Here is a 43745-nt window from a genome sequence, read left to right on the forward strand (position 1 = left end):
GCTACATCCGTACCGCCTCCCATCGCGACCCCAATATTGGCGGCTTTCATTGCCGGCGCGTCATTAATGCCATCCCCCACCATCGCTACTCGATGCTGGCTGGCCAGTTCATTCACATAACTCACTTTATCCGCAGGTAACAATCGCGCTTTGTAATCCATCCCAAGAGGAGAAGCGATGGATGCGGCGCTGCGTTCATTATCACCGGTTAGCATGATGGTTCGGATACCAAGTTTGGACAGTTTTGCCACTGCCTCTGCGGTATCTGGCCTGATTTCATCTTGCCACGCAATCAGACCCTGCAGCGTCATCCCCAGTTCGGTGTTGCAAAGTGCGACCACAACAGTTTTACCTTGATCCTCAAGTGCTGAAATTTGCTCTTGAGCCTTGCTCGAAATCGATACTTCAAGCTTAGAAGGGGCAGAAAGAGTCCACTTCACACCTCCCAACATGCCTTCAACGCCCACACCAACCAGCGCTTTTTGCTCTGAAGCCGGCGAAATTGCGATGCCTTTGCTTTCTACATAACGCACTAACGAAGTCGCGAGTGGGTGGTTAGAACCCTGCTCAATCGACGCTGCGGCTGAAAGCAGCTCGTCTTCAGACAATGCACCATTCACTATCACATCCGTCACTTGCGGTTTGCCTAACGTTAGGGTACCCGTTTTATCAAACGCCACGGATTCGATGTTGCCAAGCTGCTCAAGCGCTGCCCCACCTTTAATGAGGGCACCGCGTCTTGTCGCCGCAGCCAATCCAGAAGTAATGGCTGCTGGTGTTGAAATAACGAGAGCACAAGGACAAGCTATCAATAGCAGTGCGAGGCCTCGATAGATCCACGTTTCCCAAGGCTGAGCAAACAGAAGTGGTGGCGTCACGATAACCAGCAAAGACACCAGCATCATAAGCGGGGTATACCAGCGGCTAAATTTATCGAGAAAGCGCTCAATCGGCGCTCGGCGTGACTCGGCTTCTTCAATAAGGTGTAAGATGCGATCAATCGCATTCTCACCTTGTTTTGAGGTCACTTTTAGGCGCACGACTTTATCAGCCAGCACTGCGCCAGCCATGACCGTGTCACCCACCATGCGCTCAACGGGCACCGATTCACCAGTCAGTGCGCTCTCATCAAAACTGGCGTTGGCACTTAGGAGTTCACCATCAGCGGGCATTCTATCGCCTGGCGCGACTTCGATAATGTCGCCAGGCTCAAGCAGAGCAGCACTTTTCTTTTGGCGGGCATTGTCAACAATGACCGTGGCTTCTTCTGGTACTAACGACATGAGCGCTTGAACGCCACTTCTTGCTCGCGAGGCTGCGAACGCTTCAAGGCGCTCACCAATCAAAAACAGCAGCAGCACCATAGCCGCTTCTACCGTTTCACCAAGATAAAGCGCACCCATCGCCGCCACACTCATTAAAGTTTCAATGGCGAAAGGCGTACCGGATTTAGCCAGCTTGATGGCTTTGGCACCAATCGGCATTAGGCCAAGGATACAAGTCAGAGTAAATAGCCACTCACTGATAACAGGATAAGCGCCTTTAAAGGCAGCGGCGATAACCATACCACTGGATATCGCTAGGATATGAGCGTTGTCTTTAAAGGTCTTTTTCCAGCCTGTCAGCTCAACGTCACCGTTGTTACTGACCGTACTGCCATCTAATGCATTGAGGGTAAATCCGGCATCGGCAACAGCGGCTTCGACTTGTGAAAATAGCGCGGCATCATCGACTCTCACTACCAATTTTTCAGTAGCAAACATCACTTTTGAATTTACAACACCTTGGATTCGACTGGTTGCGGTTTCTACTTTTCGCGCACAGGCGGGGCAATCCATGCCGGCGACTTTCCAAGACTTTAGCAGCCCTGTAGATTCGGTTGAGGATTGTGGTTGACTGCTGGAGGCAGCGGGCTCTTCAGGTTCCGCGCCGCAGCAACTATCACCAGATTGGCAGCCTTCCGTCGAAGCTGCAGCGATAGTGGAAACTTGGCTAATTTTGGGTGCATCACAAGCGTCACTGACCGGACGAATAGCATTGATTTTTTGCGTACTGCACGCTTTATGTTTATTACACATGGGACTCTCCTTTTCATATCCTTAACCCCAAGTGTAAACCTTGGAGCTAGCTCCAAGGTCAAGAACAAATTAACCAGAAAGGGTTGGTGATTCGAGTTGTTTGTCGATTTTCGATACTTCTTCGATCATTACTGGATCATGGGAACAGAAAGGCTGTGAATTGACGCTAACAATACTTGGGTCTTTGGTTTGCGTGCACTCACCCGTTTTATGAAGCTCTGCAATATGAAAACGCAGCACAATGTAACCAAGGACACCAAACACAATATTGCCTACGGCTTGACCATACAAAACGCCCAAGGCGCCAAACCACAGAGACCCGAAATAGACGAATGGCAAGGTACCAGCGGTCGCTTTTCCCAAATTGAGCGCAGTGGAGTACAGCGGTTTGCCTAGGTTGTTAAATGATGTATTGGCTACAAACAGCACGCCATTAAACACGAAGGTGATCGCCACATAGGTAGCGAACGCCGCAACAATATGCGCCGCATCGCCGGTCAATGAAAACACCGCTATTAAAGGATCTTGAACTAGGTAGAGCAACAAACAAACCACCAGCGTGTAGAACGTAGTGACGATTAACGAGTTCTTTAATGTCTCTTCAACCCTATCAATCCTTGCTGCGCCGAAGTTTTGGCCAATGATAGGGCCAACTGCCCCCGATAGTGCAAAAATAAACGCAAAACACACGGGAATAATGCGACCAATTACGGCAAAACCTGCCACATAATCCTCACCATATTGAGCAATAGCTGTGGTAACAATTGCGTTGCCGATTGGCGTCGCGGTGTTAGTGACAATCGCAGGTAGTGCAATCGCAAGCATGACCTTGGTATCGCGTTTCACGGAGTCAAAGGTTGGTCTAGAAAGCAGTTGATGGACTTTGATGAGCGGTACAAATGAGAAATAGAGCACGGCGAATCGAGCGACGACAGAAGCCGCCGCAGCGCCTTCTACATTCCAATTAAAGCCAAAGATAAATAACGGGTCGAGAATAGCATTAACAATGCCCCCGCGAGCGTTGCCCACATCGAACGCTTAGCATCACCTGCGGCACGAAGCCCGGCACCACTCGCCATCCCAAGGGCAATGAGTGGCGTACTCGGAAGCAAAACCCACAAATAGGCTTCAGCACGCTCATGCGCTCGACCTTCCGCTCCAATGGCTGTAAGAAGTTCCGGTATATAAGCGCACATCAGTGCGGTCACCAAAGCACTGATCACGAAGGAGATAACCAAGACACTACTGCCGATCTCTCGCGCATAGCTGATGTTCTTCGCACCGATGGCTTTGGACATCAAAGCGCCCATGGCAATGGATGTACCGATACTGACAGACGTAGCAAAAAAAGTGAGGGTGCCCGCAAAGCCCACCGCAGCGGCGAGCTCTGCCTGTCCGAGCATACTGATAAACAGCATGTCGAGTAAGTCGACAATGAAAATTGCCATAATGCCCACAGTCGATGTTCCAGACATCACCAATATGTGGCGCATCGTTGATCCCTCAACAAACTTGGCAGACTGTTCAGCCATTGAATTCCCTTTCTGTTTACAAACGCTCTACAAACAACAAAGGGCGCCGCAGCGCCCGTTTCGAGTAATATCTAGTTTATACCGGATGTTTGAAGCATGCTTCAATCGTTTTACCAATAGCACGCAGCACATCACGACGGGTAATCACACCAACCAAACGGCCATTGTCGATTACAGGGTACATTTTTGGCTTACCCACTTTCATCATATCAGCCAGTTCGATAATGGAGGTATCCGGTGTAACAGACAATACCTCACGGTACATACAATCCCCTACCGTATGCGTATCCTGACAGTGATAGCTCACTTTTACTAATTTCTCGAGCAAGTCTTGTTCAGAGATAAAACCAATCACCTGCTCTTTATCATCAATAACAGGCCCGCCTAAGTGGGTCGATTGCATCACTTTGTCGAGTGCTGCACTGAGCGACATGTCTTCCGTGAACGTGACCGTTCTTTGCGTCATATAATCTTTTACTTTTAGCGACTCCATAGCACTCTCCTTACCTCCCAACATCCAAACCCTGTTCGTTCATTGTGGTGCAATCCGTCACAAGGTAGAAATGGGACTTATCGATACTATCGATAGTGAATTCCTATCACAGCGGAAACCCCTTGACTCCACTGCATTGATATTTCTAAGCGTAAGACGGTTTTTTCGATTTTGCCTATCTTATCGATAAGAATTTTGTAACAATCCCTTGGATTAGATTTTCTGTTACTGGCGCCATCATGTTTAAAAAGCTACTTCAATCCTTATCCGATGCTGTTGAATTTCGCTCACGTATTTGGGTGGTTCACATCTCAGAATCGTTTCTTAAAGACCAATCCTTCGTAGTCAATGAGGATCAGTTTTCAAGCTCGTTATCTTGGATGAGAAGCCGCGGCTACTCTCAAACTATGCTCGACAAAGTCGAAGCAATGAAGCGTTCACAAGTACTCGTTGTGGAGCTGGGAGACACCACTCATCAGCTAATGAGGGTGAAATAACCTCACCCTCATCTTTATTGAGACATCGCTTACGCTGACATCACCCACACTTCCTCACCACGCACTTCCACCTGCCAAGTTTTCACGCTGACTTTTGGCTCTTCAATACATTGACCAGAGATGAGATCGAAGTGCTGTTTGTACAGTGGCGACGCCACACAATCTCGTCCGCCGATATCACCAACAATCCCCCGGCTTAGCACAAAGGCTCCGCCAATCGGATCCCAGTTGTCAATTGCGAACACACCTTGGTCTGTCTCTGGCAAGTAAAACAGTGCAAGTTGCTCATCGCCAACCAATGCACCTCGACCTTGATAAGGGGTCAAATCAGCCACGTCACAAATCTTGTTCCACATGATTAGTCCTCCAGTTGCGGGTCAACGATAGTTACAGGGATCCTTTGACCTCGAACGCGCTGGTAGCCAAGATCCTTGCTTTGCTGGTCACTGTTAATAAAAGGCATAAACGTCGCGCGCTTCTCTTCAGACTCAACGGCGGTTTTCCATTCACATTGGTAGGTATCAACAATGTGTTGCATTTGCGTTTCAAGCTGCGTGTTAATACCTAATGAGTCCTCTATCACGACTTGCTTCAAGTAATCTAGCCCACCCTCTAAGCTTTCCATCCAAACCGATGTACGCTGCAGACGTTCGCCCGTCTTCACGTAGAACATCAACACTCTGTCGATCAAAGTGACCAACTCTTCTGTGGTGAGATCAGACGCGAGTAAATCTGCATGACGTGGACGCATCCCACCATTGCCACATACGTATAAGTTCCAACCATTTTCGGTGGCGATCACACCAATGTCTTTACTTTGCGCCTCGGCACATTCACGTGTACAACCTGACACCGCAAACTTGATTTTATGTGGAGCACGAAGACCCTTGTAGCGATTTTCAAGATCGATAGCGAGACCCACGGAATCATCGACGCCATAACGACACCACGTCGAGCCCACACACGACTTCACTGTGCGCAGCGACTTACCGTAGGCGTGGCCGGTTTCAAAGCCTGCTGAGATTAATGTGTCCCAAATTTCCGGAAGTTGCTCCACCTGAGCACCAAACAAGTCCACTCGCTGGCCACCGGTAATCTTGGTGTAAAGATCAAACTTCTTCGCCACCTCACCCAGTACAATCAGTTTTTCAGGAGTAATTTCACCACCGGGGACACGTGGCACGACTGAATAAGAGCCATCTTTTTGTAGATTCGCAAGGAACAGATCGTTTGAGTCTTGTAATCCACGATGTGAGCCTTCTAGAACATGTTCATTCCACAGAGAGGCAAACACAGAAGCCGCTGTAGGCTTACAAATGTCACAGCCTTTACCCTTACCGTGCTTTTCAATCAGTTCATCAAAGCTCTTAATGGAATCCACTTGGCAAATGTGAAACAGCTCCTGTCTTGAAAATTCGAAGTGTTCACAAAGATGGTTATTAACCTCTTGTCCCATCGCCACCAGCTCTTCATCAAGAACGCTTTTCACCATGTTGGCGCAGCCACCACAGCCAGTTCCAGCCTTAGTTTCGTCTTTTAATGTCGCGAGATCATGAGCGCCTGCATGAATGGCTTCGACCAAATCCCCACGAGTTACATTGTGACAAGAACAGATCATGGTTGAGGCACTTGCGCCGCCAGATAGTGAACTGGTATCAAACAGCAGCTCCGCTGGATGCTCAGGTAGAGTTTTCTCATTGAGATACGCTTGCAAGAGCAAATCGTAATCGGTGGTATCGCCAACTAGAATTGCGCCTAGGAGACGGCTACTGCTTTCATCAACGATGAGCTTTTTATAAGTGCCTTTCGCGGTATCTTGCAACACCATCTCTTTTGCCCCAGGTGTTTGCATTTGTGCGTCACCGATGGAAGCAACATCAACCCCGAGTAGTTTGAGTTTGGTGCTCATGTCGGCACCTTCAAACGTCGCCGCTTTGCCCATAAGCTGGTCTGCGACTGCGCGCGCCATGGCATAGCCAGGTGCCACCAAGCCAAAGATACGATTTTGCCAAAGAGCACATTCACCGATTGCGTAAATCGCTTCATCACTGGTTTGGCAATGATCGTTAATCACAATGCCGCCACGCTTACCAATATCTAAACCCGCCTCTCTTGCAAGTGCGTCTTGGGGACGAATACCGGCGGAGAATACCACTACGTCTACATCCAAAGGCTCAGCATCTTTAAACACCATACGGTGATAAGCGGTTTCACCATCAACGATCTTATCGGTACCGGTTGAGGTATGAACCGTTAGCCCTAGGTCTTCAATTTTGTTCTTCAACAGACCGCCAGCACCATCATCAAGCTGCACTGGCATGAGTCTTGGCGCAAACTCGACTACGTGAGTGTCAAGTCCAAGAAGCTTCAAGGCATTGGCTGCTTCAAGTCCAAGCAAACCGCCACCGATGACCGCACCCGTTTTCGCTCCCTCACACGCTTTACGAATCGCAGAAAGATCATCCAAAGTTCTATATACGAAGACGTTGTCGCGATCTTTGCCTTCAATCGGTGGCACAAACGGATAAGAGCCCGTCGCCAACACCAAGTGGTCATAACCAAGGATGTCTTCGTCATCAAGAGTGATACGTTTGCTCTGTTTATCAACGCTGGTGACACGGCTGCCGAGAACAAGCTCAACGCCATATTTTTTGTACCACTCTTCATCTCCTAGCATCAGAGAATCGTGCGAGTTACCAGAAAACAGCGATGAAAGCTGAACACGGTCATAGGCCGCATAACGCTCCTCGCCGATCACCGTAATTCGATAATTTAAATGTCCTTGCAGGCTAATGAGATGAGCGATGAAATGATGCCCAACCATGCCATTGCCGACTACAACGATATGTTCCATACCTCGTCTCCCTATGCGCTTTTCTGCTTGCTGATTTCTGCCGGTGCTGACAACTCGTTTTTCGCTTGCTTCTCATATAGGAAGGTCAATACGGCTTGACGGTATTTCTGATATTGCGAATTGTCGGCCATCGCGACGCGATTTCTAGGTCGTTGGAGATCGATATCTAACACTTCACCAATCGTCGCTGCCGGTCCATTCGTCATCATCACTATCTTGTCGGAGAGAAGCACGGCTTCATCCACATCGTGAGTAATCATGATGACGGTATTGTTGAGCTCCGCCTGAATCGCCATTAGCGCATCTTGCAGCTTGGCCCGTGTCAGTGCATCGAGTGCGCCGAACGGTTCATCCATCAATAAGACTTTGGGTTTTAGCGCTAGAGCGCGGGCAATACCGACGCGCTGCTTCATACCGCCAGAAATTTCATCGGGTCTCTTGTCGGCCGCATGAGCCATTTCAACCAGGTCGAGATAGTGATGAACTTGCTCTTTCACCCAAGCTTTATCTTTGCCCTTGGCGACCTGCTTTACTGCTAGTTCAATGTTTTCATACACCGAGAGCCAAGGCAGCAATGAGTGATTTTGGAATACTACCGCTCGCTCAGGTCCCGGTCCATCGACTTCACGCCCATCGACAATCACACCACCATCGGTTGGGAAATGCAGTCCCGCGACCAAGTTCAACACTGTGGACTTACCGCAGCCTGAGTGACCAATTAGCGAGATAAACTCCCCTTTTTGGATCTGTAAATTGACATTCTTGAGTGCCACAAACTCCCCTTGTGGCGTGGGGAACCGCATTCCTAGCTGGGTCAGGTCAAGTAAAGGTTTCGACATCGTTAACTTCCTTATTCGATAATCAAGGCGTCATTTCTTCTCAATGAGAACAGAATGACAACAGAGCCTAGTTAGCGGAGCGATTGTTGTTTGTTCCAAGAAAAATGCTTTTGCAGCAGTAACATGCCGCGATCAAGCAAAAGTCCGATAAATCCGATGGTGATCACCGCGACCATAATGCGGCCTAGTGACGCTGAGCTACCATTTTGGAACTCATCCCATACGAATTTGCCAAGCCCTGGGTTTTGAGCCAGCATTTCTGCGGCAATCAACACCATCCAAGCAATACCTAGTGACAGTCGAAGGCCAGTGAAAATCATTGGGATCGCAGAAGGCAATACAATGGTGCGAATGTGCTGCCACCAAGAGAGTTTCAACACCTTACTCACGTTCAGAAGATCTTTGTCCACGCTAGTGACACCAACAGCGGTATTGATGAGTGTTGGCCATAAGCTACACAGCGCAACGGTAATCAATGAGTTGACAAAAGATTTCGCAAACAAAGGATCGTCACTCACGTATGTCGCACTCACCACCATGGTCACGATAGGCAGCCAAGCCAAAGGTGATACGGGTTTTAGTAGTTGAATGATGGGGTTAAATGCCTGGTAAACACCCTGATTCAACCCCAGCACAATCCCTAGGGGAATCGCAATCACTGACGCCAAGATAAACCCGCCCGCCACAGTAATCAATGAAGTGCCAATTTGGTCAAAGAAAGTCGGTTTCCCGGTGTAAGGGCGAATCTTCACTTTCGCGTCCGGGTTTTTCGCCAGCTTGGCTGCATTGCGCTTTTCTTGACGCTCAACAAACGCCAGCGCTTTATCGCGCTCCTCAACGTGTTCTGCGGCTAAATTTTTGAATTGTTCAAACGTCTGAACTGGACCCGGTAAGGTACCTAAAGACGTCTCTACCTGTTTGGCTGCCAAATGCCACATCATCAGGAAACACAAGATCCCAATGAGGGGGAACAGCAGCACTCGGCTGCGGTTCACCACCATGTCGCGGCTTGGCTTAAGTGAAATTACGTTCGTTGCCATCGCCTATACTCCTTAGCTTTTCTCGGCTTACTCGCTTTAACGTTCGTGATAAGACGATTACGTCTACACTTTGTCGTTACCTTTCAGACCAATAGAGAACTTTTTCAGGTACTCGTTCGGCTTAGTACCGTCATAAACGATGTTGTCGATAAAATGAGTTTGTGGGGCGCGGAAGCCATCTTCATTTTTGAAGTCAGGGAAGTCTTTCGACGTTAGCACACCATCTTCTACCAAGGCTTCAGCCGCTTGTTGATAGATATCAGGGCGGTAAACTTCTTTAGCGATATCCATGTACCACTGGTCGTCTTGCGAGTCTGCAATCTGTCCCCAACGTCGCATCTGCGTTAGGTACCAAATCGCATCACTGTAGTATGGGTAAGTGGCGTTATGACGGAAGAACACGTTAAAGTCCGGCACATCACGCTTATCACCTTTCTCATACTCAAACGTACCGGTCATGCTGTTGGCGATAACCTCAGCATCAGCGCCAACGTAGGCACTTTTCGAGAGCATTTTCACGGCTTCTTGACGGTTAGCATTGTTGTTTTCATCCAACCAATGTGCGGCGCGGATAAGCGCTTTCACCACGCGGATATGCGTATTAGGGTTCTCTTCAGCCCAAGATTTCGACACACCAAACACTTTCTCAGGGTTGTTTTTCCAAATCTCGTAATCCGTAACGACAGGAACACCAATGCCCTTAAACACCGCTTGCTGGTTCCACGGTTCGCCCACGCAATAGCCTTCAATCGTGCCCGCTTCCATTGTGGCTGGCATTTGAGGCGGAGGGGTCACGCTAAGCAGAACGTCTGCGTCAACTTGGCCGCTGTTATCACCTGATTTTGGTGCGTAGTAACCTGGGTGAATTCCGCCGGCTGCTAACCAGTAGCGCAGCTCATAGTTGTGGGTAGAAACTGGGAACACCATACCCATGTTGAACGGCTTACCCTCATCAAGATACCCTTCAACTACAGGCTTTAGCGCATCTGCCTTGATTGGGTGAACGGGTTTACCATCAGCCTGCTTAGGAATATGCGGCTTCATCGCATCCCAAGTATTATTAGACACAGTGATGGCGTTACCATTGAGATCCATGCTGAATGCGGTAATGACCTCTGCTTTAGTACCGATACCGATGGTCGCTCCTAGAGGCTGACCAGCCAGCATATGAGCGCCGTCCAGCTCACCATCGATGACGCGGTCTAGCAGTACTTTCCAGTTCGCTTGTGCTTCCAAGGTGACATAGAGACCTTCATCTTCGAAAAAGCCTTTTTCGTAAGCCACCGCCAGCGGTGCCATATCAGTCAGTTTGATAAAGCCAAACTTGAGCTCTTCAATTTCCGGCTCACCCAACTCAGCCCAAGCCGATGTGCCAACCAGTAGCGTTGCCGTTGCAATCGTCGCGGTACTGACGCGGTGAAACGTCTTACCCACTTTGTTTGCTCGTTGCGTCCATTTGTTCATAACACTTTCTCCGTGTGATGCTTAAAAATTTTTTCCAAAAAAAAGGCGCTACTGCCATGTATAAGCAATAGAGCCTATGTTTAAGCAGTAACGCCGTCGCCAACCTTTCTTTCACCGCCGTTGATGATTTCAGGAGCTGCCCACTTAGGGGCGGGGGTATTGTAGTTAGTATTGATAATCCAATATGCGTGCCAACTTTTATTTATCTATAAAATCAATGATTTACATTAAAACAATCTCCATCCTGGCCATTTTTTGCTTCTCCAGTGTGCACCCTGCACCAATTGAATGAATTATCATTAACCCCAAAGTAGTAGTTAGAGGTGGATAGATTCCAAAGTGTTGATCAGATTCTTTGCGACTTGAGCCAGCGATAAACTCGACTGCATGGCGGATTTGCGAAGCGCAGCAAATGCCGTCTGTTCATCAAGGTGGTGGTGCTTCATCAGCAGCCCTTTGGCCTTCTCGATGACTTTTCGCTCTTCAAGTTTTAGGTTCAGTGCTGCGATTTTTTGGTCATCTTGAATCGATTTCTCTCGCACTTGTCTAGCGTGAATTACCCAAGCACTAAGTTCAAATTGGGAATCATGAGGCAACAAAACGTAATCGTTGCTCACTGGTAAACGATTGATATCATTATTATTGAGCTGTTTAAGGATAACGAGAAGTGGCCGCTGTCGCTGCTTAGCGACCTCAATGATCAGCGACAGTTCAGCACAAGGTTGCTGCCAAGAAATGACAAGGGTCGCTGAGGGCTCTTTTTCGAGCATGGACTCCAGCTGAGACAGCTGGCAGCCCATAATTCTATCAAAGTCTCTGGCAAGCCTAGCGCTTATATGCGCCTGCTCGGCGATTGAATCGCAACAAACTAAGACTGGTGTTTTTGGCATACGATTTCCCTAACATAGTGTTCCTTCACTCGTTAGTCCATCGCAATATGTGTGCCAAAGTTGCTGAGCTTTGGTTTGTGCCTTATTCCAATCTGCCGACAAGGTAAACAGCGCCACCGTCATCGTACTAATTACTGCATTGGCCATCAGCTCTTGCTCATCTTCTGGTGTGCCCAGCGGACAAGAAATCTCACGTTGGGGGTCATGCTCTCTTCAATATAGCTCGAGTTCACCTTACCGTTTTCTGCCCACCAAATGGTTTGACTTACTTTGGGGTTATACTCGGTCTCGCCCGACTGACCTTTAAAAGAAACGGTTCGCTGAGTTTGCTCCGTTGGTAGGTGCACTAAAGATTCCACTTTAGCGTGTAGCTCTTGAAAGCCTGGGTGGAAACTGCCGCGCAGTGCAAACGGCGCATTCGCTGGGTTTAAAGCGCGAGCGACGGTATTGACAGGCGTTCTTAGTCCGTAACGATGCTTCCAATCGAGCATGGTCTTAACTTGCGGCAGAAAATTCTCTAGGGGTAAGTAAGTAATATTGAACTGCTCGAGCAACTGCTGCGCATCCGCAAGACTGTTTGCGGTGGTGATATTAAGCTGGTTTAAAAAGTCTCTCGCGTGCAGGCGGTTATGCATTTTATCCAAATCGCCATGGAGCAAGATTTTCACGCCGCTGTCCGCCAATATCTTAGCTGCAACTAAATGCCACGGTAAACCTGACGTTTGGCCGGTGCGTTTTCCTGCATACAAGGGCCAATCGAGATCAGCAAAGCTCTCTGATGAAGATTTAAGCGCCTGTACAAAGCCAGCAATTTCCTCCGGCGTTTCATCTCTAACGCGAATAAGCATCATCAGCATGGCCATTTGGTCATCACCGACCTCGCCATTGATAAACGCGGCCATGACTTCACGTGCCTGAGTTTGCGTCAGCGGACCTCTACCTCGTGAACCACGACCCACCGTGCGAATACATTCTTGAATTAACGACACATCTTCTCCTACTTAATGTGACTGTCCCGCCTAACCATCTAACATCGGTTACATCAAGGCGCTGACACCAACCGCTCGTCTTGACTAACTTCTTTCGCTATATCAACAAGCTGCTGGCGAATCGACACCACTTCACCAATGATCATCAACGCCGGGCTCAAGCCGCGAAGTTGCTCCGCGATTTGATTCAGTTGCGATAGCTCGAAAGTATATACTTCTTCTTCTGCGCTACAACCTTTGCCGATAATAGCAACAGGTGTTGAGGCACTCAGTCCAGCCTGTACTAAGCCACTCTGAATCTCGAGGCTTTTCTCAAGCCCCATATAACAAACTAACGTTTGCCCTTGAGCAATCAGCGATGACCACGCAGGCAGTGCGCCAGATACGACATTGCCAGTGACAAAGGTAACACTGCGCGCCACTTTACGATGAGTCAACGGGATAAGCGCGCTTGAAGAGCAGCCCAGTGCGGCAGTAATGCCTGGAATGACTTCAAACTCAATGTTTGCCGCTTTTAGCGCCAGTGCTTCTTCGCCGCCACGGCCAAATACAAAAGGGTCACCGCCTTTTAACCTTACTGCTCGATACCCTTTCCGGCCACAATCTTTAAGGATTTCGTTGATTGAATCTTGATTCAGACTTGGCATACCACAGCGTTTACCTACATAGAATCGTAACGTGCTGCTGGGAATCAAATCCAAGATCGGCTGACTGACTAAACGATCATAAACCACAATATCCGCCTGAGTTATCCGCTTGTGGGCAGCCATAGTTAGCAAATCTGGATCGCCCGGACCCGCCCGACAATAGAGACAAAGCCATTTTCAGAAAGATAAGGCAGCTCATCAATAAAGCCGACATCTTGCTGCTGGTGCAAACGGTATGCGTGCTCATTCCTTTGAGTATTCATCCTACAACTCCTAGAGTAACTGAACTTACTATTTAACTATCACATCGATATGCTGAGCGTGCTGAAAGTGCTGATTGGCGAGCTTTTCCACCTCCGGTAGACAAGAGCCGCAATTGCTGCCGCATTTGAGCTGACTTTGAAGCTGAGCGACACTGGTATGGTTTTGAGTTTGAATCGCATCAATGATCTGTTTTTCAGTCACTCTAAAACAGCTACAAACCAGCTTACTTGTGGTTCCCGTTTGGGTCGCCTTTAGAAGTTTTGAGAGTGAAAAAGGCTGCCCCAACAGCTGAGAAAGCTGCTCGACATCAGCATCAAAGGTCTTATTTTCGACTTGAACAATACTTTTAACCGTCAGCGCGGCGTCATCAGCACAGCTTAGCGTTACCCAGCCGTGCTCGGTATCCATCACCAATAGCTTGCCTTTAAGGGCAGCGCCTGTTGCCTGGTTCCAAGTGTGCTTCTCTAATGGCACCTGTGTCGCATAGCGCCATAAACGCCCACCAGCGCCGCCAGTGTCAGTCACTTGCATCGAGCGAAGTCCGCCAGATCACGTAGCTTGTCACCACCCTCGCCTAAGGCAACCATATAGCTGCCAATGCTAAATGGCGCGACGCGAACCAACGTCGATTTAAACGCCGGCTGACCCGAAATAGGGTCAACCACGGATTTTGTTACCTGGTTAACACCACTGCCGGCACCAAATTCACCTGCCCAATGCATCGACAAATACACACTGTGCATACTTAAACCTTCGTCTGCTTTAATACGAGCGACCACATTACCGCTGTAACCAGGCAGTGTTAGTTCAGCAAGTTGCTCCGTTTTAAGCTCTGCTCTTTCAATGGAGATTGGGTTGAGGTAAAGCGTAGGCTCGACCTCCTTTTGAGTAAGCGAAGGAACGTAGCCTGTGCGCGTCATGGTATGCCACTGATCGCGGTCACGCCCGGTATTAAGAATGAATTCTTGATGTCCGCGCGGCGTCTCAAGCTCAATGCTCTCGGGAACAATCAAATTGGCGCGCCCAGAAGGTGTCGCAAAAACGCCGTTGGCAAATGGTCTCTCACCGCCAAGCGGCCACTGTATCGGTTGCCATTGCTGATAATCGCTTTCAGTCATTGTACTTAGCTGGCTTAAATCGAATAACTGAGGCGAATGTTTGTTAATACCTGACAACTCAACGTGTTCTTTGAAAATCTCGTACTCACTGTGATACCCAAACCCGTCGGGAACATCCATTAGGCGGCACAAAGCCTGACCTACTTTAGAGATCGCCCACCAATCTGGCCTGCTTTCACCGCGCATAGGTAAGAATGCTCGCTGGCGAGACATCATGCGCTCAGAGTTGGTCACCATACCCTGCTTCTCACCCCATCCTGCAGCGGGTAGCAAGATATCTGCATACTGAGCAATATCAGAATCAGCACAGATATCCGACACTATCACCAACTTACAGCGCTTGAGTGCTCGTTTGATTTTCTGACTTTGCGGCAGTGATACAACTGGATTGGTCGCCATGATCCAAACCGCTTTCACTTCACCGCGTTCAATCGCATCAAACAGATCCACTGCTTTCAAGCCCGGTTTAGTTGCCATATTTGGCGCCTGCCAAATAGACTTAACCTGCTCTATCGACTCAGTATCAAAGCCACGATGGGCAGCCAATTGATTCGCCAGTCCACCGACCTCTCGTCCCCCATGGCGTTGGGCTGACCAGTAATCGAGAATGGGCCACATCCTTCACGACCGATTTTACCCGTTAGCAAGTGAGCATTAATAATGGCATTGCCTTTATCAGTGCCATTCTCAGCCTGATTCACTCCCTGGCAATAGAGCGTAATCACGCGCTGCTTGGTCGCGAACCAATGATAGAACTGTTTAAGGCGAGTTTTGTCGACTTGAGTTTGCTCTGCCACAGCATCAAGAGAGCAAGAGGGTTGTTTTAGCGCTCTCATCAGCGCATCCGCGCCTTGCGTGTGCTCATCGATATACTTTGTATCAAACTGCTTGGTGTCATCGCAATATCGCGCCAACCCCATAAACAGTGCCACATCGCTGTCACTCACAAGAGGCAGGTGGAGATCCGCTTGTTCTGCAGTCATGGTTTTACGAGGGTCGATCACCACCAGCTTTAAGTTTGGATTTGATTCTCTTGCCTGTTGAATTCGTCGGAAGACAATGGGATGTGTCCAAGCCATATTAGAGCCCACCAACACAATCATCTCCGCCAACTCAAGGTCTTGATAATTCACGGGGACGACATCCTCGCCAAATGCACGAACGTGAGACGCGACCGCAGACGACATACAAAGTCGAGAGTTGGTATCAATGTTGGCGCTGCCAATAAAGCCTTTCATAAGCTTGTTGGCAACATAGTAATCTTCTGTCAGCAGTTGTCCCGATACATACATAGACAGCGCGTCACTGCCATGTTGCTGTTTGATGTCATAAAACCGCTCTGCGATAGTATCAATCGCTTCTTGCCACGACGCCTGTTTACCGTTGATTTTTGGATACAACAACCTTGCAGGCCCCGTATGGCTTTGATCTAAAGATGAACCTTTAACACAAAGCGCGCCCATGTTTGCTGGATGCGAAAGATCGCCACTCGTTGATGCTTGATTCGGGGTGCTGACACACTTGGCCACTAAGCCGCAGCCGACACCACAATAAGGACAGGTTGTTTTGACACTTCTCGGCTTCATAGCTTCTCCTTGAGCCCGGCGACATCGATAAAAAAGGCGCCTCTTCTTATTTCAAGAAGAGGCGCCTTTGCCATTGACGAGTTAGTTATTGTTCACGGTCATCTGTCTTGTTCTGCACAAGACACAGCCTTTGTGAAAAGAGGGAGCAAGAATGATTCCAATAATGATAATTTTAATTATCAATAACTTACGAGTGCAGACGTGCTTTTCGATGCACTATTTTGGTGAGACGCACAAATAATGGGCGCTCATTGCTCAATTTTTAGGTAACCACCAGTAATGTACTTCCTTTACCCTATCTTGAGCGCTAAACTCTAGCCTCACTCACAAAATTAGCATTCAACTATGACAGCTTCAAAAATCAAATTCATCGCAACCGACATGGATGGAACCCTGTTAGACGAGCAAGGCCAGCTTCCTGCGCAGTTTCCTGCGTTATTTCAAAGGCTCAAGTCTCAAGGCATTCTGTTTGCTGCGGCGTCTGGTCGTCAATACTATAGCTTGCGTGATACTTTTGCAGACTACCAAGAGAGATGCTGTTTATCGCTGAAAATGGCACTATGGTCATGCATCAGGACAAAGAGCTGTATAGCTGTACGCTTGATTCAGCTTCCGTGCCTGACATCATTCGCCAAGCCCGTACGATCTCCGGTGCGTTTATTGTGCTATGTGGTAAGAAAGGTGCTTACATCGAAACGCAAGATCCAAAGGCACTGGCAGAAATCAATAAGTACTACCACCGCTGCCAATATGTTGACGATTTGCTGAGCGTAGAAGACGAATTTATTAAAGTTGCTCTGCTTCACTTTGATGGCTCTGAAGCTCACATCGATCCGGTGATCCGCCCTGCATTTGGTAAAGATTTTCAAGTCGTGGTTAGTGCTAAGATTTGGCTTGATGTCATGAACAAAGTCGCCTCAAAAGGTGCGGCCATTCGCCACCTACAGCAAACCATGAACTTTAGTTTTGAGCAGACCATGAGTTTTGGTGACTACTTTAACGACGTAGAGATGTTGAAGGAGAGTTATTACTCTTACGCGATGGACAATGCCCACCCAGGTGTTAAAGAGCTTGCTCGCTTCTCGGCACCAAGTAATTCCGAAGCTGGAGTGATCACAGCAGTCAATGCATTTCTCGATGCCGAATAACCGAACAAAGTAACAAGAGCATGCCTAGGCATGCTCTTGTTATTTCTGCCAGCGCTCTGCGGCCTGTGCGTCAGACTCACGCGACTCAACCCATCGAGTTGATTCTGTGGTGCGCTCTTTCTTCCAAAATGGCGCCTTGGTTTTCAAGTAATCCATAATGAATTCACACGCTTCAAACGCCGCACCGCGGTGGGCACTGGACACACCGACAAACACGATTTGATCACCTGCATCCAGATCGCCGACACGGTGTATGACACGAATACCGTTCAGCATCCATCTCATTTCCGCTTCGTCGCAGATTTTCTCTAACGCGCGTTCCGTCATCCCCGGATAGTGCTCAAGCGACATGCCTTGCACATCGTCGCCCAAGTTTATATCACGTACTTTGCCCGTAAACGTCACTATCGCGCCAGATGCGCTGCCCTCAGCCAGAGCTTCATACTCTGTACCTACCGAAAAGTCTTGCTGCTGAACCGATACACGAATCGTCATATCAACCCCCAGTAACAGGAGGGAAAAAGGCCACTTCATCACCGTCACTGACGGTCGCCGTGAGCGGTACAATGTCCTGGTTCACAGCAGCTAATAACTTACCAGAATCAAGAGCCAAGTCCCACTTGCCCTCTTGCTTTGCTAAGTGAGCTCGGATAGCTTCGACCGTGTCAAAACTGGCCTCAAGTTCAAGCGCGTCGATACCAACCAGTTCGCGAGTTTGCGCAAAAAACAGTACTTTAATCATGATTCCACCTTAAAGTGACCTGACTTACCGCCGGTTTTTTCTAGTAATCGAACGCTGTCGATCACCATGTCTTTTTGTACGGCTTTGCACATGTCGTAAATCGTCAACGCCGCGACAGAAGCTGCAGTCAGCGCTTCCATTTCTACACCCGTTTTACCCGCTAGCTTACACACGGATTCGATGCGTACTTTGTTTTCACTTTCCAGCGCCTCTAGCTGCACTTCAACTTTTGAAAGCAACAGCGGATGACATAGCGGGATCAGATCCCACGTTTTCTTCGCAGCTTGAATACCTGCAATACGTGCGGTAGCAAACACATCCCCTTTGTGATGGTTGCCCGAGGTAATCATTTTCAGCGTTTCCGGTGCCATATGCACAAACGCTTCTGCACGCGCTTCCCGAACGGTCTCTGCCTTGGCTGAGACGTCAACCATATTGGCCTCGCCCGATGCATTAATATGTGTAAATTCCGACATGGCTAACCCCGACAGTTACTTAGTTAGGTGAGGCATGAAGTTACAAGGGCGATGACTTGCATCGAGCTGCTGCTTAATGATTTTCGTCCAACCCGTGCGACACGCACCTGTTGAACCCGGCATCGCGAAAATCACTGTGTGATTAGCAAAGCCCGCAATCGCACGTGACTGAATCGTCGAGGTACCAATCTCTTCGTAAGATACCGCACGGAATAGCTCACCGAAGCCTTCTACTTGCTTATCGAAAAGAGGTACCAATGCTTCTGGTGTGCTATCACGAGAGGTAAAACCTGTACCGCCAGTGATCATCACGGCTTGAACGTTTTCGTCAGCAATCCACTGTGAAACCACAGCGCGGATTTGGTAGATGTCATCGATAACGATTTTTTTGTCTGCCAGCGTGTGACCCGCTTCTTGCAGGTTTTCAACCAGGTAGCGACCTGATGTGTCATTTTCTTCTGTACGTGTATCTGAAACGGTTAGCACTGCGATATTCGCAGGCACAAATTTGCTCTCTGCGTGACCCATGATTTTCACCCTATAAAAACTGTAAACATTAAAATCGGCGACGCGAATTAGCCGCCGATGGATGCCAAGTGTGGCGTCATTCCTGAATTGCCATCATGTAGGAAGTGACTGACCGACTTGGTCTGTAATTGTGCTTGAATGCGCTCGATTAGCGCCTGCTCCTGCGCGTCTTCTTGCAGTAAGTCTCGCAACTCTACACCATGCTCGCCAAACAAGCATAAGTGCAGCTTACCCATTGCTGAGACACGCAAGCGGTTGCAACTTTCGCAGAAGTTTTTCTCGTATGGCATGATCAAGCCAATCTCACCTTTATAGTCAGCGTGCACGAATACTTGAGCCGGGCCGTCGTTGTTTTGACGCGCTTTCAGTATCCAGCCGTTAGCGATGAGTTGATTGCGAATGTCCACGCCTGAGACATGATGATTTTGAAACAGCTCGTCCATTTCCCCGGTTTGCATCAGCTCGATGAACCTAAGTTGAATAGGACGGTCTTTGATCCAGTTGAGGAACGACGGCAGCTCTTTAGCGTTGAGATCTTTCATCAACACCACATTGACTTTGACCTGCTTGTAGCCGATCTCAAACGCGCGGTCGATACCCGCCATCACCTCGGTAAATTTGTTCTCGCCGGTAATTTGGTGGAACATACGAGGATCAAGGCTATCAACGCTGACGTTAATATGAGTCAAACCCGCTTGCTGCCAGGTATCAACCTGTTTAGCCATACGATAACCGTTGGTCGTCGTAGCCACTTTGCTGATGCCGGGAGTATTGGCGACCGTTTCAATGATCTGAGGGAAGTCCTTCCTAAGACTAGGCTCACCACCAGTGATGCGCACCTTTGACGTGCCACAATCTGCAAACGCAGTGACAACACGCTTTATTTCAGGCAGCGTTAAAAAAGCTGGTCTTTTGTGACCAGGCGGTTTGTAGCCATCAGGGAGGCAATATGTACATCGGAAATTACAGACGTCTGTAACCGACAAGCGCAAGTAATAAAACTTGCGATGGAATTTATCTTCGAATTGTTGCGCCACGGAACACCTTTCCAAACACGGGAGGCGTGATCATTTCCAATCAAGCCCTTGTGACCTTTTGTCACTGGCTCAACACGCTTATCTTAATCGACATTACCAACAGGATGGGTGCGAAAAAGACTTAGCGTCGTGAGCTCGGAGTTATGGCAGTTAGCGACATGAGTCCCTAACAGCGTGCGAGTAAAATACTCAATAACGACAGGGTTTTCCAGCTTTGTCATCAAAAAACCTTATCTATTCGTCATTTTTATTATAGTTGAGTATCGCAAATGAACAATTTACCCTATGTTACGACAACTAAGTAACACAAAAGTAGAATAAGATGAGCAACTATTCATCAAAAAAAATTGTCGCGATTGGTGGCGGTCACGGCTTAGGGCGCATGTTGGCTGCGCTGAAAGATTTTGGCTCTAATGCCACAGGTATTGTCGCAACAACGGACAATGGCGGCTCCACCGGCCGTATTCGAGAGTGCCAAGGCGGCATTGCTTGGGGCGACACTCGCAACTGTATCAACCAGCTCATTACCGATCCGTCTATCGGTTCCATGATGTTTGAGTACCGTTTTAAAGGCACTGGCGACTTGAATGGTCACAACCTTGGCAACCTTATGCTTACCGCATTGGATAACCTATCCGTCCGCCCACTCGACGCAATAGAACTAATACGAGACTTACTTAAAGTCGATGTTAATATCATCCCAATGTCTGAGCACCCTTCTGATCTTAAAGCACTTTCGGTAGAAGGGAAATGGGTTACGGGTGAAACCTCCGTGGATGAAATGGAGCAAGATCTACAGCGTCTTGATTTAGAACCTGTTGTACCTGCGACAAAAGAAGCGGTTGATGCGATTCTCGAGGCGGACTGTATTGTGCTTGGTCCTGGTAGTTTTCTAACCAGTATCATGCCACCGCTTTTGCTTGCTGAACTCAGCCAAGCCATTAGCAGTAATACCAAAGCCAAAGTGATGTTTGTTGAGAATCTATCACCCGAGTATGGCCCGGCTGGAAGAATGACGCTGGAGCAAAAACTGCAATGGTGCGAACGCGCTCTACATGGCCGAAAACTCGACGTCATTTTAGGTGAGCAGGCACACCCAGATATTTGTTCACGCTGGAACTGCATGACTCAGCCTCTGGCCTCACCCAATCGTGATTGGCGCCATGATAGGAATAAACTCAAGCAAGCGATTGAGTCGCTACTGCAATAAGTTCAAGACGATTCGCTGAATATTCCCAACAAAAAGCCTCATACTCAGTCACTTAGACATAGTTGAGGCTTTTTGTATACCAGGTAAGTATTCACTCACAGTTCCTCACTGCTATTCTGATAAAAACCCTACTTAGTTAACAATTGCTAACCAAGCAAATTGTTGCGCTGCCGTGAATGCATCACTCTAGCATTACAACAATCAAAATAGCGAAGTGCCGACATGAACCAGTACGTGAATGACCCATCCAATTATCAACTGTTGATCAAGAATCTCCTATTCTCCCCTGTTGCTTTTGATCCAGACCAAGAAATCATCTACGCCAACTACCGACGCCACAGCTACCAGACCTTCCATGATCGCGTAAGACAGCTTGCCAACGCCCTAACTCATATGGGCGTTAAGAAAGGTGACACTGTCGCTGTCATGGATTATGACTCTCATCGTTATCTAGAGTGCTACTTCGCAATTCCTATGATTGGCGCCAAGCTGCATATGATTAACGTTCGTCTCTCTCCAGAGCAAATTCTCTATACCATCGACCACGCAGAAGACGATGTACTGCTCATCCATGAAGAGTTTTTACCACTCTTGGATCAAATCAAAGGACGCATCGACACCATCAATGATTACGTGGTACTTCGTGATGAAGGCGACTGTGAATATGAGCAGCGATTGGCGGCGCAACCGACCGAGTTTGACTTTCCTGACTTTGATGAAAATACCGTTGCTACTACCTTCTACACGACAGGTACAACAGGGATGCCAAAGGGGGTGTTCTTTACTCACCGTCAATTGGTGCTGCATACCCTAGGAATTCTAAGCTCCCTTGGCACCAATGCGGTTCAAGGCCGGCTGCATCAAGGCGACATCTACATGCCTATTACGCCAATGTTTCATGTTCACGCTTGGGGTCTACCTTATATGGCCACCATGCTTGGCATCAAACAGGTCTATCCGGGTAAATATATCCCAGACGTACTGCTTGGCCTTATTGAACAAGAAAAAGTGACCTTCTCACACTGCGTACCCACCATCTTGCACTTGCTGCTCAACTCACCTAAATCGTCCTCGGTGAATTTAGCTGGATGGAAAGTCGTTATTGGTGGCGCTGCATTGCCAAAAGCACTTTGTCAGGCTGCATTAGCGCGCAACATAGATGTCTTTGCTGGGTATGGCATGAGTGAGACCGGTCCAATCCTATCGATAGTGCAGCTCACCCCTGAGCACCTTGAACGTGACATGGACACTCAAGCAGAATACCGGGCGAAAACAGGTAAAAAAAGTCGCGATGGTCGACATTGAGATTGTCGATGAACAAATGGAGCCACTCGCGCACGATGGCGAAACCACAGGCGAAATTGTCGTGAGAGCTCCTTGGCTTACACCGAGCTACTACAAAGACAATAAGAACTCGAAGGCGTTGTGGCGAGGTGGTTACTTACATACAGGCGATGTCGCAACCATCGACCAAGAAGGATTTATCAAGATTACTGACCGCGTGAAAGATATGATTAAAATCTCAGGCGAATGGGTGAGCTCCCTTGAACTTGAGGACATTCTTCATCAACACAAAGCCGTATCTGAAGCTGCTGTGATTGGCATGCCGCACAATAAATGGGGCGAAGTTCCTCTGGCTCTGATCACCCTGAAACCCGATCAAACGGTGGCGGAAAAAGAGCTGTTAGGGTTTGCAAAAGGGTTTATCACCAAAGGCATCCTGCTAGAGAGGCGCTACTAATGAAGATTAAGTTTGTCGATGCCATTGCTAAGACCAGCGTTGGGAAAGTTGATAAGAAAGAGCTTAGAAAACTGTATCTATAACGAGCGAGCATAAAAAATGCAGCCTCTACCGCTGCATTTTTTACATTTGTCACCTTTGAAACACTAGGCTTCTATCGTCTCAAGGTAGCTAACATAAGTGGTATGTGTGTTAGCAAGCAGTGCCAGCACTTGGTCTATCAGGGCTTGATCTTCCACGAGCGTGTTCTGCTTCGACTTGGCATCAATTTGGATCGCAAGCTGGCATAAAGGCTCAGCGCCAAAACTGGCGGCGCTGCTCTTGAGTGCATGGCATATTTCCGCTAGCAGCTCCATTTTGTCGCTCAGTGTGCCTTCACTAAGCTGACTTTGATACGTCACCAACTCACCAGTGAATATTCCCAATAAAATAGGAATATTGCTCTTGCCAATTTCGTTGGTAAGCTGCTCAACTCGGTCTTGATTCATAAACGTCATGCTTTGCTCTCACTCGCATTCCATGCTTGGATTTTTCTATAAATAGTCGATGGACTTACGTCCAGATACTTTGCGGCCTGTGGGATATTGCCATCACAAGCCTCAATAGCCTGCTCAATGGTGCGTCGCTCAGTTTGCCATAGCGGCACAATATCTTGTGGGCCAAATGACGAGACCGCTACCGATGATACGGTTGGTTTCACGACGACCAATGGCTCATTTAGAGGTGGCGGCAACATATCCAACGTGATCTCTTTGCCGTGGTTAAGTACCACGACATTACGCAGCACATTTTGCAATTGACGCACGTTACCCGGCCACTCGTAGTGGATGAAGCGTTCAATCACATCTTGAGAAAAGCGCACAAAGCTCTTCCCTTCCTCATGCGACATGAAGCCCAACAACGAGTAGGCAATTTCGATCACGTCTTCTTCACGATCACGAAGCGGCGGCAGGTGCAATGGGATCACATACAAACGGTAGTACAAGTCTTCCCTAAACCGCCCTTCTTGCACCTCTTTCCAAGGGTCGCGGTTGGTCGCACACACAAAGCGCACGTCCACTTTCTTCATACGTGAAGAGCCCACTTTTTGGAAAGTACCGGTTTGGATAAAGCGCAGCAATTTGGTTTGCAGTTCGAGATCCATCTCGCACAGCTCATCAAGAAACAGTGTGCCGCCATCGGCAAGCTCAGCCGCACCTTGTCTATCAACCGCAGCGCCAGTAAAAGCGCCTTTAACGTGACCAAACAGCTCACTTTCGATCAGATCTTTAGGGATCGCCGCACAGTTAATTGCGATAAATGGCTTGTCACCCCGCTTACTCGCAGCGTGTATGGCTTCGGCACATACCTCTTTACCGGTACCACTCTCACCGGTAATAAAAATACTGGCTTTACTGGATGCGGCGGAGTCGATAGTGCGATAGACAGCTTGCATTGGCTGACTACTGCCGATAAAGCTTGATAGCTTGGGCTACCCGTATCGTTGATTTCATCGCGCAGTTTAGAAGCTTTGCGGATCGCATTGGTTACGGTTACGCGCAGACGGTCAGCCTCGCAAGGCTTAATTAGAAAGTCTTGGGCACCGTGTTGCATCGCGTCGACCGCGATATCAATAGAGCCGTGCGCTGTCATAAAGATGATAGGCACGTCTGGATGAGATTGTTTTACTGCGTCCAAAACATCCATCCCCGTCATATCGGGAAGACGCAGATCAAGAAGTATCAGATCGGGTGTCCGATGCTGTAAGCTTTTAATCGCATCACGGCCATTGCCAACGATATTGATATCGATCCCCAACGGAGAAAGATATGAGCGATACAAAGCCGCAACGGAGGCCGTATCTTCTACCATCAGTAGGTAGCGAGACTTCGGCTCGTCGAATAGAGGTTGCATAAATCCTAGCTAACTGTTGTTTTATTATGTTTGCTTTATTTGGTTACTCTATAAGCATATTCGCATTTTGCAATTATTGAGTAAGAAAAACCATTTTTATTTTACTGCTTAAAGCTTGAGCAGCCTACCAGACTGCTCAAAGCTTGTTAACTATTAGCGATGAAGTGTTGTCTAAGTTTTTCTATTTCATCACGTTTTTCTGCAGCCAGCTCAAATTCTAAGTTCTGAGCGTGCTGATACATTTCCCCTTCGAGCTTGAGAATTTGTTTTTCGAGATCTTGTGAGGACAGCGCCACATAAGCTTGTGAAGGCTCGGCGACCTTGGAAAGTGGTACCTGTTTGCCTTTTTTCGGCTTACCACCTTTGACCACTCCACCAATTTCCATGATGTCTTTGATGTTGCGTTTGAGCGCAGTGGGTACCAGCCCCATTTTTTCATTGTAAGCCTGCTGCTTTTCACGGCGACGAGAGGTCTCATCGATGGCTTTTTGCATCGACTTAGTGATACGGTCACCATATAGAATCGCTTTGCCTTTGATATTACGTGCGGCACGGCCGATGGTCTGAATTAAAGAGCGTTCTGAGCGCAGGAAACCTTCCTTATCAGCATCAAGGATCGCCACCAGCGACACCTCCGGCATATCCAAACCCTCTCGAAGCAAGTTAATCCCTACCAGCACATCAAACTCACCTAAACGTAAATCGCGAATGATCTCGGTACGTTCAACGGTATCGATGTCTGAGTGTAAATAGCGTACTTTCACGCCGTGCTCATTGAGGTATTCCGTCAAATCCTCCGCCATACGTTTGGTAAGCGTCGTCACCAGCACACGCTCATCAATTGCGGCGCGAGCTTTAGCTTCGGAGAGCAAATCATCCACCTGAGTCGCAACAGGACGCACCTCAATCTCTGGATCCAAGAGACCTGTTGGGCGCACCACCTGATCGGCGACATCACCGTTCGACTTCTCGAGCTCATAAGCACTTGGTGTCGCCGAAACAAAGATAGTTTGCGGCGAAATCATCTCAAATTCTTCAAACTTCATCGGACGATTGTCCAAAGCCGAAGGCAAACGGAAACCAAACTCCACCAGCGTCTCTTTTCGAGAGCGGTCACCTTTATACATGGCGCCAATTTGTGGCACGGTCACGTGTGACTCATCAATAATGAGCAACCCGTCTGCTGGCAAGTAATCGAATAGTGTCGGAGGCGGCTCACCTTCTTTGCGACCACTCAAGTAACGGGAGTAGTTCTCGATGCCTGAACAAAAGCCAAGTTCGTTCATCATCTCAATATCAAACTGAGTACGCTGAGTAATGCGCTGCTCTTCAAGGAGTTTATTATTGTCCTTCAGATAGGTCGCTCGGCTAGTGAGCTCTTTTTTGATCTCTTCAATCGCATCCAAGATACGTTCTCGCGGCGTAACATAGTGCGTTTTAGGGTAGATGGTGTAGCGCGCGATATCGCGCTGGGTAATCACACCCGTCAACGGATCGAAAAGACTAATGCAATCAATCTCGTCATCGAACATTTCAAGGCGTACCGCTTCTTGATCAGATTCTGCGGGGAAGATATCGATAACTTCACCACGCACGCGAAATTGGCCACGTTCAAACGCGACATCGTTGCGAGAATATTGAAGCTCCGCAAGTCGAAGTAAGATATCACGCTGGTCGATCACCGCACCGCGTGTCACGTGAAGCATCATTTTCAAATACGAATCGGGATCGCCTAGACCATAAATGGCCGACACCGACGCGACGATAATCGCATCTTTGCGCTCAAGCAGTGCTTTGGTGGCCGACAAACGCATTTGCTCGATGTGAGCGTTCACTGACGCGTCTTTTTCAATAAACGTGTCGGTGGTCGGTACATACGCCTCTGGCTGATAGTAGTCATAGTAAGAAACGAAGTACTCAACCGCATTGTTCGGGAAAAAGGCTTTCATCTCACCATAAAGCTGTGCGGCGAGGGTTTTGTTTGGTGCCAATAAAATAGCGGGTCTTTGCGCCTCGGCAATCACGTTTGCTAACGTGAAGGTTTTACCGGATCCGGTTACCCCGAGCAACGTTTGGTGGGCGAGACCTGAATCCAAGCCGTCGACTAACTGCGCAATTGCGGTAGGTTGGTCTCCTGACGGTTTGTAATCAGAAACCAATTCAAAGTGTTTTGCCATCTATTTATGTCCCTTATCTGCAACCCTACTATTTGAGCGCTAGCGCTATCAATTTGCAACCTAAAGCTCGCCTTTATACGCGCAATTTGCTATTGTGTGCACCCAAGCAAAACCCACGTCTAAACCAAGCGTTTCAAACCATCCACGGTTTTTCCCCAATCAATCCTAGCTTAGCTGTTAATAACAATATTCTCATTTTTGACACGCCCAACCTTAGTTTTGTAAATTAATTATATTTCAACAACATAACTGACAACTCATTCAGTTATTCACACCCCATCAAATGAGTAATTACTCAAACCAACATTCTCTACCGCACAATTAACACATTTATCCACAATTTTGGTGGATAAGTAAAACAACCTTATGAGCGATAAGGCTCCCAGGAAAGTAAAGCGTTTTTTGAAGTTTTTTTTGCAGTAATTTTTCAAAAAAACCATTGACTCATACACCTAGGGTAGCTAAGATTCGCCCCGCTTAAAGCAATTCCCCCTTAGTTCAGTTGGTAGAACGGCGGACTGTTAATCCGTATGTCGCAGGTTCGAGTCCCGCAGGGGGAGCCAAATTCCAGAAAAAGCCGTGTCGTAAGACGCGGCTTTTTCATATCCAAGCGACAGAAATCCCTACAGGATTTTATGTCTCAGAGCTCGCCGCCCGCGTACGAGTCCCGCAGGGGGAGCCAAATTCTAGAGAAAGCCGTGTCACAAGACGCGGCTTTTTCGTATCTTCGGCTCACAAACTCCTCTAAACTGACAGCCTTTTTGTCTGCTCCCGTTCACCCAATTCTGTACGTCTTTATTTGTTTTTAGCCCGAATGCCTATACTTTTCGTACAAACGAGCAAAACCATAGATTTCACAGGTTGTTATTCACCGCTCAAAACTGGATAATATCGGGATCGGAGCTCTTTACACTTTTTATTATGACCGAATATCTTTTGTTGTTGGTGGGCACAGTACTCGTCAACAATTTCGTACTGGTTAAATTCCTTGGGTTATGTCCATTTATGGGCGTATCTAAAAAACTCGAGACGGCCATCGGCATGGGTCTTGCGACAACATTCGTACTGACTTTAGCCTCGGTGTGCGCCTACCTTGTTGAAACTTATGTTCTTGTGCCTCTAGGTATCCAATACTTGCGAACGATGAGTTTTATCCTCGTTATCGCGGTGGTGGTGCAGTTCACGGAGATGGTGGTACACAAAACCAGCCCGACCCTATACAGGTTACTCGGTATTTTCTTACCGTTAATCACGACCAACTGTGCCGTGCTAGGTGTCGCCCTACTCAACATCAATGAAAACCACAACTTCATCGAATCTATCATCTATGGATTCGGTGCTGCCGTTGGTTTCTCTCTGGTACTGATCTTATTTGCTTCCATGCGTGAGCGTATTGCGGCCGCCGATGTACCAGCGCCATTCAAAGGTGCTTCTATCGCAATGATTACCGCAGGACTGATGTCGCTTGCGTTCATGGGCTTTACAGGGTTGGTGAAACTATAATGAGTACCATCCTTATCGCCATTGTTGCTGTTGTTATCCTAGCGGGTCTGTTTGGCGCCGTTCTAGGCTTTGCCTCTATCAAATTCAAAGTTGAAGCAGACCCATTGTCGATCAGATCGACAGTATTCTGCCACAAACTCAATGTGGTCAGTGTGGCTACCCAGGCTGCCGCCCTTACGCCGAAGCAATTGCTAACGGCGATGCGATCAACAAGTGCCCTCCGGGTGGCCAACGACGATTGAAAAACTTGCAGACTTAATGGGTGTCGAAGTCGAAGATACTGCCTACGACGCTGAAAAATCAGTCAAAAAAGTCGCCTTTATCCACGAAGACATGTGCATTGGCTGCACCAAATGTATTCAAGCGTGCCCTGTAGACGCCATTGTCGGTGGCACTAAAGCACTGCACACGGTTATCAAGGATGAGTGTACCGGCTGTGACCTTTGCGTTGCGCCGTGTCCGACTGATTGTATTGAAATGATCCCGGTAGAAACCACCGCGGATACATGGAAATGGCAAATGGATGCTATCCCTGTCGTCAATATTACCGAACCAACGACAGAACCAAACGGTAAGTAGGGAGCATTATGTTATCACTCATCGAACAAATTAAATCAGGCTCCCTTTGGGACTTCCCTGGCGGCGTACACCCGCAAGAAAACAAGACGCAATCTAATCGCAATCAGATTGTGCGCGCTGCTGTACCGAGCGAACTCGTCATTCCTCTAAAACAGCACATTGGTAAGCCAGGTGACCTATTGGTTAACGTTGGCGATAAAGTACTTAAAGGTCAGCCACTGAGCCAAGTCAACGCCGCCTTCATGTTGCCTGTTCACGCACCAACCTCTGGCACCATCAAAGCGATAGAGCCTCGCACTATTGCTCACCCATCGGGTTTGAGTGATCTGTGCATTGTGATAGAAGCGGATGGTGAAGACACCTGGACTAAACTTTCTCCAGTTGAAGACTACCGTGCACTTGAGCCAGACGCGCTCATCGAGACCATTCGACTTGCTGGTATCTCCGGCATGGGCGGTGCAGGCTTCCCAACCGCGAAGAAAATCCAATCTGGTCTTCAGCGCACTGAAATCTTGATCCTTAACGCTGCTGAGTGTGAACCCTACATCACGGCTGACGATCGCTTAATGCAAGATTGCGCTGATGAAGTGATTGAAGGTATCAACATCCTCAAGCACATGCTAAAACCAAAGCTAACCATCATCGGTATTGAAGATAACAAGCCTGAGGCTATAAAAGCCCTGGAGAAAGCCGCTGCGAACGAAGACATTGTGATCCGTGTGATCCCAACCAAATACCCTTCTGGTGGTGAAAAGCAGCTCATCAAGATCTTAACCAATCTTGAAGTGCCAGTCGGTGGCATTCCTGCTGATATTGGCCTCATGGTACAAAACATCGGCTCGGCGTTCGCCATTAAGCGTGCCGTCTGCAAGGTGAGCCACTCATTGAGCGTGTCGTCACACTCACAGGCAAAACCTTCAAACAACCACGCAACGTCTGGACGCGCATTGGTACGCCAGTACAAGCGCTGCTTGATGAGTTTGGTTACAAAGCCGATAAGAAGTCACAGCGCCTTATCATGGGTGGGCCAATGATGGGCTTTACCCTTCCACATGCCAACGTGCCTATCACCAAAACGGCAAACTGCATTTTGGCTCCAACGTTCCGCGAGATTGATCCGCGCTCCCATGAGATCGCTTGTATTCGTTGTAGTCAGTGTGCCGAAGCTTGTCCTGCATCTTTGCTACCACAACAATTGCAGTGGTACGCAAAATCGCAAGAATACGACAAATGCGAAGAGCTGAACCTTAAAGACTGTATCGAATGTGGTGCGTGTGCGTTTGTTTGTCCAAGCGAAATCCCGCTTGTTCAATACTATCGTCAGGCTAAAGCCGAAATCCGCACTCGTAAGCAAGATGCTGATGCTGCTGAACGCGCTAAAGTCCGTTTTGAAGAGAAAAAAGCTCGCATGGAGCGTGACAAAGCGGAACGCGAGAATCGATTCAAGAAAGCCGCTGATGATCGCCGCAAGCAAATGAGTAAGTCTGGCGGAGACGACGCTATCGCTGCTGCAATTGAGCGCGTCAAAGCGCAGAAAGCCAAAGCTGAAACCACGAGTGAAGTGAAACCAGCGGTCGCTGCTGCCATTGCCCGCGCCAAAGCTAAGCAGGCGGAAGCGGCTAAGCAAGGCCAAGCAGAGCCAGACAATTCAGAAATGGCGAAACTGCGCGAAGAGCGTAAGCGTCTAGCCAGAGAGCGTAAAGCTGAGAAAGCGTCAGCGCCAGAAGGCGCGACTGCTGAAACCAGCGCCGATGTCGATCCGAAGAAAGCCGCGATTGCTGCAGCCTTAGCTCGTGCGAAAGCTAAGAAAGCCGCGCAGCAACAAGATGCACCTTCCGATTCAGACAGCCAAGAAGCGAAAAAAGATGCCGTAGCCGCGGCGATTGCTCGTGCGAAAGCTCGCAAACAAGCGACTCAAACTGATTCGTCAGAAGCAGAAACCGAAACACCAACTTCTGAGTCAAGCGATCCGAAAAAAGCAGCAGTCGCTGCTGCAATTGCTCGTGCCAAAGCTCGCAAACAAGCCGATAAAGCTGAGCCAGAAAAAGCGAAAGACGAAACGCCAGCCTCTGAGTCAGACGATCCTAAGAAAGCGGCAGTCGCTGCCGCTATCGCGCGCGCTAAAGCTCGTAAGCAAGCCGCTCAGGTTGAGCCTGAAGAAGCGAAAAGCGAAACGCCAGCGTCTGAAACAGACGATCCTAAGAAAGCTGCAGTCGCTGCTGCTATTGCGCGCGCTAAAGCCCGTAAGCAAGCTGCTCAGGTTGAGCCAGAAGAAGCGAAAAGCGAAACGCCAGCGGCGGAAGCAGAGGATCCCAAAAAAGCAGCAGTAGCCGCGGCGGTTGCACGCGCTAAAGCTCGCAAGCAAGCGGCTCAAGCTGAACCTGAAAAAGCAGAATCAGCACAAGCTGAACAACCTAAGGAAGTGGCGACTGAGACGACAACTTCGGAGTCGGACGATCCGAAAAAGGCCGCTGTCGCTGCCGCCATTGCTCGTGCGAAAGCAAGAAAACGCCAACAAGAACAAAATAAGGAGAACAACTAGTGTCGTTCTTTATTGCTAGCTCTCCACATGCCCATAGCCGCAAACGTACGCCAGACCTAATGAAAGGCGTAGCGCTGTGTGCACTGCCAGGCCTTGTTGCTCAGACCTATTTCTTTGGTTGGGCACAATTATCCAACTCGCACTAGCGATTATTGTCGGATTGGGACTTGAAGCTGCGGTCATGCTGCTTCGCAAACGCTCCCCTGCTCTAGCACTTCGTGATTACAGTGCTTTGGTGACCGCTTGGCTTCTTGCGATTGCCATCCCACCATTGTCTCCATGGTGGGTAGTCGTCATTGGTCTACTATTCGCTATCGTTATCGCGAAACACCTTTATGGTGGTCTGGGTCAGAATCCATTTAACCCAGCAATGGTGGCCTATGTCGTGCTGCTTATCTCTTTCCCTGTAGAGATGACAAGCTGGATCACGCCAATTTCTATCTCAAACGAGCCCGTTGGGTTTGCCGATGCTTTCTCGCTGATTTTTGGCGGCTTTGATATGGACGGCTACTCACTACAGCAAATCCGAACGGGTATTGATGGCATCACTATGGCCACACCTCTTGATGCTTTCAAAACAGGCATCAGCAATGGCAACACCATAGGTGAAGTGCTAAGCCAGCCAATCTTTGGCAGCCTCGCTGGCATTGGTTGGGAATGGGTAAACCTGGCTTATCTACTGGGCGGTTTAGCTCTACTTAAACTGCGTATTATCCAATGGCATATCCCTGTTGCAATGTTAGTGTCTCTGACGGTAGTCAGCGGCTTCTTTGCAATGATTTGGCCAGGCGAAACAGGCTCGCCTCTGCTGCACCTGTTGTCGGGTGCGACTATGCTTGGTGCGTTCTTTATTGCGACCGATCCGGTTTCTGCATCAACCACGGTAAAAGGTCGTTTGATTTTTGGTGCCTTCGTTGGCTTGATGGTTTTCATCATCCGTACTTGGGGCGGTTTCCCTGATGGCGTCGCCTTTGGCGTCCTGCTCGCCAATATGTGCGTACCGCTGATCGATTACTACACCAAACCAAGAACTTACGGGCACTGATATTATGTTGAATGCAATTAGAAAAAACGGCTTAACACTGGCTATCTTTGCGTGTGCATCAACGGGCGTCGTTGCCGTTACTCAGTATCTGACCAAAGATCAGATCTTGCGCCAAGAACGCGCACAACTGCAAGCGACGCTGAATGAGGTCATCCCTCATGAGCTACATGACAATGAGCTGTATGCCGCTTGCACCTTGGTCAGCGATCCTGCGCTTGGAACCACAGCAGCGCAGCCAGCTTACATTGCGACCATCAACAATGAGCCAAAAGCTCTTGCCATTGAAACCATCGCACCAGATGGTTACAGCGGCGCCATCAAGCTCATCATTGGCGTTGATGTCGACGGAACTATCTTGGGTACGCGAGTATTAGCGCACCAAGAGACACCTGGGCTAGGTGATAAAATCGATCTTCGAATCACAGATTGGATCTTAGGTTTCTCTGGCAAGCAAGTGACTGATGACAACCTGAATGAGTGGGCAGTCCGCAAAGACGGCGGCCAGTTCGACTCGTTCACTGGCGCAACTATCACGCCAAGAGCGGTGGTAAAAGCGGTCAAAAATACCGTGGAATACGTGAACAACAATCGCGATTCCATTTTAAACCAGCCACGTAACTGTGGAGGTGAGTAATGACAACCTCAAAAGAACTCCTTAAAAATGGCATGTGGGACAACAACCCAGCTTTAGTACAGCTGCTTGGACTGTGTCCTCTGCTTGCGGTTTCATCCACCGTCACCAACGCCCTAGGCTTGGGACTCGCGACGCTATTGGTGTTAGTTGGCTCCAACGTTACAGTCTCTTTGGTTCGAGACTATGTGCCAAAAGAAGTGCGTATCCCGGTGTTCGTCATGATCATTGCAGCGCTAGTAACCTGTGTTCAACTGCTGATGAACGCTTACGCCTATGGCCTTTACTTATCATTGGGTATTTTTATCCCGCTTATCGTGACCAACTGCATCATCATTGGCCGTGCAGAGGCGTTCGCCTCTAAAAACGCGGTTGGCCCTGCTGCTCTCGATGGCTTTTGGATGGGCATGGGTATGACCTCAGCACTGGTTGTGCTTGGTGCGATGCGAGAGTTAATCGGTAACGGTACCCTGTTTGATGGCGCCGACCTGCTCCTAGGCGACTGGGCAGCAGCGCTTCGCATAGAAGTGTTCCAATTTGATAGTCAGTTCTTGTTGGCCTTGTTGCCACCAGGTGCGTTTATCGGCGTCGGCTTCTTGATTGCTCTTAAGAACGTCATCGATAAGCAAATCGAGCAGCGCCAACCAAAACAAGAAAAACCAGAGATTGAACGTGCTCGCGTTACTAACTAAAGCTTTTCATGCCCGAGATTTTCGGGCATTTTTATAATAAAAACACACTGGATACTCAGACACTGAGTACAAGCAATCAGCGGAAGAATTAGTCAGCAAATGAACAACACCAAAAGAAAAGAGATTCTAGAGCGGCTTCGCGAAAACAACCCCAAACCAGAGACTGAGCTTAACTGGAGTTCACCATTCGAACTGCTGATAGCGGTTCTACTCTCCGCGCAGGCAACCGACGTCAGTGTTAACAAAGCCACTGATAAACTCTATCCCGTCGCAAATACACCAGAAGCCATGCTAGCGCTTGGTGTAGATGGCGTGAAAGAGTACATCAAGACGATTGGTCTGTTTAACTCAAAAGCCGAGAACGTCATTAAGACTTGTAAGATCCTCATCGAAAAGCACGGCAGCGAAGTCCCAGAAAACCGTGAAGCGTTGGAAGCCCTACCCGGCGTTGGACGCAAAACCGCCAACGTGGTACTCAACACCGCCTTCGGCTGGCCAACCATCGCCGTAGACACCCATATATATCGTGTCTCAAATCGCACAAAATTTGCGATGGGCAAAACCGTCGACGATGTGGAAGAGAAACTACTTAAAGTCGTTCCAAAAGAATTTAAACTCGATGTGCACCACTGGCTGATCCTTCACGGACGCTATACCTGTGTCGCTCGTAAACCGCGCTGCGGCAGCTGCATCATCGAAGATCTTTGCGAATTCAAAGAAAAAGTCTATCCAGACAACTAATATTAAGGAGCAATGTTATGTCTAACGGCCGTATCCTTCACACTATGCTACGTGTAGGTGACCTAGATAAATCTATCTCGTTCTACACCGACGTCATTGGTATGAACTTGCTGCGCAAAAATGAAAACACCGAATACAAATACACCCTAGCCTTCCTTGGCTTTGGTGATGAGTCTGAAGGTGCTGTGATTGAACTGACTTACAACTGGGGCGTCACCGAATACGATCTAGGTAGTGCGTATGGTCACATCGCCATCGGTGTAGATGATATCTACACGACATGCGACGCCATCAAAGCGGCAGGCGGCAACGTCACCCGCGAACCAGGCCCAGTAAAAGGTGGCACTACTCAAATCGCCTTCGTCAAAGACCCAGACGGCTACATGATTGAGCTGATTCAAAACAAGCAAGCGAGTGCTGGCCTTGAAGGTTAAGCGTTGATTTAGCCGAGCTGAAATAAGAAAGCCAGTGGACATTAACCACTGGCTTCTAAGACTCTAAAGTCCTCCCCCTAAACCTCAGTCCGCCCAAACGAAATCACCACCCTTTGGTTCTTCGCTTTGCCCACTGGCGATGCATTACTCGCAATCGGACGACGCTTACCATAACCTTGCACCTGAATGCGATCTTTAGGTAACCCTAAAGAATGGAAATAGTCCTGCAAAATTGTCGCGCGTTTTTCCGATAACTGCTGACTCTCACTCTTCGACTCCGAAGAATCAGTAAACGTCGACACTAAGACCAAGTCGATATCTTGGTTATAGCGCACGTACTCAGCAATCTGCTGTAAGCGGTGTTGCGAGGTTTTATTGAGCTGCTCGCTGTTGCGGTCATAGTGCAAAATGGTGAAGGAAATGTCTTCAAAGCTGTATGGCAGCAAATTGGCGACACAATCGCTAAACACATTGTATTTAGCTTGAAACAGCACAGAAGATAGCGACACTTCAATACGCTCGTCTCGGCTTTGCCAGTCCTGATAACTGAACGTTGGGTATCGACCTTTTTCTAGCTCACTCAAAATACTCCAAGCGGCCTGCCCGCCAACGTAGCCGTCGAACTGTTTAAAGAACTGCAAGTTGGTGATGCGGTCAGCACTGTCACCCGGACGCATGGTGGTGGCATCGACACTAAACTTACGTTGCGCGTTTCTCCCATCGAGCGGCGCATTTTAAGTTCAAAATCGAGGTTCTTCTTTTTACTGGCGCGCGCGACAAATTCCGCATCGCCAAAATTTGGGATCGGATGAACAAGTCGGCATTCAAGCGGTGTGTTACTTACCATTTCCCACTGCGACTGGGTGGGTGTTGCCACATAGCGCTTTTCCATTGCCGCATCCGCTAAGGGGATTGTCAGCGTAGGTAGGAGTAATGTGGTAAGTAAAGCTTTTAATTTCATACAGATAGATAACTCGATAGCATTTACGTTAGCGGCATGTCCTTGCCGCTAACGCATTTAGATGGATCTCCATATAGGTCATTGCAATTTCCCCGCCAACATAGCGCTGGTGAAAAGCGAAGTGCTAGTTTTATGAAGGCGCGTCTCAGACAAGACGGATTCTGACTGCTTTTCATACCGCCCTTGCTCAACCAATTTCTTAAATAAGCCGTAACTGTTGAGTCAAAGTGATGAACGCTCACTATCAATAGCCGTATAGATGGCAAATTAAATGTGCAGTTTGGTTTTTTATGCTGACAGAATCTGCAATAATGCCCGCTTCGTCACATTTGAAAACTCAAACATGTCTGTAGAAAACGAAGCACTTACCCTAAAAAAGCGATTCCGTGGTTATCTTCCCGTTGTTGTCGACGTGGAAACAGCAGGTTTTAATGCTAGCACTGATGCGTTACTGGAAATTTGTGCCATCACTTTAAAGATGGACGACGAAGGTAACCTTGAACCTGCCACTGTGATGCATTATCACATTGAACCATTCGAAGGCGCGAACTTAGAAAAGGAAGCGCTGGAATTTAACGGTATTCGCGACCCATTCAGCCCACTTCGCGGCGCGGTGTCGGAACAAGAAGCGTTAAAAGAAATCTACAAAGTGATTCGAAAAGAGCAAAAGCAACACGGTTGCAACCGCGCCATCATGGTGGCGCACAATGCGAATTTCGACCACAGTTTTGTGAGTGCGGCGAATGAACGCGCCAAACTTAAGCGCGTTCCGTTCCACCCGTTTGCTACCTTTGATACCGCCACACTGAGCGGTCTCGCATACGGTCAAACGGTATTGGCAAAAGCTTGTAAAGTTGCAGGAATGGAGTTCGATAACAAGGAAGCCCACTCGGCTCTTTACGACACTCAAAAGACGGCTGAGCTGTTTTGCCGAATCGTCAACAAATGGAAGGCACTTGGTGGCTGGCCCGTTGTTGACGACAACCAAGAATAAACAAACACACATTTTTTAGAGATGATTATGAATCCTGTCGTTATTTCCGTTTGCATCATGCTGCTGCTCGCACTGATGCGCGTTAACGTTGTCGTTGCGTTAACTTTCAGTGCCATTGTTGGTGGCGTCGTATCTGGTATGTCTTTAACCGAAGCTGTAGGTGCCTTTGAAGGTGGTCTCGGTGGTGGCGCAACGATCGCACTTAGCTACGCAATGTTAGGTACCTTCGCTGTCGCTATTTCTAAATCTGGCATTACCGATTTACTTGCACAGAGCGTTATTAAACGCATCCACGGCAAAGAGAGCTCAGCTGGCACGACTGGCCTTAAGTATGCGGTTCTGGTTGCACTTATCCTTGTGACTATGTCATCTCAGAATATCATTCCAGTTCATATCGCCTTTATCCCAATTTTGATTCCACCTTTGCTGGGCGTATTTGCAAAACTTAAGCTAGACCGTCGTCTAGTGGCGTGTGTGCTGACTTTTGGTCTTGTGACGCCTTACATGGTATTGCCAGTCGGTTTTGGTGGCATCTTCCTAAACAACATTCTACTTAAAAACCTGCACGACAATGGCCTTGAGTCAGTCACAGCAGCGCAAGTGCCAATGGCGATGTTGCTTCCAGCGGCAGGTATGATCACAGGTCTACTACTGGCTATCTTCTTTAGCTACCGTAAGCCTCGCGAATACGCAGAAACCGAGTTAACTCAAATTGATGAAGAGCCTTCGCACATCAATAAGAAGAACATTGTTATCGCTCTAGCGGGTATCGTTGCTGCGCTTGCAGTTCAGCTAACCTCTGGCTCTATGATCATTGGTGCACTCGCAGGCTTCATGGTGTTTACTTTCGGTGGCGTGATCGCATGGAAAGAGACACAAGACGTGTTCACTAAAGGTGTTCACATGATGGCGATGATCGGCTTTATCATGATTTCAGCGGCAGGCTTTGCAGCTGTGATGAAGCAAACTGGCGGCGTTGAAACGCTGGTTGAAGCGCTATCTACTAGCATTGGTGATAACAAGCCACTGGCAGCGCTACTGATGCTTATTGTTGGTCTACTGGTGACTATGGGTATCGGCTCTTCGTTCTCGACCATCCCAATTATCGCAACGATTTACGTACCACTGGCTATCGCGTTTGGCTTCTCCCCAATGGCAACAGTTGCACTGGTTGGTACCGCTGCTGCACTTGGCGATGCCGGTTCGCCAGCCTCTGACTCAACCTTAGGTCCAACATCGGGTCTAAATGCAGATGGTCAGCACGAGCATATTTGGGAAACCGTGGTACCTACCTTTATCCACTACAACATCCCACTGATCGTATTTGGTTGGATTGCAGCGATGGTTCTGTAGTTAACCTTTAGCTACCGTACTACGCTAAATCGTAAAAAAGGCTTGGTCATTGACCAAGCCTTTTTTGTATCTTGATGAATCCAAGACTATTTCTTTGCTTGTCTTGCTTCAAACGCGGCTAACTGCTCTGGTGTCGCCTTAGGTTGATGATTGGTTTTCCACTCATCGTAGGTCATGCCGTAGACACGTTCGCGAGCGTCATCAATGTCTAAGTCCAATCCAGCGGTTTCTGCTTCAGCTTTGTACCACTTACTAAAACAGTTGCGGCAAAAGCCTGCCAAAATCATAAGGTCGATGTTTTGCACATCTTTATTGCTGTCTAGGTGCTCTAGAAGGCGACGAAATACCGCAGCGTCGAGCTTATCTTGTTGCTCTTGAGGTAGATCTTTATATTTGAAATCAGCCACTCTACTTTCCTTTTATTGTTGGTTTTTCTTCCTCCATCCTAACCAACAAACAAAAAAATGCCCAGTCGAAACTAGGCATTTATGACCTATACGTCGTTTAACTCACCATGACTGGTTCGCGCTTTCACGTCATGACTAAGCGCTTTATTGAGCTCAGCCTCAACGTGACCTGGCGATTGAGTACGCGCTGATATCAAGCGATACATCGCAGGGATAACGAACAAGGTAACTAAGGTCGCAAACGCCATACCGAAGAAGATGACCGTACCAACGGCTACTCGGCTCTCGTAACCCGCCCCCGTTGAAAGGATGAGCGGGATGGCACCTGCTAGCGTAGTAAATGCCGTCATCATAATTGGGCGCAGACGTCGTGCCGAAGCATCAATAATGGCTTTTTCAAACTCGATGCCTTTGTCACGAAGTTGGTTAGCAAACTCAACAATCAAGATACCGTTTTTGGTCACCATACCGATAAGCATAATCATGCCAATTTGACTGTAGATGTTTAGACCTTGCTGCATGATGACTAATCCTAAGAAGCCACCAAATACACCCATAGGTACGGTGAACATCACCACAAGTGGGTTAACAAAACTCTCGAACTGAGCCGCCAGTACCAAGTAAGCCACCAAGAGCGCTAAACCAAACACTACGAGAATGCTCGATTGGTTCTCTTTAAAGTCTTTAGACTCACCCGCGTAGCTCACCGAAATATCACCCGGCAGCATCTCGATAGCCTGACTGTCCATAAAGTCCAGCGCTTCGCCTAGGGTGTAACCATTGGAAAGGTTAGCGGTAATCGTGATCGCTTTTTGCTTGTTATAGTGAGACAAACGAATCGATGACGCCACTTCTTCAATCTTGGTGACCGTATCCAGGGTCACCAGTTCACCAGACTTAGTACGCATGTAGATTTGACTTAAGTCATTGGCGTTATTGAAGCTGTTTTCATCGCCGCGCAAGTAAACATCATACTCTTCGCCGCGATCAACATAGGTGGTTTCCGTTTTACCGCCAAGCATGATTTCCAGCGTATCTGAGATATCTGAAACGCTGATCCCAAGCTCTGCCGCACGTTCACGGTCGATACTTACCACCAGCTCAGGCGTTTTTTCTGAGTAGTTGGTGTTTGCACCTTCCATATAAGGTGACTGCTCCGCAGCTTGCTCTAACTTATCCGCCCACATTTGTAGCTCTGAGTAATCGGAACCACCAATAACAAACTGCACTGGCTCGCTCGAACCGCCTCTAAAGCCTGGCATGAATGGGAATACGCGCACATCGGCAATACCAGCGAGCGCTTTACGTACCTCACCAAGCGCTTGCTGCGCCGTAACATCGCGATCATTCCAATCGTCAAGGATCATGATGACAAAACCGGTTTGGTCGCCGGCCTGACCGCCAAACGCTGGTGACTGGATGCTGAACGACTTTAAGAAGCCTTGACCCAGCAGTGGCATCAATCGCTCTTCCACCACATCCATGTTCGCCGCCATGCGGTTGTAACTGGTCGCATCCGCGCCGCGAACAAAGGCAAAGATCACCCCACGGTCTTCGGATGGTGTGAGCTGCGCTGGTACTTGCTGCATCAGTTGAAAGCTACCACCAATACAAGCCACAATCACAATTGGTGCTAATAAACGCCATTTCAACGCTTTCGCCAGCAATGACTTATAACCACCCTCCAGCTTTTTAAAGCCACGGTCAATGAACTGAGTAAAACGGTTCGGCTTAACGTTAGCACGCAAAATAGTGCTGCCCAGAACCGGCGTTAGCGTAAGTGCGATCAGCGAGGAGAAGATCACCGACATCGCCAGCAACACCGAGAACTCGGTAAACAGCAAACCAATCATACCGTCCATAAAGGAGATCGGCAGGAACACCATCACCAGTACTAGTGTTGTCGCTACTACCGCAAACCCGACTTCACGAGCACCTTTATACGCCGCGAGTAGCGGAGATTCGCCGCGCTCAATGTGGTGGAAAATATTCTCAACCACAACGATGGCATCATCCACCACCAGACCAATCGATAAGATCAGTGCCATTAGTGTGATGAGGTTGATGGAAAACCCAAAGAAGTATGCTGCGATAAACGATGAAATCAGAGACACTGGCACCGTCACAGCAGGAATGAGCGTTGCACGCGCCTGTCCGATGAAGATGTACAGTACTAAGATAACCAAACCGCCGGTGATAAATAGGGTGTTATATACCTCAGAAATGGAGCGGTCGATAAACACTGTAGAATCGTAGTCAATCGCAAGTCGCGTTCCATCAGGAAGGAACTGCTGCATACGTTCCACTTCTTTATGAACCAAGTCAGCGACTTCGAGCGGGTTTGCGTCTGACTGCGGCACGATACCCATGCTCACGTTCACGACACCATCACTTTTAAACGTCGAGTTCTCGTTCTCTGCCCCTACGTAAACATCTGCCACATCTTTAAGGTAAATAGGTGTGTTATCGCTAGCACGCTTAACCACTAGGTATTCAAAGTCAATCGGCGTGTTATAGGCACGCGCAGTACGTACCGACATTACCGTCGCATCATTTCGAACTTCGCCACCGGGACTTTCGAGGTTTTCACTTCGCAAAGCCGCCGTAATATCCGATGCTGTCACGCCGCGCCCTGCCATATAAGCAGGCTTAAGCTTGACGTACATGACCTGATACAAACCACCAGAAATATCTACCGAGCTCACACCGGAAATCAAACTAAAGCGATCAACCAATACACGATTTACGTAGTCGGTAAGCTGAGTGCGATCCATCTCTGAGGAGCTAAGGTTGATGTAGAGAGAGGCTTGTCCGCTGCCGTTATTTTTGAATACCAACGGGTCGTCTGCTTCGTCCGGCAGTGAGCGCTGCGCCCTTGCTACCGCGTCACGAACATCACTGACGCCAGAATTCAAGTCATAACCAAGTTCAAAGGTTACAGTAATACGAGAGCTGCCGTTGCGCGTGGTCGATTCAATCTCATCGATGCCACTAATGCCCGATAATTGGTCTTCAATGACTGAAGTAATTTGGCTTTCAATAATGGTCGCCGATGCACCGTCGTAGCGAGTAGAAATCGACACCACAGGGTTTTCGATGTCCGGCATTTCGCGCACGGCCAGTTTGCTAAAAGAAACCAGACCAAATACACAAAGCAGTAAGCTAAGTACGATCGCGGCTACCGGACGTTTTACAGAAACATCAGATAACAACATTAGTTGGTTTCCTTCTCTTCAGGCTTGGTCACACCCTCAGGTTTGCCGCCTTTGCCACCGACAGGTCGGCCGCTTGCATCGACTTCCGAAACGGACACGCCATCACGCATGTTCACAATACCTTGAACAACGATACGCTTGCCAATTTCTAACCCCTCTTCGATAACCACCTGGTTGCCGACACGGGCACCAAGAAATACTTCTGTGCGGTGCGCTTTGTTATTTTCATCAACTACGTAGACATATCGCTTAGTACCGGAATACTCCAACGCTTGAACAGGAATGATTGGCGCTTCAATAGGTGGAAATTCCATACGCGCTTGAGCTAACATACCAGGCTTAAGGCGCGCTTCCTCGTTGTCGAAATGGATACGAACGCGAAGGTTAAGCGTTTCTTGGTTAACGCGAGTATCAATAGCGATCACTTTGCCAGTAAATACGCGTGTTCCCCACGCAGAAGTTCGCGCTGTGACCGCCATGCCTTTCTCTAGCATTGGCAAGTAGCTTTCAGGAACCTGAAGATCTAGCTGCATAACCGAAAGATCATCCAGCGTAAGCAGCTCAGTACCCACATTCACCAGTTTACCTCGACTAAAATCGATCAAACCTACGGTGCCAGCAAATGGGGCTTCTATGTAGAGGTCGTTTAAGTTCGCGTTAGCGGCATCTAAACGCGCGTTACCAATCTCAACCACCGCTTTTTGGGCATCGATCTCGGTTTTCGTGATCGCGTTGCGATCCACTAAGCGTTCAAACTCAGCAAGAATACGTTTTTGGTCACGAACATAAGCTTTAGCTTCTGCGACAGCAGCGAGCGCCTTGTCATCATTAAGCTGAACCAGCAGTTGACCTTTTTCTACGGTTTGATTAGCCGTCACTTGAATGCTATCAACAATGCCATTCACCTCAGACGCAATAATGACAGATTCGTCAGCTTCAAGTTTGCCTACGAGAGAAAGCGATTGCGAGACTTGGTGGATAGCAACAGGTTCGGTCACCACCGACACTGCCTTGGCGCCAAAATTCCTGTTGGCAAGACTTGCTGGAGAGGCACATAGAATAGACAGTGCGAGCAAGCCCGTTATGGTTTTATTTTTCATTGTATGTGTCTTATCGTGTAAAAACTTAGGTTATTTTAACGAGTTATACGCCGTGTAACGTCAAGAAGTGTAAATCTATCGCGGGGATTCCATTTACATTTAAGCTTAATCCCTCTTTCACGATGACGCGTACAATCACTATAACCCTCTGCTGTATAAATAATAATGACTAAAAACACGCTTTTTAGCCTTCTCTGCCCAAAAAGGCATCATTCAGTTCAAAATCAGCAAAAAAGGGTTTACAGCCATGCGCAGTTTGTTATGATGCGCTCCGCACTTGAGGGATGTGTTGGGAAAACATCAAA

General features: G+C 48.4%; 29 protein-coding genes, 1 tRNA gene, 10 pseudogenes and 1 riboswitch. Of the genes and pseudogenes, 15 read left to right on the top strand and 25 right to left on the bottom strand.

Annotated features, from left to right (window positions below; all coding sequences use genetic code 11):
* The 3 genes and pseudogenes from TZ48_RS20825 to TZ48_RS20835 all read right to left on the bottom strand — a co-directional run.
* Positions 1-2078: heavy metal translocating P-type ATPase (locus TZ48_RS20825; RefSeq protein WP_112480513.1), on the bottom strand; the 2078-nt coding region annotated here is incomplete at its 3' end.
* 69 nt (positions 2079-2147) lie between these two features.
* Positions 2148-3610, bottom strand: a pseudogene (locus tag TZ48_RS20830) (MATE family efflux transporter).
* A 76-nt stretch (positions 3611-3686) separates the two neighbouring features.
* Complete coding sequence (locus tag TZ48_RS20835) at positions 3687-4103, bottom strand: CBS domain-containing protein (RefSeq protein ID WP_112480514.1); 417 nt, start codon at positions 4101-4103, stop codon at positions 3687-3689.
* A gap of 239 nt (positions 4104-4342) precedes the next feature.
* On the opposite strand from TZ48_RS20835, the gene TZ48_RS20840 reads away from it, so the two are divergent.
* Positions 4343-4600 (top strand): hypothetical protein, encoded by a 258-nt coding sequence (locus TZ48_RS20840; RefSeq protein WP_112480515.1) that lies wholly within the window; start codon positions 4343-4345, stop codon positions 4598-4600.
* 29 nt (positions 4601-4629) lie between these two features.
* Here the strand turns inward: TZ48_RS20840 and nirD are convergent, their stop codons facing one another.
* From nirD to TZ48_RS26525, 10 genes and pseudogenes are all read right to left on the bottom strand, one after another.
* Positions 4630-4956: a nitrite reductase small subunit NirD gene (nirD, locus tag TZ48_RS20845; protein WP_112480516.1), complete on the bottom strand. Its 327-nt coding sequence runs from the start codon at positions 4954-4956 to the stop codon at positions 4630-4632.
* 2 nt (positions 4957-4958) lie between these two features.
* On the bottom strand, positions 4959-7454 hold the full coding sequence (gene nirB, locus TZ48_RS20850) for a nitrite reductase large subunit NirB (RefSeq protein WP_112480517.1): 2496 nt from the start codon (positions 7452-7454) through the stop codon (positions 4959-4961).
* A gap of 11 nt (positions 7455-7465) precedes the next feature.
* Positions 7466-8293, bottom strand: a complete 828-nt coding sequence (locus TZ48_RS20855) for an ABC transporter ATP-binding protein (protein ID WP_112480518.1) — start codon at positions 8291-8293, stop codon at positions 7466-7468.
* Positions 8294-8364: 71 nt separating this feature from the next.
* A complete protein-coding gene (locus TZ48_RS20860; protein WP_112480519.1) occupies positions 8365-9333 on the bottom strand; it encodes an ABC transporter permease in 969 nt (322 codons plus the stop codon).
* 63 nt (positions 9334-9396) lie between these two features.
* Complete coding sequence (locus TZ48_RS20865) at positions 9397-10797, bottom strand: CmpA/NrtA family ABC transporter substrate-binding protein (protein ID WP_239671017.1); 1401 nt, start codon at positions 10795-10797, stop codon at positions 9397-9399.
* Between the two features lie 317 nt (positions 10798-11114).
* On the bottom strand, positions 11115-11687 hold the full coding sequence (locus TZ48_RS20870) for an ANTAR domain-containing response regulator (protein WP_112480520.1): 573 nt from the start codon (positions 11685-11687) through the stop codon (positions 11115-11117).
* Positions 11688-11696: 9 nt separating this feature from the next.
* Positions 11697-12676, bottom strand: a pseudogene (locus TZ48_RS20875) (glycosyl transferase family protein).
* Between the two features lie 53 nt (positions 12677-12729).
* Complete coding sequence (cobA, locus tag TZ48_RS20880) at positions 12730-13446, bottom strand: uroporphyrinogen-III C-methyltransferase (RefSeq protein ID WP_112480521.1); 717 nt, start codon at positions 13444-13446, stop codon at positions 12730-12732.
* 2 nt (positions 13447-13448) lie between these two features.
* Positions 13449-13586: a hypothetical protein gene (locus tag TZ48_RS24500; RefSeq protein WP_162674683.1), complete on the bottom strand. Its 138-nt coding sequence runs from the start codon at positions 13584-13586 to the stop codon at positions 13449-13451.
* Positions 13587-13614: 28 nt separating this feature from the next.
* A pseudogene (locus TZ48_RS26525) lies at positions 13615-16291 on the bottom strand (nitrate reductase).
* Between the two features lie 345 nt (positions 16292-16636).
* Between TZ48_RS26525 and TZ48_RS20890 the strand changes: the two are divergent.
* A pseudogene (locus TZ48_RS20890) lies at positions 16637-17439 on the top strand (HAD family hydrolase).
* Between the two features lie 39 nt (positions 17440-17478).
* Here the strand turns inward: TZ48_RS20890 and moaE are convergent.
* The 5 genes from moaE to moaA all read right to left on the bottom strand — a co-directional run bounded on the left by moaE (position 17479) and on the right by moaA (position 20222).
* A complete protein-coding gene (gene moaE / locus TZ48_RS20895; protein WP_112480522.1) occupies positions 17479-17934 on the bottom strand; it encodes a molybdopterin synthase catalytic subunit MoaE in 456 nt (151 codons plus the stop codon).
* A gap of 1 nt (position 17935) precedes the next feature.
* The gene (moaD, locus tag TZ48_RS20900) at positions 17936-18181 is read right to left on the bottom strand and encodes a molybdopterin synthase sulfur carrier subunit (RefSeq protein WP_112480523.1); all 246 of its coding nucleotides are present in this window, start codon (positions 18179-18181) and stop codon (positions 17936-17938) included.
* Positions 18178-18657 (bottom strand): cyclic pyranopterin monophosphate synthase MoaC, encoded by a 480-nt coding sequence (gene moaC / locus TZ48_RS20905; protein ID WP_042502300.1) that lies wholly within the window; start codon positions 18655-18657, stop codon positions 18178-18180. The genes moaD and moaC overlap by 4 nt, the downstream gene beginning before the upstream one ends.
* Before the next feature lie 15 nt (positions 18658-18672).
* Positions 18673-19185 carry a molybdenum cofactor biosynthesis protein B gene (moaB, locus tag TZ48_RS20910; RefSeq protein WP_112480524.1) on the bottom strand — a complete coding sequence of 171 codons (513 nt, stop codon included), beginning with the start codon at positions 19183-19185 and terminating at the stop codon, positions 18673-18675.
* 47 nt (positions 19186-19232) lie between these two features.
* Complete coding sequence (gene moaA / locus TZ48_RS20915) at positions 19233-20222, bottom strand: GTP 3',8-cyclase MoaA (protein WP_112480525.1); 990 nt, start codon at positions 20220-20222, stop codon at positions 19233-19235.
* A riboswitch (molybdenum cofactor riboswitch) is annotated at positions 20211-20375 on the bottom strand. It overlaps the preceding gene by 12 nt.
* A gap of 169 nt (positions 20376-20544) precedes the next feature.
* On the opposite strand from moaA, the gene TZ48_RS20920 reads away from it, so the two are divergent.
* Both TZ48_RS20920 and TZ48_RS20925 read left to right on the top strand, forming a co-directional pair.
* Positions 20545-21432 (top strand): YvcK family protein, encoded by an 888-nt coding sequence (locus tag TZ48_RS20920; protein ID WP_112480526.1) that lies wholly within the window; start codon positions 20545-20547, stop codon positions 21430-21432.
* 222 nt (positions 21433-21654) lie between these two features.
* A pseudogene (locus tag TZ48_RS20925) lies at positions 21655-23256 on the top strand (long-chain fatty acid--CoA ligase).
* A 63-nt stretch (positions 23257-23319) separates the two neighbouring features.
* On the opposite strand, the gene TZ48_RS20930 reads toward TZ48_RS20925, so the two are convergent.
* From TZ48_RS20930 to uvrB, 3 genes and pseudogenes are all read right to left on the bottom strand, one after another.
* Complete coding sequence (locus TZ48_RS20930; protein ID WP_112480527.1) at positions 23320-23670, bottom strand: Hpt domain-containing protein; 351 nt, start codon at positions 23668-23670, stop codon at positions 23320-23322.
* Positions 23667-25066 (bottom strand): annotated as a pseudogene (luxO, locus tag TZ48_RS20935) (quorum-sensing sigma-54 dependent transcriptional regulator LuxO). The gene TZ48_RS20930 and the pseudogene luxO overlap by 4 nt, the downstream one beginning before the upstream one ends.
* A 146-nt stretch (positions 25067-25212) precedes the next feature.
* Positions 25213-27243, bottom strand: a complete 2031-nt coding sequence (gene uvrB / locus TZ48_RS20940; protein WP_112480528.1) for an excinuclease ABC subunit UvrB — start codon at positions 27241-27243, stop codon at positions 25213-25215.
* A 487-nt stretch (positions 27244-27730) separates the two neighbouring features.
* Between uvrB and TZ48_RS20945 the strand changes: the two genes are divergently transcribed.
* From TZ48_RS20945 to gloA, 9 genes and pseudogenes are all read left to right on the top strand, one after another.
* Positions 27731-27806, top strand: a tRNA-Asn gene (locus TZ48_RS20945).
* 358 nt (positions 27807-28164) lie between these two features.
* Positions 28165-28746 carry an electron transport complex subunit RsxA gene (gene rsxA, locus TZ48_RS20950; protein ID WP_042476631.1) on the top strand — a complete coding sequence of 194 codons (582 nt, stop codon included), beginning with the start codon at positions 28165-28167 and terminating at the stop codon, positions 28744-28746.
* 127 nt (positions 28747-28873) lie between these two features.
* A pseudogene (gene rsxB, locus TZ48_RS20955) lies at positions 28874-29325 on the top strand (electron transport complex subunit RsxB).
* 8 nt (positions 29326-29333) lie between these two features.
* A pseudogene (gene rsxC / locus TZ48_RS20960) lies at positions 29334-31867 on the top strand (electron transport complex subunit RsxC).
* Positions 31867-32912, top strand: a pseudogene (gene rsxD / locus TZ48_RS20965) (electron transport complex subunit RsxD). The pseudogenes rsxC and rsxD overlap by 1 nt, the downstream one beginning before the upstream one ends.
* A gap of 4 nt (positions 32913-32916) precedes the next feature.
* Positions 32917-33546, top strand: a complete 630-nt coding sequence (gene rsxG, locus TZ48_RS20970) for an electron transport complex subunit RsxG (RefSeq protein ID WP_112480529.1) — start codon at positions 32917-32919, stop codon at positions 33544-33546.
* A complete protein-coding gene (locus TZ48_RS20975; RefSeq protein ID WP_112480530.1) occupies positions 33546-34235 on the top strand; it encodes an electron transport complex subunit E in 690 nt (229 codons plus the stop codon). Before rsxG ends, TZ48_RS20975 begins: the two co-directional genes overlap by 1 nt.
* Before the next feature lie 99 nt (positions 34236-34334).
* The gene (gene nth / locus TZ48_RS20980; protein ID WP_112480531.1) at positions 34335-34976 is read left to right on the top strand and encodes an endonuclease III; all 642 of its coding nucleotides are present in this window, start codon (positions 34335-34337) and stop codon (positions 34974-34976) included.
* Positions 34977-34993: 17 nt separating this feature from the next.
* Positions 34994-35410 (top strand): lactoylglutathione lyase, encoded by a 417-nt coding sequence (gene gloA / locus TZ48_RS20985; protein WP_042502321.1) that lies wholly within the window; start codon positions 34994-34996, stop codon positions 35408-35410.
* Positions 35411-35487: 77 nt separating this feature from the next.
* Here gloA and motY read toward each other — a convergent pair.
* Positions 35488-36371: pseudogene (motY, locus tag TZ48_RS20990) on the bottom strand (flagellar protein MotY).
* A 343-nt stretch (positions 36372-36714) separates the two neighbouring features.
* Here motY and rnt point away from each other — a divergent pair.
* Both rnt and TZ48_RS21000 read left to right on the top strand, forming a co-directional pair.
* Positions 36715-37365 (top strand): ribonuclease T, encoded by a 651-nt coding sequence (rnt, locus tag TZ48_RS20995; protein ID WP_112480536.1) that lies wholly within the window; start codon positions 36715-36717, stop codon positions 37363-37365.
* A gap of 27 nt (positions 37366-37392) precedes the next feature.
* The gene (locus tag TZ48_RS21000; protein ID WP_112480532.1) at positions 37393-38718 is read left to right on the top strand and encodes a Na+/H+ antiporter family protein; all 1326 of its coding nucleotides are present in this window, start codon (positions 37393-37395) and stop codon (positions 38716-38718) included.
* Positions 38719-38804: 86 nt separating this feature from the next.
* On the opposite strand, the gene TZ48_RS21005 is transcribed toward TZ48_RS21000, so the two are convergent.
* From TZ48_RS21005 to TZ48_RS21015, 3 genes are all read right to left on the bottom strand, one after another.
* The gene (locus tag TZ48_RS21005) at positions 38805-39125 is read right to left on the bottom strand and encodes a DUF1244 domain-containing protein (protein ID WP_042502329.1); all 321 of its coding nucleotides are present in this window, start codon (positions 39123-39125) and stop codon (positions 38805-38807) included.
* 86 nt (positions 39126-39211) lie between these two features.
* Positions 39212-42340 carry a vibriobactin export RND transporter permease subunit VexH gene (vexH, locus tag TZ48_RS21010; RefSeq protein WP_112480533.1) on the bottom strand — a complete coding sequence of 1043 codons (3129 nt, stop codon included), beginning with the start codon at positions 42338-42340 and terminating at the stop codon, positions 39212-39214.
* Positions 42340-43440 carry an efflux RND transporter periplasmic adaptor subunit gene (locus TZ48_RS21015; protein WP_112480534.1) on the bottom strand — a complete coding sequence of 367 codons (1101 nt, stop codon included), beginning with the start codon at positions 43438-43440 and terminating at the stop codon, positions 42340-42342. Before TZ48_RS21015 ends, vexH begins: the two co-directional genes overlap by 1 nt.
* Positions 43441-43745: the final 305 nt, after the last annotated feature.

Source organism: Vibrio variabilis (genome assembly GCF_003263785.1).
In the GTDB taxonomy this organism is placed as follows: Bacteria; Pseudomonadota; Gammaproteobacteria; order Enterobacterales; family Vibrionaceae; genus Vibrio; species Vibrio variabilis.

What these genes read in the sequence shown, in the direction of transcription:
- rnt (WP_112480536.1), top strand. Translation starts at nt 36,715, where the DNA reads ATGTCTGTAGAAAACGAAGCACTTACCCTAAAAAAGCGATTCCGTGGT.
- rsxA (WP_042476631.1), top strand. Translation starts at nt 28,165, where the DNA reads ATGACCGAATATCTTTTGTTGTTGGTGGGCACAGTACTCGTCAACAAT.
- nth (WP_112480531.1), top strand. Translation starts at nt 34,335, where the DNA reads ATGAACAACACCAAAAGAAAAGAGATTCTAGAGCGGCTTCGCGAAAAC.
- moaC (WP_042502300.1), bottom strand. Translation starts at nt 18,657, where the DNA reads ATGTCGGAATTTACACATATTAATGCATCGGGCGAGGCCAATATGGTT.
- nirD (WP_112480516.1), bottom strand. Translation starts at nt 4,956, where the DNA reads ATGTGGAACAAGATTTGTGACGTGGCTGATTTGACCCCTTATCAAGGT.
- TZ48_RS20855 (WP_112480518.1), bottom strand. Translation starts at nt 8,293, where the DNA reads ATGTCGAAACCTTTACTTGACCTGACCCAGCTAGGAATGCGGTTCCCC.
- nirB (WP_112480517.1), bottom strand. Translation starts at nt 7,454, where the DNA reads ATGGAACATATCGTTGTAGTCGGCAATGGCATGGTTGGGCATCATTTC.
- rsxG (WP_112480529.1), top strand. Translation starts at nt 32,917, where the DNA reads ATGTTGAATGCAATTAGAAAAAACGGCTTAACACTGGCTATCTTTGCG.
- TZ48_RS20840 (WP_112480515.1), top strand. Translation starts at nt 4,343, where the DNA reads ATGTTTAAAAAGCTACTTCAATCCTTATCCGATGCTGTTGAATTTCGC.
- TZ48_RS20835 (WP_112480514.1), bottom strand. Translation starts at nt 4,103, where the DNA reads ATGGAGTCGCTAAAAGTAAAAGATTATATGACGCAAAGAACGGTCACG.
- moaB (WP_112480524.1), bottom strand. Translation starts at nt 19,185, where the DNA reads ATGGGTCACGCAGAGAGCAAATTTGTGCCTGCGAATATCGCAGTGCTA.
- vexH (WP_112480533.1), bottom strand. Translation starts at nt 42,340, where the DNA reads ATGTTGTTATCTGATGTTTCTGTAAAACGTCCGGTAGCCGCGATCGTA.
- cobA (WP_112480521.1), bottom strand. Translation starts at nt 13,446, where the DNA reads ATGGCTGCCCACAAGCGGATAACTCAGGCGGATATTGTGGTTTATGAT.
- gloA (WP_042502321.1), top strand. Translation starts at nt 34,994, where the DNA reads ATGTCTAACGGCCGTATCCTTCACACTATGCTACGTGTAGGTGACCTA.
- TZ48_RS21000 (WP_112480532.1), top strand. Translation starts at nt 37,393, where the DNA reads ATGAATCCTGTCGTTATTTCCGTTTGCATCATGCTGCTGCTCGCACTG.
- moaD (WP_112480523.1), bottom strand. Translation starts at nt 18,181, where the DNA reads ATGATTAAAGTACTGTTTTTTGCGCAAACTCGCGAACTGGTTGGTATC.
- uvrB (WP_112480528.1), bottom strand. Translation starts at nt 27,243, where the DNA reads ATGGCAAAACACTTTGAATTGGTTTCTGATTACAAACCGTCAGGAGAC.
- TZ48_RS20870 (WP_112480520.1), bottom strand. Translation starts at nt 11,687, where the DNA reads ATGCCAAAAACACCAGTCTTAGTTTGTTGCGATTCAATCGCCGAGCAG.
- TZ48_RS20865 (WP_239671017.1), bottom strand. Translation starts at nt 10,797, where the DNA reads ATGAACAAATGGACGCAACGAGCAAACAAAGTGGGTAAGACGTTTCAC.
- TZ48_RS20930 (WP_112480527.1), bottom strand. Translation starts at nt 23,670, where the DNA reads ATGACGTTTATGAATCAAGACCGAGTTGAGCAGCTTACCAACGAAATT.
- TZ48_RS20860 (WP_112480519.1), bottom strand. Translation starts at nt 9,333, where the DNA reads ATGGCAACGAACGTAATTTCACTTAAGCCAAGCCGCGACATGGTGGTG.
- TZ48_RS20975 (WP_112480530.1), top strand. Translation starts at nt 33,546, where the DNA reads ATGACAACCTCAAAAGAACTCCTTAAAAATGGCATGTGGGACAACAAC.
- TZ48_RS24500 (WP_162674683.1), bottom strand. Translation starts at nt 13,586, where the DNA reads ATGAATACTCAAAGGAATGAGCACGCATACCGTTTGCACCAGCAGCAA.
- TZ48_RS21015 (WP_112480534.1), bottom strand. Translation starts at nt 43,440, where the DNA reads ATGAAAAATAAAACCATAACGGGCTTGCTCGCACTGTCTATTCTATGT.
- TZ48_RS20920 (WP_112480526.1), top strand. Translation starts at nt 20,545, where the DNA reads ATGAGCAACTATTCATCAAAAAAAATTGTCGCGATTGGTGGCGGTCAC.
- moaE (WP_112480522.1), bottom strand. Translation starts at nt 17,934, where the DNA reads ATGACGATTCGTGTATCGGTTCAGCAGCAAGACTTTTCGGTAGGTACA.